Genomic DNA, 57,671 nt, shown 5'->3' with positions numbered 1-57,671 from the left:
TTTCGGTGCTGCCGCAGGGGCAGCCGGTGCTTCGCTACCACCTTTAAGGTGGTTGACCACATCTTCTTTGGTCACACGGCCGTCTTTACCCGTGGCCTTGATCTCTGCCGCAGCGACACCGTTTTCTTCGGCCAGCTTACGTGCAGCCGGGCTCATGATAATGTCGCCCGACTCAGCGGCGGCTGGTTCAGACGCAGCTGCTGGTGCAGCTTCTGCCGCAGGAGCCTCGCCCGCTGCGCCTTCAACGAAGATCGCCAGAACTTCATCTGACAGTACAACGTCGCCTTCATTTTTCATTACTTCTTTCAGGGAACCGTCCGCAGGTGCGACGACTTCCAGCACGACCTTATCCGTCTCAATATCGACAATAAGTTCGTCACGCTGGATGGGTTCACCCGGCTTTTTATGCCAGGTTGCTACCGTGCCGTCTGCAACAGATTCAGGAAACGTGGGTGCCTTGATTTCGATGCTCATTCGATTTTCCTTAAGAGTTCCTGCGATACATCAGCCCTGGAGGTCCAGAGCGTCACGAATTAATTGTTCCTGCTGCTTAAGATGCAGCGCCATGTAACCAGCCGCTGGAGATGCAGAAAGATCACGACCTGCATATTCCAGATGCCATTTCGTATTCAGCTCATGCGCCACTTTACGCATGTGATGCTGGCTGCTGAACCAAGCGCCCATGTTCATAGGCTCTTCCTGTACCCAATAAATATCCTTGGCACCTTTGTATGGCTCCAGGATTTTCGCCAGATACTTATGCGGGAACGGATACAGCTGTTCAATACGGATAATAGCAATATCGTCGATTTCTTCTGCGCGACGACGTTCAAGTAAATCGTAGTACACCTTACCTGAACACATCAGAATCCGACGGACTTTCTTCGGATTAATGTCGTCGATTTCATCGAGACAGGTTTTGAAACGACCATCCGCCAGTTCTTCCAGAGTGCTGGTAGCGAGCTTGTGGCGCAGCAGCGACTTAGGCGACATAACCACCAGAGGCTTACGCAGAGGGCGAATCATCTGGCGGCGCAGCATGTGGTAAACCTGCGCAGGCGTGGAAGGTACAACAATCTGAACGTTATGCTCAGCACACAGCTGCAGATAGCGCTCAAGACGTGCTGACGAGTGCTCAGGCCCCTGCCCTTCATAACCGTGCGGCAACAGCATAGTCAGACCACACAGACGGCCCCATTTGTGTTCGCCTGAGGAAATAAACTGGTCAAACACAACCTGCGCACCGTTTGCGAAGTCACCAAACTGCGCTTCCCAGATAACCAGAGTCGAAGGGGTTGTCGTGGCATAACCATATTCGAACGCCAATACGGCTTCTTCGGACAACAGAGAGTCAGAAATATAGAACTCTGACTGATCTTCTTTCATGTTCTGAAGAGGAACATAAATGCTGGCATCTTTCTGATTATGAAGAACAGCATGACGATGAGAGAAGGTACCACGACCAACGTCCTGACCCGTGATGCGCACATCGTAATTCTGATCAACCAGAGTCGCATACGCCATGGTTTCAGCAAAGCCCCAGTTAATCGGCAAAGCACCCGCAGCCATCTTGCGACGGTCTTCGAGAATTTTGCCGACCTGACGCTGCACCTCAAAACCTTCAGGCACTTCGGTCAGCTTTATTGCCAGGTCCTGCAGACGCTTCAGCTCGAACGTTGTGTCGCCCTTAGTCGTCCAGTTGTGGCCAAGATAAGGCGTCCAGTCAACGAACAACTCTTTGTTAGGCTCTTTAACCAGTGATTTAACTACGTGCAGACCATTGTCCAATGCCAGACGATATTCTTCGTCGAGTTGTTTACTGGTTTCTTCGGTCAGAACACCTTCATTAATCAGGCGCTGCGCGTACAGAGTACGGGTAGTTGGCTGATTCTTGATTTTGGAGTACATCAGAGGCTGAGTACCGGATGGTTCGTCCGCTTCGTTGTGACCACGACGACGATAGCACACAAGGTCAATCACAACGTCTTTACGGAACTCATTGCGGTAATCGACGGCCAGCTGTGTAACGAACAGAACCGCTTCCGGATCATCACCGTTAACGTGCAGAATTGGCGCCTCGACCATTTTCGCAACGTCAGTACAGTATTCTGTCGAACGGGTATCTTCGCGCTTAGAGGTAGTAAAGCCCACCTGGTTGTTGATAACGATATGGATCGTGCCACCCGTTTTGTAGGCGCGGGTCTGTGACATCTGGAAGGTTTCCATCACAACACCCTGACCTGCAAATGCAGAGTCACCGTGAATGCTCACCGGTACCACTTTTTCGCCCGTCGGGTCATCGCGACGATCCTGACGTGCACGGACAGAGCCCTCAACCACCGGAGAAACAATCTCAAGGTGCGATGGGTTAAATGCCAGTGCCAGGTGAACTTCGCCACCCGGTGTCATCACATTGGAGGAGAAACCCTGGTGATATTTAACGTCACCGTGTGAGTGGTATTCTGCCTTACCATCAAATTCGTCAAACAGATCGGAGGTCTTTTTACCCAAAGTATTAATCAGGGTATTCAGACGGCCACGGTGAGCCATACCAATCACGATTTCTTTTGCGCCGTAGGTACCGCTGCGCTGAATCAGCTCATCCATCAGCGGAATCAGAGATTCACCACCTTCAAGACCGAAACGTTTCACACCCGGGTAGCGGGAACCGAGATATTTCTCGAGACCTTCCGCCGCAGTGAGACGTTCAAGCAGGTGCATTTTAATCTCTTCACCGTACTTAGGATGTGAGCGTACGCTCTCAAGACGCTGTTGGAACCAGCGTTGCTCGGCGGTATTGACGATGTGCATGTACTCGGCACCGACCGTACCGCAGTACGTCGCTTCGAGTGCATCAATAATTTCTTTCAGAGTCGCTTCGTTCTGACCGACGAACAGATTGCCCGTCTGAAAAACGATGTCCAGATCAGAACGCGTCAGACCGTGAAAATGCAGATCCAGATCAGGCACAGTCTCCCGCACCATCAGGGCCAGTGGGTCCAGCTTTGCATGCTGATGACCACGTCCACGGTAGGCATTGATTAACTGAAGAACTTTAACCTGCTTACGCTCGTGCTCAGAGCTGACGGGTGCCGAAGATACAGGCTTGGCACGACGCTGATTTTTTGAAATCAGCAGGAATTGATCCCGGATAGGCTGATGAGGCGTGTCGACGGTATTGTTTTCGTCCACCCGTGGCAACTTGTCAAAGTAGTTGCGCCACTCCTCGGGGACTTCATTCGGATCTCTTAGGTAGGTTTCGAAGAGTTCTTCGATATAAGCAACATTACCTCCAGCGAGTTGAGAGGTATTCCATAGTTGCTCCATAGTTTGCTCGTGCATGTACGACCACCCTGTTTCAATGCCAAAACGAGGGATGTCACCGACAGAGTGTACGCACCGACTCCAGCGCAAAGCGGGATAGAGGGCCGACCGGATAGATCGCAAGGCCTCTGAGGTGACCCGGGATACCGGTTCCCTCAACGTAAAAACTAGCTTAGTCAACAATAGGACTTTGTGGGTTCCATTGTTGAAAAATTGTTAACGTAAGTGGGCTGTGTGTCCAGCCCGACTTACGTCTGATACCACCTGGCGGCGGTGAATCCGTTATACCTGCTGCGTGAGCAGCATGTTACGGATGTGGCCAATGGCGCGGGTTGGGTTCAGACCCTTCGGGCACACATTGACACAGTTCATGATTCCGCGGCAACGGAAAACAGAGAACGGATCGCTCAAACCTGCCAAACGTTCCTGAGTTGCGGTATCACGGCTGTCTGCCAGGAAGCGGTAAGCCTGCAGCAGACCAGCAGGACCGACAAACTTGTCAGGATTCCACCAGAATGACGGACAGGAGGTCGAGCAGCACGCACACAGAATACACTCGTACAGACCATCCAGTTTCTCACGATCTTCAGGCGTCTGAAGACGTTCGATGGCTGGCGCAGGAGTATTGTTCTGCAGGAACGGCTTGATCTTTTCATACTGCTGATAGAACAGGCTCATATCAATGACCAGGTCACGGATAACAGGCATGCCTGGCAGCGGGCGCAGAACCAGCTTGTCCATTTTGCCTTTGGTTGCTTCCGAGATCGGAGTGATACAGGCCAGACCGTTCTTACCGTTGATGTTCATGCCATCAGAGCCACAAACGCCCTCACGACATGAACGGCGGTATGCCAGAGTCGGATCCTGTTCTTTCACCAGAGCCAGTACGTCCAGAATCATCACATCTTTACCACCTGGGATAGTGATGTCGTAATCCTGCATGTACGGCGCTTCGTCCTTCTCAGGGTTGTAACGATAAATACTTACTAACATATCAACGCTCCCCTATTAATAGGTACGAATCTTCGGCGGGAAGGCTTCTACAGTCTTCGGCGCAAAGTTAACTGCGCGCTTGCCGATGGTCTTGGTTTCCGGGAAGTACAGAGAGTGGCACAGCCAGTTCTCATCATCACGCTCAGTAAAGTCATTACGGGCGTGAGCACCACGGGACTCTTTACGCTCAATCGCAGCCACAGCGGTTGCCAGAGCGGTTTCGTACAGGTTATCAAGCTCGAGCGCTTCAATACGTGCTGTGTTGAATGCGCCGCTCTTGTCATCCAGCGCAGTGTTCTTAACACGTTCGCCGATTTCTTTGAGCAGGCCGAGACCTTTTTCCATCGCTTCACCGTCACGGAATACACCGAAGTAAAGCTGCATGGTTTTCTGCAGATCTGCACGAACAGCGGCAACAGACTCACCCGCTGTTGTTGTGTTCAGGCGATTCAGACGACCCATTGCGCGCTCAATGTCGGCGTCAGTCGGCTCAACGAAGTCGAAGCCTTCAGAGAAGCTTTTCTCAACCTGCAGACCCACTGCACGACCAAAGACAACCAGGTCAAGCAGAGAGTTACCACCAAGGCGGTTTGCACCGTGTACGGATACACACGCAATTTCACCGGCGGCGTAGAGGCCTTCAATGACTTTGTCGTTACCGTCTGCGTCCACAGTCAGCGCCTGACCACCAATATTGGTCGGGATACCACCCATCATGTAGTGACAGGTCGGAACTACTGGCACTGGCTCTTTTACCGGGTCAGTTGCTGCGAATGTCTTAGACAGTTCACAGATACCTGGCAGACGCAGGTTAAGAGTTTCTTCACCCAGGTGATCGAGCTTCAGCAGAACGTGGTCTTTGTTCGGACCCACACCACGGCCTTCCAGAATTTCCATAACCATCGCACGGGCAACAACGTCACGACCTGCAAGGTCTTTCGCGTTAGGAGCATAACGCTCCATGAAGCGCTCGCCTTCAGAGTTGATGAGGTATCCACCTTCACCACGACAGCCTTCGGTTACCAGTACACCGGCACCCGCAATACCTGTTGGGTGGAACTGCCACATTTCCATGTCCTGCAGAGGAACACCGATACGCGCAGCCATACCAACACCGTCACCAGTGTTGATCAGTGCGTTAGTCGTAGACTGATAAATACGGCCTGCACCACCGGTCGCAAGAACGGTTGCTTTGGCACGGATATATACGGTTTCACCGGATTCGATATCAATCGCGATAACACCAGCTACCTGACCGTTTTTGTTGGTCACCAGATCAACGGCATACCACTCATTCAGGAAGGTAGTACCGCCTTTCAGGTTGCCCTGGTACAGAGCGTGCAGCAGCGCGTGACCGGTACGGTCAGCAGCAGCACAGGTACGAGCGGCCTGAGTCGGGTTGTCCGGACCCTTTGACTGACCACCGAAAGGACGCTGATAAATACGGCCTTCTTCGGTACGGGAGAACGGCAGACCCATGTGTTCGAGCTCGAAAACAGCCTGCGGGCCTACAGAACACATATATTCAATGGCGTCCTGGTCACCGATGTAATCGGAACCCTTTACAGTGTCGTACATGTGCCAGCGCCAATCGTCATTCGGATCAGCAGAGGCGATTGCACAGGTGATACCACCCTGAGCAGATACGGTATGAGAACGGGTCGGGAAAACCTTAGTCACACACGCAGTTTTGATACCGGCTTCGGTCAGCTGCAGCGCAGCACGCATACCAGCACCACCGCCACCAACTACGATGGCATCAAATGGCATAGTTCTGATTTTGCTCATGACTTACACACCCCAGAGGATATCAATGCCCCAGACCAGGTAAGTGAACAGAAACACTGCACATACCAGCTGGAACGCGAAACGGAGAACGGCAGACTTGGTCAGGTAGTCAGTGGAGATAGTCCACATACCGACCCAGGCGTGCGCACAGATGGAGATCAGTGAAGCGATGCTGAACACTTTCATCCAGGTCTGTGAAAACAGGCCGTGCCACTGAGCGTAAGTCATGTCCGGGGTGGCGATGACAAAGCCCACCAGGAACAGAGTGTAAACGGCGAGAATCACCGCAGACAGACGCTGGATCACCCAGTCGTAGAGGCCATTACGGCCAAAGTTAGTTACGCTGCTTACCATACCCAAACTCCCGCCAGAACGATGACGACAACACCAGCGATCAGAGTGATCATGGCGCCCACGCGTCCGGTTTCTTTGGTTTCACCAATTCCCATATCCATCAGCAGGTGCTTAACGCCCGCTACCACGTGGTAACCCAGTGCAGACAGAATGCCCCAGGTGATGAATTTTGCCAGGCCACTATTCAGCACGTCTTTCAGTTCAGCGAAAGACTGTTCAGATTCCAGTGAAGTACCCAGTGCGTAGAGCATAAAAGCAACAGCAAAAAACAGGGCAAAACCGGAAATACGGTGCAGAATGGACGCCTTAGCGGGAAGTGGGAGCTCAATAGTAGTCAGATCCAGATTTTTAGGTCTATTGCTATTCACGGCTCTATTACACTCTCTAATCGGCTCGGTGATCCCGTCGTTGCGGGGCCAAGCACAGGCTCAAGAAGGTTGCCCGCCACTTGTACAAGTTTTGCACAAGTTTAAGGCCGCGACAAATTATAAGCACCGCGACACTGATTTACAAATGGCGCGACGCTCCAGACAGCGTGTTTTCGACCTTTGGCGAACACGGCTTACAATGAGAACCATCTATACTTGACTACCACGAACTGCTCGTCCTCTGCCTGCCGGCAATTGACAATCCCGGTTCACCACTTATAGTTGTGCCCCTTTGTTTGGGGGTAACACCTTAAGTAGAGTTCTTCCTGCAGTGTCCGCAGGCCCAGAAAGCACAGGACACCGCAGCGGCGTCACATGCCGCAAACGGGAAGTTGAAGCGCCTTAAATCGGGTGCTTTAGGGTATTAATCAGATAGCAGGAGGCCTATCCATGGCTGACAAAAAAGCAACACTGAAAGTTGATGGCATCGAAGAAACACTGGAACTTCCGGTATATGAAGGCACCGTAGGACCAGATGTCGTTGACGTTCGCAGTCTCACTGGCAAAGGCCTGTTTACTTACGACCCTGGCTTTGTTTCCACCGCTGCTACCGAGTCGAAAATCACTTATATCGATGGCGGCGCGGGTGTACTGCTGCACCGTGGCTACCCAATCGAACAGCTGGCTGAGAAGTCAGACTACCTGGAAACCTGCTACCTGCTGCTGCACGGCGAGCTGCCAGATGCAGAGCAGAAAGAAACGTTTGTCAGCACCATCAAGAACCACACTATGGTTCATGAGCAGCTGAGCCACTTCTTCAACGGCTTCCGCCGCGACGCACACCCTATGGCGGTAATGTGCGGTGTTGTTGGCGCTCTGTCTGCGTTCTACCACGATTCTCTGGATATCCATGACGAGCATTCCCGCATGGTATCTGCACATCGTCTGATCGCGAAGATGCCAACCCTCGCAGCAATGGTTTACAAGTACAGCATCGGCCAGCCGTTTATGTACCCGCGTAACGACCTGAGCTACGCAGAAAACTTCCTGCACATGATGTTCAACACACCATGTGAAGAGAAAAAGGTAAGCCCGGTACTGGCCAAAGCCATGGACCGCATCTTCCTGCTGCACGCTGACCACGAGCAGAATGCTTCGACTTCAACTGTTCGTCTGGCAGGTTCAACCGGCGCTAACCCATTCGCCTGTATCGCTTCCGGCATTGCTGCACTGTGGGGTCCTGCTCACGGTGGCGCTAACGAAGCCGTACTGAAAATGCTGAACGAAATCGGTGATGAGTCCAACATCGACACCTTCATTGCAAAAGCAAAAGACAAAGAAGATCCGTTCCGTCTGATGGGCTTCGGTCACCGCGTTTACAAAAACTTCGATCCACGCGCACGTGTGATGAAGCAGACCTGTGACGAAGTTCTGGCTGAGCTGGGCATGGAAGACGATCCGCTGCTGAAGATCGCTATGAAGCTTGAGAAGATCGCTACCGAAGACGAGTACTTCGTGAAGCGTGGCCTGTACCCGAACGTAGACTTCTACTCAGGCATCATTCTGAAAGCGATCGGTATTCCGACTGAAATGTTCACCGTTATCTTTGCTACCGGCCGTACTCCTGGCTGGATCGCGCACTGGAACGAAATGATCAGCTCCGATTACCGCATCGGTCGTCCACGTCAGCTTTACACTGGCTACGACAAGCGCGACTACCCAGGCTGAGACGCCGGGTAAACAGAAAAGCCGCTGACCTTCAGCGGCTTTTTTTTGCCTCACAAAAACAAGGGATCACCATGGCAAACATCGTATTCATCGGGCTGGGAAACATGGGAGCCCCGATGGCCGCACACCTCGCAACAGCCGGGCACTCTTTGACCGTACATAACCGTAGCCCGGAAAAAACACACCAGTGGCTGAGCGAAAACCCCGGCACAGAACTCCCTGCCGGGAGCCCTCTTCCTGAAGACACCGACGCTGTCATACTCTGCGTCAGCAAAGATTCTGATGTCAGAGAGTGGCTGATAGATAACGGTATAATTAAAAATCTGAAACCAGGTGCCGTAATTATCGATCACTCCACGACGTCTTCCTCCCTTGCCGAAGAAATGGCCAAAACTGCCCGGAAATATGAGTGCCATTTCTGTGACATTCCGGTGTCAGGCGGCCAGCAGGGTGCGCAAAGCGGACAATTAACACTCATGGCAGGCTGTGATGAGAAGGTCACCACCCGCGTTTCTGAGCTATGTAAGCCCTACACCCGTGCGTTTGAACGTATGGGGCCTCCTGGCGCCGGGCAGAAAACAAAGATGGTTAATCAGATTTGTGTTGCAGGACTTATACAATCCCTCGCTGAGGGAGTTAACTTTGCAGAGAAAAACGGCCTGGACACAACCAAAGTGATGGCACTCCTGAGTCAGGGCGCCGCCGGTAGCTGGCAGATGAGCAACCGACACAGCACCATGATTCAGGGGAAATACGACCATGGGTTTGCTGTATCCCTGATGCATAAAGACCTACAGATCTGCCTCAGACAGGCTGAAGAATCCGGCACTGAGATCCCGGTTGCCCGCCTCGTGGACGAATACTACGCCGAACTGGAGGCGAGTGGTCATGGTCAGAAAGACACTTCTGCCCTGCTGTTAAGGTTGCAATCAGACCTGGGGGCGTAATACCTGTGGCAGCCGGGCCGGCTTGTTCTATGCTGAAGGGAGCACAATAAAAGGTAACTCCTATGACCCAGCCCCAGAGACACTCACTGAGTGGTCACCTCAGCAGCAATGACCCGGCACGACAAGAGCAGCTTAACTGGAGTCAGATAAGCGAGACCCTGACCATGCTGGCACTGGCGGTTGCTCAGATAGACACCTCAATGAAAGACGGCAATGAGTCAGTCGATACGCTGACCAACAGTTTTACGCGTATCGCGGGTAGCACTTCCATGCTGCTCAACCACTTCGACCATGCTGGTGCTGACACCCCACAAGAGATCAAAGACGCCGCCGTACTGATCCATCAGGAGATCGGGAAAGCGGTCGTCGCCTTCCAGTTCTTTGATCGCCTGTCGCAGCGTATGGAGCATGTCGGTGAGAGCCTGGAATTTATGGGGCACCTGATCTCAGATCCGGGCACCCGCTATAAAGTGGATAGCTGGAAAGAACTTCAGGATAAAATCAAAGCCAACTACACGATGGAAGCCGAACGCATCATGTTTGAGCACATCCTGGCCGGCCAGTCGATTGCAGAAGCACTGCAGATCTATCACCATCACTTTACCAAAGGCGACAACGACAGCTTTGGTACCGATGACGATATCGAGCTTTTTTAAACAGGCTTCAACACTTCAAGCTGTTCGCCAACATCCAGTTGGCGACCACTGAACACCGCGTTCTGACCGAAAATTATCTTATCTGCAGGCCGGCATAACGTTGCCAGAGCGCGCGTCACTTCCGGCGTTCTTTCCAGGCTGTCCGGGTTCCGCGTCGGAATAACACAGCGCTCGCAGGGTTTTACGAAGCGGATTACTTCCTCACGGGAAGTCGTTACCCCTGCCCACCCTAGCTCTGCAAATGCATCAGACTCTCCCTGCACGACAATGTTCGGACGAAACCGGCGGACATCCACGTCCAGCCCCGATGCCTCGGACAGAGCACGGATACTGGCGTCATTGATCACCAGCAAGGGGAATCCGTCGGCATAGCCAACATGTACGTCCTCTTCGACGTAATCACGATCCGCTATCCGGTCATTATCTTCCGGCAGCTGCACCAGGCGGCAGGTAATACCCAGTACCGCATTCAGCCAGTCAGCCGCCGCATCGCCACAATCAATACCTTCCGGAGACGAACCCCAGACCTGGACCCGACGTCTCTCGCCCACTGCAGGTAATTCAACTTCGAAATCATCAGCTCCGCTGGCCTGAAGGCGCAGGCGTCCGGGCTCCAGTGCTGGCTGTATACGAGCCATTGCGGGTAGCTCTCTCTGGGTGACGAAACGACCATCCGGCGTAATAATCAGAAAGCGACGATCACCAACCGGGCCGTTGTGGTCAAAATGAAGCGCCTGCACTTCAACGCCGGCGCACGACTTAATCGGGTAAATAAAAAGGCGGGAAATAAGCATGAGGTATCCTCCGGGTTATCCGGATGATACCTGTGTCTGTCAGTGGTTGTCAGGCAGAAGGGCCATCGAGTTTTTCGCGGATGATTCGCTGAACTTCTTCAGCAAGGCTGTGCGGTTTGAATTTCGACAGGAAGCCATTACACCCCACCTTTTCCACCATTGCCTTGTTAAAGTTTCCGGACAATGACGTGTGCAGAACCACATGGATGTCTTTCAACTCAGGGTCGCGACGGATTTCAGTGGTTAACATATAACCGTCCATCTCAGGCATTTCTGCATCGGTAATCACCATGACGAGTTCCTCGTCAATGTTCATACCTTCCGCCTTCCAGTGCATCAGCAGTTGGTAGGCCTCCAGACCATTGTGAGCCTCAATCACTTCAAGACCCATCGGGTTAAGAACCTGCTTCATCTGACCGAGTGCAACGCTCGAATCATCAACAATAAGGATCTTTTTGCCTGCAACCCGATCAAGCAGAGGACGATCGAAAGCATCGTCTTCAAGCTGCATGTTGTATGGAGAAATTTCGGCGAGTACTTTCTCAACGTCGATGATTTCAACGATTCTGTCATCAATACGGGTAATAGCCGTAAGGTAGTGCTGGCGACCGGCACCGCCCGGAGGTGGGAGAATCTCACTCCAGTTCATGTTGACGATACGATCGACACCGCCAACCAGGAACGCCTGAACCGTCATGTTGTATTCCGTTACGATGATGTTGGCTTCCTCATCATCAACCCCCAGCTTACCCATCCGGATCGCCTGCCTCAGATCCACAACCGGAACCGAGTGACCACGCACATGACACACTCCTCTGACGGTCGGGTGACAATCAGGCAGCTTGGTCAGGTGCGGAAGACGCATCACTTCCTGGACCTTGAAAACATTGATCGCGAAATACTGCGAACCCCCGAGGTGAAACAGCAAAAGCTCCAGCCGGTTCTGACCCACCAGCTGGGTACGGGCATCCACTGTGCTCAGCACACCTGTCATAACTTACTCCGGAATAACCTTCTCAAGACAGTGTAGACAAGACCAGCAGAAACGCAGATGAAAATGCCGTCTACACTCATTGGTAGCAGAGAGAGATAAGAATGACAGCCAACTCCTTACCCTTACTCGCACGACAGCCCATCCTCGACAAATCGCTCAGGGTAACTGCCTACGAGCTATTGTGCCGCCCCGTGCCCTCTGAAAGCCTGCAATGGCAACAGCAGAGTGGCAACGAAGCGACCACGGAAGTGGTGATTGGTGCGCTGCATGAAGTGGGTATGGAGGCAGTCACCGGCGGCCTTCCTGCGTTCGTCAACTTCACCCAGGAATGGCTCACCCGGACGCCGCCCCTCCCTCCTAAACAGATGGTAATTGAACTGCTGGAACACATCCCTTTTTCCGACGAGCATGCCGCCGCAGTAAAGAAACTGAAAAGTAAGGGGTACCGGATCGCTGTCGACGACTTCATTGGCGACGCCACTCAGGCAAAGTGGCTGCCCTATGCTGACATTGTGAAAGTCGACTTATTGGGCTTGCCTGACGGCACAGACGCAGCAATGCTGATTGAGCGATTTAACCGCCCCGGCCTGATCTGGCTGGCAGAAAAAGTAGAGAGTTACGAAGACTTTAATGCTGCCAAAGCGGCGGGCTACACCCTCTTTCAGGGTTATTTTTACAGCAAGCCCCAGATTATCTACGGTAAGCGGACACCTGACTCACATATCGCGGTAATGCGCCTCCTCAAGGCACTCAATGACCAGGAGCAGGACATTGATGACATCATCCGTATCATCAGTGAAGACCCCCAGCTGAGCTTCCGTCTCATGCAGATGGCAAATTCTGCAGCCTTCAGTGGCGGACGTACCGTCACCAGTCTGATCCGTGCCACAATGCAACTCGGACTCGACAGAATCCGCAGTTGGGCCTCGTTACTTGCGCTCGGAAAATTATCCGACAAGCCGCAGGCTCTCAGGTATCAGGCACTGTTCAGAGGTCATCTGGCGCGCGAAATCAGCCTGCACTATCCGGCTCTGGAAGCCGACACGGCCTTTACTCTGGGGTTGTTTTCTCTGCTGGATGCCATGATGGACACGGATCTTTCGGATGTGTGCGCCCGGCTCTCTCTCAAAAAGGACCTGACATCAGCCCTGACTGAGCATCTGGGCGATTATGGCGTGATTCTGGCCACCGTTATCGCCTGCGACACCGGGCAACTCGATGCGATTCCCTGGCATGCCCTGCCTATTTCGGAAGCAGAGCTGGAGGCCTGCCAGGAGGCTGCTCTGAACATGACCGGCCAGAGCAGCAATCTTATTGACGAAGATCAGGCCGCCGGTAAAGCGTAGTAGCGGCTGTGGAGGCTTTGGTAGCGCTCCAGTTCAGACAGCCAGCGTTCCTCGTCCCAGCCAAGCTCTTTCTCTGCAAGTGCGTGCAACCTGGAAATATCTACCAACCCGCCGTTTGCACCCAGCAGGCCGACCCGGGTACGACGTAACAAAAGATCGTCCAGATGAACAATGGCTTCGTTGCGGGCACACCAGGCCAACTCTGCCCACAGAGTCCCTGTCCCTTCGATCACATCGGCGCCGTATGTCGTGTCGGTGCAGATCTGTTCTGCGACCGCCTCCCCATAATGACCACTCAGACGCTTCCACAACGCCGGATCAGGATGTGCTGACAGGCTGGATGAAGCGGCAAACACCGGGGCATCATCATTAAACAGAGTCCCATCAGCCAGCCACTCTTTAGCCGCATCAAGCACATCAAGAGCAATCAGGCGGAAGGTCGTCAGCTTCCCGCCGCTGACTGAGATCAGGCGCCCGTCCTTCCAGACCGTATGATCACGCTTCTCCCTCGATGAATCTGACGCCCCTGAAGACACCAGCGGACGAATCCCAGCCCAGGTCGAAATCACATCAGCATCGGACAGCCCAAGCCCCGGAAACTGAAATTCAGACAGTTCGTAGAGGTAATCCACTTCGTCGCGGGTGATGCCAATTTCTTCGTTGCCGGGCATCGGCGTATCGAGGTCTGTCGTGCCTATGACCGTCCTGCCGAGCCATGGATACACAAATATCGGACGCTGGTCACGAGGATGCAGCACCGTAAAAGAAACATCGACCGGTAAACGTTCCGCCGGGATCAGAATGTGACTCCCTCTGGCCGGACGAATGGTCTGCAGCTCGCTGGTCTGACCTTCTCTCAAGGTGTTTGCCCACACCCCGGTCGCATTAACAACCGCGCGGGCCTGCACGGTAAATTCCTCGCCGCTCTCCTGGTCTCTGAGCACTACAGACGCGCCTGACGCATCCTGCTGCATTGCACAGACAGCGGTATAGTTGAGTGCAACGGCGCCATCAGAGCAGGCTTCGTGCAGAACCCGCATCACAAGGCGACTGTCGTCGGTCACTGCATCGGCAAACTCTGTTACGCCACGAAGTCCTTCCTGGCGTAAAAAAGGAAAGCGCGAAAGTATCTTCTCAGCAGACCAGAAACGCCGGTACCGCTTCCCCGCCAGAAAGTCGTAAACCCGTAACAACATGCCGAACAGGAAAGGACCGGGAAAGCGGCCTTTGTAGTGCGGCATCATGTATGGCATCAGATCCACCAGCCCCGGGGCTTCGCGCATCAGTCGCTCGCGCTCGTGAACAGAGTGCATGGTGGTGCGGATATCTCCCTGAGCGATATATCTGAGGCCACCGTGTACCATTTTGGATGAGCGGCTGGAGGTCCCCCAGGAAAAGTCCTGGCGCTCCACAAGCAATACATTCAGGCCAGTACGTGCGGCTTCACGCGCCACGCCCGCGCCGGTAATGCCACCGCCAGCGATAACCAGATCCCAGGGCTCATTACGTCCTTTCACTGCAGCCAGCGCAGATTCACGGTCTGCGGGCCCCCAATGCCTCTCGCTCATATTGCTCTCTTATTAAAATGTGTCACTCTGCGCCTCATTGCATAACAAACTGTAACAGTCCATCACTTGCTGAGACCAGAAGGGTCATTCAGTATAGCGCCACAGGCAATGCTGGTACGACATAACAAACAGAATGCTCCAGCAGGGCCATACTTCCGGATGGCATTATGGATAATAACAATAACTATCTCCCTGGAAGTGTGTCGTCTGCCTTTGTTCGTCTGTTTCTCAGGACAGCTCAGGACTATGGCGTAACACCTTCAGATGCGTTGGATAACTGCGATATTGGTCGTGGTGTCCTCGATAATACAGTGCAGCGGATCAGTGCGAACGAATTTCAGCGTTTAATGCGCTGGCTGATCATTACAACAGACGACCCGCTGTTCGGTCTCAAGTCTGCCAGGCATCTTATGCCCGGTGCGTTTGGCATGGTCGGTTATCTGATCATGAGCTGCCGCACGGGTGGAGAAGCCCTGCGTCTCGTTCCCCGTTATGAATCCCTGATCGGCAACCTGGGGCATACCGAGCTGAATGAAGAAGGTAATACCTTCGCCATCAGCTGGGTCAGCACCTGCGATGACGATCTCGTCCGACCTCATCTGGTTGAAGAGTACATGGCGACCACAGTCGAGTATGCCCGCTGGGTAACCGGCCGCCCTGAAATTCATCCGATCAGGGTCTACCTGGACCACAAGAGTCCGGGAGACACCTACCTCACCGCGTACCGGGACATATTCAAGTGTGAAGTCACCTTCGATGCAGGAGCCAATAAGATGGAATTCAGCCCGGAACTTATGTCACTGCCTATGCACCAGCCAGACCCACTGCTACTGAAGACCCTTCAGGAGCAGGCAGACAGGATGACGCGGGATCTGCAGCAGTCCGACCCGATTGTTGTTCAGGTCCGCTCGACACTGCTGGCTATGATGGAAACCTCAATCCCGCGCAGGGAAAGAGTTGCCAGTCGTCTTGGCATGTCAGAACGCACCCTGCAGCGCCGCCTTCTGGAGGCCGAATCGTCGTACCAACAGATACTGGATGACCTCCGCCAGCAACTCGCTGAAGACTGGCTGTTAAGCCAGAACTGGTCTGTATCAGAGATTGCAGCGCGTCTTGGTTTCACCGAGCCGCGCTCATTTCAGCGCCGGTTTAAAACCTGGACGGGCTTCTCACCGGGTGAATTCCGCAAGCAGAGGCAGCGTCAGTCAGAGAGCGCCTGAGCGCGCGATCAGATTTTCAAGCACCCGGGATGGAGGAATATCCCGGTAGCACGGTGGCTGAACATCGCCATCGTCCGGCTTGATGCAGCGTTTAGACAGGCACGGCGCGCACTCGCGTTCACTGCTCATGACATCCACCTGAGGCCCGGACACCCCAGTCAGGGTAGCGTCGGTTGCGCCATAAATCGCCACAGCAGGTACGCCTAGCGAAGCAACTACATGAGACAGCCCTGTGTCGACACCGACGACACATTCCGCGTGGGCCAGCCAGGCGTTCAGCGCATTCAACCCCATCCGTGGCAAGACAATGACGTTATCGCAGGAGGATGCAATCCGCTCCGCCCGGGACTTTTCTTCGTCGTTGCCCCAGGGCAGAACCACGCGGTATCCCTGTTCGGTCACCAGTCCTGCGAGCTCTTTCCAGTAACTTTCGGGCCACAGCTTAGTCACCCAGGTTGTTCCATGCAGGAATAACCAGTATTTGCCTTCGATCTCCGGGCGCTGCCAACGTGAACGGTCAACGCCGTAATTCATACCCTCCGGCACCTGATACCCGAGTGCAGACGCAAACAGCGTCCTGACGCGCTCAATTGCGTGCGTGCCACGTGCCACCGGAATCCGGTTCTGATAAGCAAGCGCCGCCAGCCCTTCGCGAGCACTGTGGCAATCCAGCCCGGTACGTCTGCCCCGGGCCATACGGGTAATCACGGCGCTTTTCAGCAACCCCTGGGCATCCAGCACCAGGTCGTATTCTTCGGCACGCAGATCACTGTAGAACTGACGCATTTCCGCGCGTACCTCCGCGTTACGAAGATTGCGTCGCCAGCGGCGCCAGGCAACCGGTATAACTTTCGAAACCGCTGGGTGCCAGGAAGGAATGTCACGGAACCCTTCTTCAACGACCCAATGGAACTCAATTCCGGGCACCTGTTCCCAGGCGTCCTGAACCGCAGGCAAGGTATGAAACACATCACCCAGTGACGACGTTTTAATCAGTAATACTTTCACAAACAGCTCCCGTGACAGAGGGCGAACTTTACCGCACGACCGGGTTGGCTACCAGCCATTGCCTGTCCCGGGAGAAACACCCACAATGGCGGACCTTTCGAGACAGGTGGAGACCCGGGTGATCAGATCCTGGAAGTTCTGGATGGGCTGCGCATTGCTGGCGGGGCTGATCTGGTTGGTAGAAGCAAATTTTGGCTGGAACCGCATTGCCGCCAGTTGGGCAGTGATTCCGCCTCAGCAGCTGGCGGTTGCCATCGCACTGATGGCCGCAAGCTATCTTCTCCGGGCATTACGTTTTTACGATTTTTTCTATCAGTGGACACAGGGGCGCTTCGGCGCACTGCTGCGCATCACTGTGTTGCATAACTTTTTTAATAACCTGCTGCCCATGCGCAGTGGCGAGGCCGCATTTCCGATTCTGATGAAGCAGACGTATGCCATGCCGATATCGCACACAGGCCCGGCATTGCTCTGGCTCCGCCTGCTCGATCTGTACGCCCTGCTGGCCCTTGGGTTTATATTTCTCCAGGGCTCACTGCCCTATCCCACAGAGTTAAAGCTGGTACTGGCAGGCCTGGTCCTGTTATCGCCAATCACCGCGTTGCTGCTGCAGGAGCGACTCAGAACCTACCTCCGGGCAGGTGCTGGCTGGAAAGCCCGTGCCTACGGACTGATGACCGCACTTCCCGGCAGCCCGTCAACCTTCCTGCGCGCCATCTTCTGGACACTACTCAACTGGCTGATCAAGCTGGCTGTCTTCAGCTGGCTGCTATCGGGGTTTACTGGCCTGACTTTCGTACAGAGCTGGAGTGGAGCGACCACTGGTGAACTCAGCTCGGTTCTGCCAATTCACGGGATCGCCGGCGCAGGCACCTACGAGGCCGGTGTTGCCGCAGGCCTGCTGATGCATGGCGTCAGCGGCGCCGACCTGCTGGCTGCGTCAGTTAATCTGCATCTTTTCGTTCTGGGTTCTATGTTTTTACTGACCGGTGTTTTCGTGCTTGCAACACAGAGGGTCGAAAAACGGAACAACCGCCAGCCGTAACATTATTTTAAGCTCCGGGTGTTTTAGTTATCATTCGACTCCCCAAAACATAACGATAAGCGTGGTACATACTTTGACCGAGGCAAAATACGCCAAGCCATCCCTCTCAATCGTGATTCCAATGTTCAACGAGATTGAGAACGTAAAACCGATGGTGGCGCGGGTTCATGAAGCCCTTGCTGGCTATCAGGGCCCCTGGGAACTGCTGGTAGTAGACGACGGCAGTACCGATGGCACCCCTCAGGCTCTGCATCGCGAAGCTCAGGAATTCGGCCGACATGTCCGCGTCGTCGAACTGCGCCGCAACTTCGGTCAGACCGCGGCCATGCAGGCCGGTATTGATGAAGCCCGGGGCTATCTGATTGCGACACTCGACGGCGATCTTCAGAACGACCCGAATGATATTCCGCGCATGGTTGACCACCTCATCGAACACGACCTCGATCTTCTCACCGGTTGGCGCAAAAACCGCAAAGACGATCTGTTCCTGCGCAAAATCCCGTCCCGTATCGCGAACCGTCTGATCGGAAAAATCACCGGCGTACGGATCAATGATTACGGTTGCTCGCTGAAAATCTACAAGTCTTCCGTCATCAAGCAGGTAAGACTTTACGGAGAAATGCACCGCTTTATCCCGGCCTGGGTAGCAGCCGTTGTGCCGCCAAGCCGTATCGGCGAAATTGTGGTCAACCACAATGCCCGCACCGCAGGCGAAAGCAAGTACGGGATATCACGGACATTCCGTGTTGTGCTGGACCTGCTGTCTGTCTACTTCTTTATGCGCTACCGCGCCCGTCCGGGTCATTTCTTCGGCTCAATCGGTCTTGCTCTTGGTTCTGTCAGCTCGCTGCTGCTGGTATACCTCGCCTTCGTGAAATTCTTCATGGACGAAGACATCGGTGGCCGTCCGCTCTTCCTGATTGCCATTGTCTTCCTGATTGCATCACTGCAGTTCCTGACCACCGGTGTATTGTCTGAGCTGATCTCAAGAACCTACTTCGAGTCGTCACAGCGCCAGCAGTACGTCATCTACCACCCAGACGATGAGCTACCTGTCGGCGATGACGACTGGGCGACCCCTGAGGCTCCTGCTAACAATCCAACAGGGGATTCCCAAGGCGCATGAGAGCCCTGAATTCGCCGCTGTGGCTGTTTGCTGCAGTGGCCGCCCTGATCACCCTGAATCTGAACGGCTTTCTGTTATTTGACCACGATGAGGGCGCCTTCAGCGAAGCGACCCGCGGCATGTTCGAACGCGGCGACTTTATCACCACGTGGCTCAACGACCGTGTACGCTTTGATAAACCCATTCTGATTTACTGGCTACAGGCCGCCTCTGTCTGGGCGTTCGGCACCGAAATCTGGGCGTTCCGCCTGCCCTCAGCACTGGCCGGTATCTTATGGGTCTTTGCGATATACCGTTTCTCTCAGAAACAGATTGATCAGCAGACCGCTGTCGCCGCAGCCATGATGGCTGCCACCGCATTGGGCATCAATATGATCTCCCATGTCGCCACAGCCGATGCTTTACTCAATATGCTTCTGGCAACCACCCTGCTCCTGATGTACGTCTGGTCAAAAGCCCCAGGACACCTGCTGCTGTTTGCGATATACGCCCTGATGGGGCTGGGGACGCTGACCAAGGGCCCCGTCGCCTTTGTCATACCCTTCCTCGCCGGCGGTCTCTTTTTTCTCACCAACGGCCAGATACGCGACTTCCTGAAAGCCATCTTTTACGTCCCCGGCTGGATCGTATTCCTGGCCATTGCAGCGCCCTGGTACGTCATTGAATATCTGCGCCACGGCCAGGACTTCATCGATGGTTTTTTCCTGAAGCACAACGTCAACCGTTTCAATAACGCAATGGAAGGCCATGACGGTGGGTTCCTCTTCTACCCGCTTGTTCTGCCCTTCCTGCTCGCTCCGTTCGGAGGACTACTGATACGTGTACTCCCGACCATCCGGACCGCTCTCGCCGGAGGGGACCCGCTTAACCGTTTTCTCTGGATCTGGTTCCTGGTCGTTCTGGTGCTGTTCAGTCTCGCGTCCACCAAGCTGCCACACTACATTCTTTACGGCGTAACGCCCCTGGTTATCCTGATGGCGCGCTATCGCTACATGCTGACCAGTCGCTGGCTCGCTGCTGCCTTTCCGGTCATTCTCTTCGGGTTGCTCACTGCCTTCCCGCTTCTGATTCCGTATGTCGAAGCAACACTGACCAATCCGATTGAAATCGCGACGGCGCAGCGGGCTCACACCTATTTCGATGCGGCATTCACGATATCGGTCGCAATCGCAAGCCTTGTGGCTATCGGCATCATTTTCTGGCGTCGCATCAGCCCCTGGTTTGCTCTGGTCGTTACGGGTGTCATCCAGAGCCTGGTCGTATGGTTCCTGTTTGTGCCGACATACAGCGATACCCAGCAACTGCCTGTTTATGAAGCTGCCATGTTCGCCCGTACCCTGGACGAGCCTGTCATCACGCAGTCGGTCGATCTGCCGAGCTTCAATGTGTACCTCGACAAAGTGACAGAAAGGCGGGCCCTTGAAGCCGGTGAAGTTGGTTTTGCCCGCGAAGACCGGGTTGATAGTGTCGGCCAGTTTGACACCCTGTTCAAATCCGGCCCCATTATGATTATCCGCAAAACAGCTGACGAGCCAGCACAGGAAACTTCAGGAGAAGCGCTCAATGATAAGGACTGACACCCTGCTGATTATCAGCGCATTTCTGATGTTGGCCGGTGCAGCGGTCATTGCCGCCCAGGGAACGAATGAGGCTTTGTTTATCAGCCTGAATTCTGATCTCGCCACTCTGCTGCCAGATGCCTTCTGGAGCAATATGACCTTTGTGGCCGACACTCTGTTTGCCGTCGCTGTGATTGCCATTCTGGCCAGCCGCCAACCTCACCTTTTCAACACAGGTCTGGTGTTACTGATCACCGGCGCGGCCTTCGTCCACGGCTTTAAGTTTCTGCTGGAGGTTCCTCGCCCTCCCGCCGTCCTCGACGCCGAAATGGTGCGTATCATCGGGCCGGTGCTGAAAAACCACAGTTTTCCGTCTGGCCACTCGTTTACGGCACTGGCGACCGCGGGACTGATTATGCTTCACACCCGCAGCCTGTTCTGTGCCGTTCTCGTACTTGTTATCGGTCTGATTGCAGCCCTGAGCCGGGCGGCCGTGGGAGCTCACTGGCCCCTCGACATTTTGACCGGAGGTGCTGCGGGGCTCTTGTTTGCTCAGTTCGCCAAGGCGCTGTGCGCGCGTTACTGGTGGTTGCAGGGTGAAGGTCTGCAGCGCTTTTCCGCGGTTCTTATGACCATTACCTGCGTCGCACTCATTTTCCACGTCAGTCGCTATCCGGACACCCGTATTCTGTCAGCGTCGACCGGCGTTATCGCCACCCTCTTCCTGTGCGGTTACTGGTGGCGTCAGCTGGGTCGGTTGCGGAATCGTGCCAATTAAGCTCTGACGCGGCTCTGCGGCACTTTTTCGTTTTGCCCGGCGCGGATGTGCTTTATAGTGTTGTGTTTTTAGTATCGGGCGTGGCCTAACCGCCCAGTTTTTACTGTTTTTTAGAGATCTGAGTAGACAGAATGCGTCGAGTAGTAGTCACTGGTATTGGTATTGTCAGCTGTCTTGGAAACAACAGAGACGAAGTTCTGGCCTCACTTCAGGCTCAGAAGTCAGGAATCCGCTTTATTCCCGAGTATCAGGAACTCGGATTCCGCAGTCATGTTGCCGGGCGTCCGGATATCGATCTTGATGAACAGATCGACCGTAAGCTACGCCGCTTCATGGGAAATTCGGCCGCATACTCATACCTTGCCCTTAAGGAAGCCATTGCCGATTCGGGTCTCTCCGACGAAATGATCAGCAATCCCCGCACCGGGCTGATTGCCGGCTCTGGTGGTGCGTCTACCAGCGACATCGTCGAAGCAATAGACACCCTGCGAGAGAAAGGCATCCGCCGTGTCGGGCCGTACCGGGTCACACGCAGCATGGGCAGCACGGTATCAGCCAACCTCGCAACGCCCTTTTCCATCAAAGGCGTGAACTACTCCATCACCTCAGCCTGTGCGACCAGTGCTCACTGCATCGGGAACGCTATGGAGCTGATCCAGTGGGGCAAGCAGGACGTTATGTTTGCAGGTGGCGGTGAAGAAGAACATTGGTCACTGACCATGCAGTTTGATGCGATGGGCGCTCTGTCGACCAGCTATAACGATGCACCGGAAACGGCATCCCGCCCATACGACGCAAGTCGCGATGGCTTTGTGATCGCAGGCGGCGCTGGCATGCTGGTTCTGGAAGAATACGAACACGCTGTCGCCCGTGGGGCCACCATCTACGCTGAACTGATCGGCTATGGTGCGACGTCCGACGGCGCAGATATGGTTGCCCCCTCTGGTGAAGGAGCCGAGCGCTGCATGCGTGACGCCCTGAGCATGGCGGGCAACCCGACAATCGATTATCTGAACACCCACGGCACCAGTACGCCGGCGGGAGACATCTGTGAACTTAAGGCAGTTCAGCGGGCCTTCAATGGCGATATGCCTCCGCTGAGCTCCACCAAGTCTCTCACCGGCCACTCACTGGGTGCTGCGGGTGTTCAGGAAGCCGTCTACTGCCTTCTTATGCAGAAGCACGGCTTTATCACCGGAAGCGCGAACCTGAATGATCGCGATCCGGACGCGGCGGACATGCCGATTGTAACGACCAACCGCGATGCCGGACTGGAGACTGTCATGTCAAACAGCTTCGGCTTTGGTGGCACCAATGCCACCCTGATTTTCAGACGCGTATGATCGTGACATACTCGGACAACCGCTAAGCGCAAAGACCCAACTAATGGGCACGGCCCAGAATGATAAGAACTTAACCGGCCAGGCATCCGGAGAACCGTACCGGAACGATGATGAGATCAAGCTACACCGTACACAGATCTGACATCCGACCTGTACTGATGGAAAACAGCGCATGACACAAAAAAAACCAAAAATTCATACGGACTCTCTTTTTCAGGTCGCCGAGAAACTGTCTGCCGACTTTTCTCTGTTCCCCGAATACGAGGACAACGCCGTTGACCATAAGGTCAAAGGCCTGATTTCTCCTGAACAATGCAATGTCGAACTGGACCGGCTGCGCAAGCTCAACATTGATGAATACATCAAGCAGGTCGTTTCGCCCAGTGAAAGCAACCAGCGCACCGGCGCACGCGACATTGTTCAGTACCTTGTTATCCGCATTATTTCGGAAGTCGATGACGGCCCGCTTTATTGTGCCGAAGCCGATGTAGATTTTGGCGGCCACATCCGCCGTGTCGGTTTCATCTGCCAGAACCGCGAACATGCCAATGGCGCCTGGGGCCCGGCCCATCATAACCGTGCCGCCCAACAGGCCCGCAGTTATTCCAGTCGTTCCATGCCGATTGTGACCTTCATCGACACCCCCGGGGCCGATGCTGGTGAACTGGCGAACGCAAATAACCAGGCACACTCGATCAGCCACCTGATTACCGAGATGGCGAATAACGACGTCCCTACTCTCGGTATTATCTGGGGTGCGGGCTATTCGGGCGGTGCCATTCCGCTGGCAGCCACCAATATTCTGTTGTCCGTCCGGGATGGTATTTTTAATACCATCCAGCCGCAGGGTCTGGCCAGTATTGCCCGTAAATACAATCTGTCGTGGCAGGAATGCGCCAAGTATGTTGGCGTCTCCGGCTTTCAGCTGCGTGAGTCCGGCATCATAGATGGCATCATCGATTACGCACCGACGGATCCGGATGAAAAGCGCTCTAACCTGCTGCGTGCTATTACGACCGGTATTGAATCTATTGAAGAAAGTGCGAAGGAATTTACCCGCCACAACCCTGAGTTGATGGAGCACTATAAGAGCAGCATCGAGCGTTTCCTGAATCCTTCGGACAAACTCAGCACGCTCGAAAAACGCGCGAATTTTTTCCTGGCGCAGACGCCGACCGATCACAGCAATATTTTCGGTCTCTGCTACCGCTATACCCGCTACCTGACACTGCGTCGCCGGATTCACTCAACCACCGTCGAAAACTACGGTCGCCTGGCAGAAAAAGAAGTGCCGTCCGGGCAGTTGAGTAAACGCATCAAACGCGAGCAGAAGCGTAAATTCCAGAACTGGCTGCAGGCACCGGAAAAGATTGTCTACGACGATAACCTGCAGAAATCCTGGAAGACGTTCTGGAGCAAATATGAAGAGCGGGACGACAGCCGCAGTACTATTGCGCGTCTGTTTTTCGGTGAGCCAAAAAACAACTACCTGAAAGCAAAGCAGGACCTCTGCTTTAACCTGGGTCTGTACCTGTTTAATCGCTGGAAATCAGATTCTGCTGTTAACTTCCACGGCCTGCTCGCCTACCTCGAAGACTATCGTCAGAGTCGCTTCCTGCTGCGCTCAAATGACATTCTGGACGCGGTAGCCGTTGCTGAGTTCGTCGAAGACAACCCGCACCCACTGGCTACTTATATCCGCGATCAGCTTTCTCATGAGACCCGTCAGGAGTTGACTGCTCAGCGCAACAAAGAAGCGTCACGAGGGGCACTCAGTCAGTCACTGGCAACCGCTCTCAATACCATCATTAATGACGACCTTCTGCCAGAAGAAATCCGCACGTCACTCAAGCTCTCGACCCGTACCGAAGCGCTGTGTAACGACGGCAAAGCTCAGAATGCAGAAATCAACCGTCGCATTCTTGAAGAAGCGCTGGCGCCATACATTCAGTTCCGTCAGGAAAATATTCAGAACCCGGCACATCCGGACATCACCATTCTGGATGCCATTCTGCACGACGAGCTGCGTGATGAGTTTAATCAGGTCTGCCGCAATATGCTGGTATTCGGCAGCCTGTACGACAACATTATTCACAACCTGTCGAGCGTGGCATCAGAGGCCAATGAAACCCGTGCACTGGCCCGGGAGTCTGTGAAAAAACTGTTGGATAAATCTCTGGCAGACGCTACCGAAGGTGAAAGCTACACCATGAAAGACCTGGAGTCTTTCAACTACTGGCTGAGCTACTTTATCAAGAGCAGCCAGCGTGGTGACTTCCTGAAATCGGTGGAAGAGTGGAAAAAACTGGCCTTCCCTCGCCTGTCCGACACACTGTTCGTCGTCATCACATTTATCTTCGAAAAACTGCTGCCTGAATACTACAACGCAGAGCAGGAAGGTAAGAGTTACAACGGTCGCATTAACCCGGTATCCATCGGTCGTCGTAAGGACTTCTGGAACCGTCTCACCATGGCGTACCACGATCTTCTTATTCAGGAAGTTCTGGATGACAGCAAGCGTGAGAAAAAGACCTCAGCAAGCGCCATTATTGACCGCTTCTTCGGTGACTTCGAAGAGCTGAACAGCAATCTCATGTCTGCTGACCCGGTGTCCTTCCCCGGTTTCCGTAACTCAATTGAAGAAGCCCTGAATAAAGGCGTAACACCATGTGGTGTGATTACAGGTCTGGGCAATATCAATATCGGCGGTCGTACGCAGCGCGTCGGTGCTCTGGTATCTAACCTGGACTTCCAGGCGGGTGCCTTCGATATGGCCAGTGCCGAGAAGTTCTGCAAACTGATGGTTGAATGTGCCCGTCAGCACCTGCCTCTGGTGTGCTTCGTTTCTTCGGGTGGTATGCAAACTAAAGAAGGCGCCGCCGCTCTCTTTTCAATGGCGGTAGTCAACGACCGGATCACCCGCTTCGTGCGTGACAACGATCTGCCTCTGGTGGTATTCGGCTTCGGTGACTGCACTGGTGGCGCACAGGCGAGTTTCGTGACTCACCCGCTGGCACAGACCTACTATTTCTCGGGCACTAATATGCCGTTTGCTGGCCAGATTGTTGTGCCCAGCTATCTGCCGAGCACCTGTACACTGTCGAACTACCTCTCGGTATCGCCAAAATCTATGGATGGTCTGGTGGCGCATCCGTTCATCGATAATCTTGATGAACGCCTGCGTAATATCGACCCGGATATGCCGGTTGCCCGCTTCACCGTTGATGATGTACTGGCTCGTGTACTTGAAGGCTATGTCACCGCCGAGCGCATGGCTCCGGAAACCGGTGAAAATGCCAGCAAGCTGAAAAAGTACGGAAAAATCGACAACGTACTGATCCATGCCCGAGGCTGTACCGCGGTCAAACTCATCCGTAAGGCTCAGGAAAACGACATTAAAGTTACGCTGATTCAGTCCGACCCGGACATGGAATCCGTCGCTGTTGATATGCTGGGGCCTCAGGATCGTGTGATCTGCATCGGTGGTAACACTCCGGACGAAAGCTACCTGAACGCAAAATCGGTATTGCGCATTGCGCACCACGAAGGCGTCGACGCCCTCCACCCGGGCATTGGTTTCCTGTCTGAAAGCAGCCAGTTTGCCGCCCTGTGTGGTAACCATGATATTAACTTCGTAGGGCCACCGGTCTCCTCAATGGAAACCATGGGTAACAAGTCCAACGCGATCAATACCGCGATGCGTGTCGAGGTTCCTGTCGTACCGGGCTCTCACGGTATTCTTACCAGCTCTGCGAACGCAGCAAGCGTTGCCGATGAAATCGGCTACCCGGTACTGCTGAAGGCGGTACACGGTGGTGGTGGTAAAGGTATTCAGGTGGTTGAAAGTGCAGACCGCATTCACGCCCTGTTCCATCAGATCTCAACCGAAGCGAAAGCGGCATTCGGTAACGGCGATGTGTACCTAGAGAAGTACGTAACGTCACTGCGCCACATCGAAGTTCAGGTGCTGCGCGATTCGCACGGCAACACCCGGATTCTCGGCCTGCGTGATTGCTCTGTGCAGCGTAATAACCAGAAAATCTTCGAAGAGTCCGGCTCGACCATGCTCCCACGGGAACTGGAACAGAAAGCCTACGACTATGCAGAGAAACTGGCTGATGCTGTTAAATACGTCGGTGCCGGTACCGTCGAGTTTATTTTCGATCTCGACAACATGACCATTTATTTCATGGAAATGAACACCCGTCTGCAGGTTGAACACCCGGTGACCGAACTGGTGTCTGGTATTGATATTGTTTCCACGCAATTCCGCATCGCGGAAGGCGGTAATATCGAAGACATCTCACCGAAAGCGAACGGTTATGCGATTGAAGTTCGTATCAATGCCGAAAAAGCTGTGATGAAAGGTGATAACGTCGAGTTTGTACCTACGCCAGGTACAATTCGCGAGTGCAACCTGCCGAAGTACGATCATATCGAACTGATTTCAATGGCTGCCGCTGGCAAACAGGTATCTCCTTTCTATGACAGCATGATCGCTCAGGTTATCTGTTACGGAGAAGACCGTAACGACACTATCCAGAAACTGCGTACTTACCTTGAAGAGGTACGGATTACGGGTGTCTGCACCAATATCCCACTGCTGAAGCGTGTACTGGACGACAATGTCTTCGTCGACGGTGTTTACGATACGACTTATCTGCCTAAATTCCTTGATCGGATCAGTATCGAAGAGCTGATCTCTGATATTGAAACAGCGGCAGATATGAATGCAGACGCGGTCGATGCTGCACAGCTTAAAATTGAAGGGTCGGACGAGCTGAAAGTACTTTCACCATCCACCAGCATTTTCTACGGCTCGTCGTCTCCGAGCGAACCTCCGTTCGTAAAAGAGGGCGACATCATTGATATCGGTCAGACGCTCTGCCTGATGGAAGCCATGAAAATGTTTACTCCGCTCAGTCTTAAGCAGTTCAACCGTACTGGCACTGAACTTTATCCGGCAGGACAGAAGTTTAAAGTGACCCGTATCATGAACTCTGATGGTCAGCAGGTGAACCAGGGAGATCTCCTGTTCGTCGTTAAACCTGTGACCGCCACCGAAGCGGCATAACGTGATAATCCGGCCTGACTGTTCTGCAGTCAGGCCGGAGTATTATCTGCTTCAGAATCCAGCCCCAGAAGAATCGCCCGCACACTGATCCGCGCCCGATGCAGGCGACTTTTTACCGCCGCCACTGTCACTCCCAGACGCTCTGCAATTTCCTTATTCGAAAGCTGCTCATAATCTTTGAACAGGAGTACCTGCTTCAGGTCATCCGGCAGGCTATCAATCGCTGAAACAATCTCGAAAAGTAATTCAGGACTACTGGCTGAACCAAGCCATTCATCCACCCTCGCTTCATCCAATGGCTCATAACGCAATGCCACGCGCCCCAGACGCCGACACTCCCGACGCGTGCTGGTAAACAACCAGGAAGATAAAGCAGCGGCCACTCTCAGACTTTCCATGTAGCGGGCCATACTCAACAAGACTTCCTGAACGGCATCATCAACATCACCAATCATGCAATGCTTCATGGCATAGCGACGGATGTCCGGCTGCGCCTTAACCAGTAACTGCTCAAGGTGAGACCGGCTCCCCCGCTGTGCTTCCAGTATCAGATCATGATCTAAATGCTTAATGGTCACAGGATCTCCGAAAAAATTTTCACTGCTCTGAATCCTTTCTGAACTCTGCCACCTCTTATGTATGAAATCAAAATAATGCGGAGAAGATATGTTTCGATTCACTTCAATTATCACCCTGGTGCTTTGCACTCTGCTGGGCAGTGGCTGTGCCACCGGTTCACGCCAGACAACGCCATTGGCAGAAGCAGAAAAGCAGATCCCGGCAACCCAGACGGTGGTTTTTATCCACGGCATGTACATGACTCCGGGCGTCTGGTCAGACTGGCAGACGTGGTTCTCAGAGCGGGGATATATTACCTATGCTCCTCCCTGGCCACTTCACGAAGTATCCGTTGAAGAACAGAATAACCAGCACCCCAGCAAACAACTGGGTCAGTTAACCCTGAATGATATTCTGGAGAACTACCGCCAGTTCATTGCGACCCTGGATGAGCCACCGATTGTCATCGGACACTCGATGGGTGGCCTGATTGCCCAGAAGTTACTCGAAGAAGGTATTACTGCTGGTGCGGTTGCCGTGAATTCAGCCCCCCCGAAGGGCGTTCTGTCGTTTAAATTCAGCTTTATCAGGGCCAATCTGCCACACCTCAATCTCTTTCTGAGTTCTGACACACCTTCACAGCTGTCGCTGTCACAGTTTTCCTATGGATTCGCCAACGACATGAGCGCCGACGATCAGGCCTTCTTTTATGAGAACTATATTGTTCCGGAATCCCGCAAGGTAGGTCGTGCCCCTTTAGGCTCCTCAGGAAAGATAAACTACACCACGGCACGAGAGCCGCTATTAATCATTGCGGGTGGAAATGACCACATTATTCCCGCCAGTCTGAACAGGTCGAATTATAAAAAGTACCGGAAGTCACCTTCGATTACTGACTTCGTAGAATTCGAAGATAGAAATCACCTCACGGTACTACAGCCCGGCTGGCAGACGGTGGCGGAATATATTGACGGGTGGATTACGCAGAACAGAAGCAACCACTAAAAAAAACGCCCGGAAGAATCCGGGCGTTGCAACTGATCGACCCCAATAGCGTTATCAGCTGTTAGCGATCATTTTCTCTTTCATTTCATGAAGGAGGTCGCGCAGACGCGCAGCCTCCTCGAAATTAAGATCTTTTGCTGCCTTAAACATATCATCTTCGACTTTACTGATACGTTTACCCAGCTCTGCAGACGACAGATGTTTCCAGTCATCAGCAGAATACCCGGCACTGTCTTCAGCCACCGCTTGTTTGAGGCGGCCACGTTGTTTTCCTTTTTTACCCGGTGGCGGGGCCGCCTCCAGAATATCTTCTACGGATTTCATTACGCCTTTTGGCGTAATGCCGTGTTCTTCGTTAAATGCCTTCTGTTTTTCGCGACGACGTTCTGTTTCCTCAATGGCCTTCGTCATTGAGTCTGTCATGCGGTCAGCGTACAGAATCGCTTTACCATTGAGGTTACGGGCCGCCCGCCCAATGGTCTGAATCAGAGATCGCTCAGAACGCAGAAAGCCTTCTTTGTCGGCATCAAAAATCGCAACGAGTGACACTTCCGGAATATCAAGGCCTTCTCTCAACAGGTTAATCCCGACCAACACATCGAATTCGCCCAGCCGCAGATCACGGATAATTTCTACCCGTTCTACCGTATCGATATCGCTGTGCAGATACCGCACCCGGATATCCTGCTCATGAAGAAATTCGGTTAAATCTTCAGCCATCCGCTTAGTCAGCACGGTAATCAGAACCCGCTCACCTTTTGCGACACGTTCATTCAGTTCGTGCAGCACATCATCGACCTGCCCAGTCGCCGGGCGGACTTCAATTTCCGGATCAATCAACCCCGTCGGTCTTACGACCTGTTCAACCACATTGTCCTGAGTTTCTTTTTCATAATTACCAGGCGTTGCCGACACAAAAATACATTGAGGGACAATGGCCTCCCACTCTTCAAAACGCATCGGGCGGTTATCAAGCGCGGAAGGCAGGCGGAAGCCAAACTGCACCAGTGTTTCTTTCCGCGAGCGGTCGCCACGGTACATGCCGCCGATCTGGGGAATGGTTACGTGCGATTCATCCACAAAGACCAGTGCATCCTTAGGAATGTAATCAAACAGCGTCGGAGGTGCGTCGCCAGCGTTGCGCCCAGAGAGATAACGCGAGTAGTTCTCAATGCCCGAGCAGTAACCCAGCTCCTGCATCATCTCAATGTCGTAGCGGGTACGTTGTTCCAGACGCTGCATTTCTACGAGCAGGTTTTCATTTTTGTAATACTCAAGGCGCTCATCCAGCTCAACTTTGATACCGTCGATTGCCTCAAGGATTTTCTCACGTGGCGTGACGTAGTGAGTTTTCGGATACACAGTGACGCGTGCCAGACGGCTATAGATCTGACCAGTGAGAGGGTCAAACGAGCTGATCTGTTCAACTTCGTCGTCGAACAGCTCGACCCGGATGGCCTCGTCATCACTTTCTGCAGGAAAGATATCGATCACCTCACCGCGGACCCGATAAGTACCCCGATGAAAATCCGCATCATTGCGCGTGTACTGCAGCTCAGCCAGCCGGCGCAGTATCGTCCGCTGATCCACCTGATCACCGCGAACGAGATGCAACATCATTTTCAGATAAGAATCAGGATCACCGAGACCATAAATGGCGGACACGGTACAGACGATAATGGCATCTCTGCGCTCCATCAGAGCCTTAGTCGCAGACAGTCGCATCTGTTCAATGTGTTCGTTTACCGAAGCGTCTTTATCAATAAAAGTGTCGGACGCGGGCACATAGGCTTCGGGCTGGTAATAGTCGTAGTATGAAACGAAATACTCAACTGCGTTGTTCGGAAAGAACTCTTTAAACTCCCCGTACAGCTGGGCTGCGAGCGTTTTGTTGTGCGCCATGATGATCGCCGGGCGTCCGCACTCAGCGATCACGTTAGCCATGGTGTACGTCTTACCGGACCCCGTCACCCCCAGCAGGGTTTGTTTCAGCAGGCCAGCATTGATGCCTTTAACAAGGCCCTTGATGGCTCCCGGCTGATCACCCGCCGGGGAATATTTTGAAGACAGCTCGAATGGCTTGCTCATGAGGATTCCAGTTAACGCCTAAATCTTGTAGCATTATACGGTTTTTTTAACGCCCGTTTTGAGGATACATACTTTGGACCTGCAACTGTCTGATCGCGTTCAACTGATCAAGCCATCCCCTACCCTCGCAGTGACAAACCGTGCTGCTGAGCTGAAGGCTGAGGGCAAAGACATTATTGGCCTTGGCGCAGGTGAGCCGGACTTCGATACTCCGGAGCACATTAAACAGGCCGCTGTCGAAGCTATTGCAAATGGCTTCACCAAATATACGGCAGTCGACGGTACTCCGGGTCTGAAGAAAGCCATCATCAGCAAGCTACAGCGCGATAACGGCCTGAGCTACGAAGCAAACCAGATTCTGGTGTCCTGTGGTGGCAAACAGAGCTTCTTCAATCTCGCTCTGGCACTGCTGAACCCAGGCGACGAAGTTGTCATTCCAGCGCCATACTGGGTGTCTTACCCAGACATGGTACTGATTGCCGAAGGCAAGCCTGTTGTTATCGAAACGGACGAAACCACTCGTTTCAAAATCACTGCTGAACAGCTTGATGCAGCGATCACCGACAAAACCCGTCTGGTCGTGCTGAACAGCCCATCCAACCCTTCAGGCGTCGCGTACACCGCCGATGAACTGAAGGCGCTGGGTGACGTCCTGCGTAAATACCCTGACGTGCTGATCGCAACAGACGACATGTACGAATACATCTGGTGGGCAGATTTCTCTTTCGAGAACATCGTGACGGTCAATCCTGATCTGTATGAGCGCACTATCGTTCTGAACGGTGTGTCTAAGGCGTACAGCATGACTGGCTGGCGTATAGGTTATGCCGCTGGCCCGGCGAAGCTGATCGGTGCGATGAAGAAAATTCAGTCTCAGAGCACTTCCAACCCGACGTCCATTTCTCAGGTCGCAGCAGAAGCAGCCCTGAATGGTGGTCGTGGCTGTGTTGAGCCAATGGTAAAGGCCTTCAAAGAGCGTCACGACTACCTGGTGGCTGCGCTGAATGACATCCCGGGCATCACCTGCGTTGAGGGCGACGGTGCCTTCTATGCCTACCCTTGTGTCAAAGGTGCGATGGACGCCCTGGGCATCGACGATGATGTGGCGTTTGCTGAGAAACTGCTGACAGAAGTCGGCGTTGCACTGGTTCCGGGCTCTGCGTTCGGTACACCGGGTTATATGCGTCTTTCTTTTGCCACCAGCATGGAAAAACTGCAGGACGCGGTTAAGCGCATCCGTAGCCTGCTGGGCTAAGCCCACAGCCGGGTCAGCGCGCACAAAAAAACCGCCTTACGGCGGTTTTTTTTATATCCCAAGAAACGTTCTCAACTCCGGGTCGTAAAAAATATACGACCAGAGACGATCAAGCGTGTCATTGATCCACTTCTCGTTATATTCCTGAACCGGTGCTGCCGCCACCCGGCGCGATTCATTCAGACCATAAGGTTTGGTGAAGGTCGTTGCGCCATTGATCACTGTCATCTCAAACTTCATGCTCACCGAGCAGTCAGTCACCAGAAAACCGTCGTTGCAGCCGTAGCGGAAGGTATCGACAACGAGCTGAACTTTTAAGGGCTCAAGTGGGCTTGCCTCACCAAAACCGAGTTGGGTCATGCTGTCCTGTAGACGCGTAGTCAGAACAGCTGCAAGGTCATCCTGCGCAACCAGAGGTGAATTTTCAGCCAGTCGACCGCCGCGACTTCCCAGCACATCGCCACTGGCATCTTCACGCTGATCAATCACGCGGATCAGAGCGCCACGCGCTACGGAAGCTGACGGTGCAGCAACAGCAGAAGTTTCATTCAGCTGAATCGTCTGAGGGGCCAGCACACACCCTGTCAGGCTCAGTACGCCAGTCGCCAGAACGGCGGCAGCCAGCAGTTTACGCATTCGGTATATCCTTCTCGGCTCGTTTAAATACCCAGTCGAATTCGCCGGAATCTTCTTCACTGAAGCGGTAGCCGGCGACATTGAAGCTTTTAAGATCCTCAGGAGCACTGATTCGTTCCCGGATCTGATACGCTGCCATCATGCCACGCGCTTTCTTGGCGTAGAAGCTGATGATCTTGTACTGACCATTTTTTTCATCTTTGAACGACGGCGTGATCAGAGGCGCATGGAGTTTTTTCGGTTTTACCGAACGGAAGTACTCATTCGACGCCAGATTGACCACGGCAGTGTGCTTTCCAGCATCAATCACATCGTTAAGTGCCTGAGTAATTTTCTCACCCCAGAACGCATAAAGATCTTTCCCCTGAGGGTTTTCCAGTCGGGTACCCATCTCCAGGCGGTAAGGAAGAATCTCATCTAACGGGCGTAACAGACCGTACAAGCCAGACAGAATCCGCAGATTCTCCTGCGCGTAATCCAGGTCGTCTTCCGACATAGAATCGGCGTCCAGCCCGGTATATACATCGCCCTTAAAGGCCAGCACAGCAGCCTTCGCCTGCCCGTCCGGATACGGTAGCGCCCAGTCGTGATAGCGATTCACGTTCAGTTCCGACAGCGCAGGACTGAGCTTCATCAGCTTGCCGATATCATCGGGAGAGTACCCCCGGAGGACATCAATCAGAGCAGCCGAGTCGTCAAGAAAATCTGGGGTCGTGTGGTGCGGAGTCACCGGCGGTGTTTCAAAATCCAGTGTTTTTGCCGGCGATAGCAGAGTAAGCATAAGCATCCTCGGAGTGTCATACGTGACATCCATGATAACCCGGAGAGGCCTTCTCCCCCAACCCATCGCGCCTGGTTGATCATTTGCACTTCGGCCCGTATTGTCCGGTCAGCATTGCCAATGCAGTACATCCCGTCAGCTGTGACAATCGGCGGGTTTGAACAAAGCATTTGTTTCATTGTCACCCTCAGAACAACAGGGGCATTTATATGGCTAAAGATATTCAGGGCGTCGGTCTCGGCATTGCCAGCCGCTTCGCCGGAAGTGAATTCGCTCGTAAATTCGGACTGCGCAAGCCAGCCGAAAAGCTCGCCTACGCAGGTACCAAAAAAGGATTTGAAGTCATCGGACAGATGGTCGCGAAGAAAGCCGCCAAAAAAGGCGATGCACAGATTCTTCTGCCTGAGCCAAGCAAACATGGCCTGTTCGATCTGACATTGTCAGAAGAACAGCAGATGATCAAAGACACAGTCCGCTCATACGCTGAAGAAGTTGTACGCGGCCTGGCTCACGATGCAAACGAAGCCATGACTCTGCCGGACACTTTCCTGCAGGACATTATGGATCTCGGCCTTAACTTTTTCTCTGTGCCAGAATCCCTCGGCGGTGCAGCCCAGGCATACAGCCCGACGACCAGCGCGATCATCGCAGAAGAGCTGGCATGGGGTGACTTCTCACTCGCGTACGCCACTCTGGCTCCGGTCGCGGTCGCCAATGCGATTGTTAAATGGGGCACAGACGCGCAGAAAGAAAAATACCTGCCCGCTTACCTCGCTGAAACACCCGTTCAGGCGGCTATTGCCGTGCAGGAACCTGCAGCACTGTTCAACCCGGCGAAGCTCTCCACCAAAGCAAAGAAAACCAAAACCGGATTCGAAATATCCGGTGTAAAGACACTTGTGCCCTTTGGTGGTAACGCCAACATGTATCTGGTTGCTGCCCGCTACAAACGCAAAAACCGTTTATTCCTGGTGCCTGGTGACGCGCCTGGACTCAGCTGGAAAGCGGCACCGGCGATGGGCTTACGCGCCGTAGCGACCGGTACACTCACCATGGAAAAAGCCCCTCTGAGCAGCGACGCTCTGCTGGGCGGCAAAGATTTTGATTACCAGACCTTTATCGACCTTGGGCAACTGCATTGGTGCGCCCTGGCGATCGGTGCCTGTCAGGCCGCACTCGATCATCTGATTCCTTACGTTAACGAACGCGAAGCGTTTGGCGAGCCAATTTCACACCGTCAGTCTGTTGCCTTTATGGTGGCGAACATAGGTATCGAACTGGAATCCATGCGCCTGATGGTTTGGCGTGCCGCTGCACTGGCAGAAATGGGCAAGCCATTCCACCGCGAAGCCTACCTGGCACAACTGCTCTGTGCAGACAAGGCGATGGAAATTGGTACCAACGCTGTACAGCTGCTGGGCGGCCACGGCTTTACGAAAGAACACCCTGCTGAGCGCTGGTACCGCGACCTGCGGATACTCGCCTGCATCAACGGCGGCATGCACCTGTAAGGAGTCGGACATATGATTAATCTTGAAAACCCAAAGAAATTCCGTGCTCTCGTCAATCAGGCACGTCAGGTGGCAGAAAACGTATTCCGCCCTATTTCCCGTAAATACGACCGCTCAGAGCACGCCTATCCCGTTGAGCTGGATATGCTTGCCGCCATCATGGATGGTATGAACGACGGCACCACAGGTGAAGGGGCCGGTGCGGGCAAACTGAAGCAGGACAACAAAGCAAAGAAAGAAGGCGTCCAGAACGGCACCAACATGTCGACGGTTCTGTCACTGGCCGAACTGTGCTGGGGCGATGTCGGCCTGTCGCTCACGCTGCCACGCCAGGGCCTCGGCAACGCGGCGATTGCTGCCGTGGCTGACGACGAGCAGTTTGCACGTTTTGGCAACAAGTGGGCCGCTATGGCCATTACAGAGCCGGGCTTCGGTTCCGATTCTGCCGCCGTACGCACGACTGCCGTCCGGGATGGCGATGAATATGTCATCAACGGTGAGAAGATTTACGTCACTTCAGGTGAACGCGCAGACTGCGTTGTGGTCTGGGCAAGCGTTGACCGCTCGCTCGGCCGTGCGGCGATCAAGTCGTTTATCGTTGAAAAAGGCACCCCAGGCATGGACATCGTCCGTCTGGAGAAAAAACTCGGTATCAAAGCATCGGACACCGCGGCGATTACCTTTACCGACTGTCGCATCCCGGCATCCAACCTGCTGGGTGACCCAGAGGTGAACGTCGAAAAAGGATTTGCGGGCGTTATGCAGACGTTCGACAATACCCGTCCGGTCGTGGCAGCGATGGCCGTCGGTGTCGCGAAAGCGTCCATCGACCGTACCCGCGAGATCTTGCGCAAGCTCAAGGTAAAAGCCGACTACAGCACGCCGTTTAAACTGACCAGCCAGCTCGAAGCACAGCTCTACCGCTATGAAGCGGAATGGGAAGCAGCACGCCTGCTGACCCTGAAAGCCGCGTGGATGGCCGACAACGGTATGCCAAACTCCATGGAAGCGTCCATGGCCAAGGCAAAAGCAGGTCGCACCGCCAATGCAATCACACTGGGTTGCGTCGAAATGCTCGGTACCCTGGGGTACGGCGAAGAAGAAATGCTGGAAAAATGGGCACGCGACTCGAAGATTCTCGATATCTTCGAAGGCACCCAGCAGATTCAGCAACTGATTGTCGCTCGTCGTCTGCTTGGCAAATCTTCCGCCGAGCTGAAGTAAGATCGACCGTAACGGATACAGAGCCCCCCTCTGTATCCGTTTTATTATTGATAACAACAATCATCAAGCTGTCAGCAGTGCGCAGCGCAACAGCAAGAGAAGTACAGAGATTATGGCGAATACACAGGAAAGACTGGTTTCACTCCCTAATATTCTGGTTCAGCTATCCAGACAGGCGACAAGTCTGCATATCAAACTCAAAGGTGTGTATGAGCTGGCCACAAGTAAACCAGACAAGAACAAGTCGATCGGACTGCTGCTGGAAAAGCACGCCCGCAAGCGCCCTGACCATATCGCCATCCGCTACGAAAACGTGACCTACACCTACGACCAGCTCAACCGCAAAGCGAACAAGCTGGCTCATTATCTGGCTTCTCAGGGCATCAGCAGCGGTGACGTGGTTGCAGTTGTTCTTGAAAACCGCCCTGAAACCATTATCGCGGTCATGGCTATTGTAAAACTTGGTGCCATTGCCTCCATGATCAACACCAGCCAGCGCGGCGAAGTTCTGCTTCACAGCCTGACGCTGGTGAAAGCAAAAATGATCATCGTTGGCGAAGAAATGCTGGAGAACATGGCAACCGTCGAGGGCGATCTGGATGCCGCATCGCTGGCGTCACTGCATTATCTGCGCGACTCCGGCACGACGCCGTGCCCTGCCCATTACACTAACCTGCTCGACCGTATTGCCGACCGCTCAGACCAGAACCCCGACAGCACGCGCCATGTAAAAATGCACCAGCCGTGCTATTACATTTTTACCTCTGGCACCACAGGTCTGCCAAAGGCCTCTGTCATGAGTCACTACCGCTGGTTTAAATCGCTGGCAGGCATGGGCCTGGCGTCTATGAATATGAGCAAGGACGATATTCTGTACGTTAGTCTGCCGCTCTATCACAACAACGCCCTGACTGTTTCTATGGCTGCGGTACTGGGCTCGGGCGCCTGTATTGCCATCGCCCGTAAATTCTCAGTGTCGCGCTTCTGGGACGACGTCCGCCATTATGACGCCACGGCGTTCTGCTACATTGGCGAGCTGTGCCGCTACCTTCTCAATGCGCCACAGAAATCCGACGACAGAAACCACAAAATCCGTGTTTGCGTCGGCAACGGCCTGCGCCCGGATATCTGGATGGAATTCAAACAACGCTTCGGCATTGAACACATCAATGAATTCTACGGCGCGTCCGAATGTAATCTGGTGTTTACCAACGCATTCAACCTCGATAAAACCGCAGGCTTCTGCCCACTGTCGTACAACATTGTTGAATACGATATTGAAGAAGACACCCCGGTACGCGATAACAAAGGCCTGATGATTCCTGTGAAGCCTGGTAACACCGGCCTGCTGATTACCGAAGTGAACGACAAGCAACCCTTCGAAGGGTACACCGACGAAGATGCGAGTAATAAAAAGCTGTTCCACAATGTGTTCACTCAGGGCGACTGCTGGTTTAACACCGGTGACTTGGTGATGAATCAGGGCTGGAAGCACGTGTCGTTTGCCGACCGTCTGGGTGACACCTTCCGCTGGAAAGGCGAGAACGTTGCGACGACTGAAGTTGAATCCATCCTGATGGAGCACCAGGATATCGAACATGCCGTCGTATACGGCGTACAGATTCCACATACCGACGGCCGTGCAGGCATGGCAACAATTACGCCTTCAAAACCTGCCGACCAAATGGACTGGGACGACGTCACCCGTCACGTCCGCGACAAACTGCCGGCTTATGCCGTGCCGATCTTCCTCCGCCTGCGCGAGCAACAGGAAGTCACAGGCACATTCAAATACCGCAAAGTAGAGCTGAAAGAAGAAGCCTATCACCTGGATAAAACCGGTGATGAAACCGTTCTGGTACTGACTGGTAAGAACAGCAGCTACGAGCCGCTGACTGCGGAGACCGAAGCTAAAATTGACGCCGGAGAACTCAGCCTCTGAGGCGTTTCTGATAGCGGACTGGCAGTGTGACGGTAAACGTGCTGCCAGGCCCGCTTTTATCCTCAATCGAAATTGATCCCCCCATCCGCATCACCAGATTGCGGGTAATCATTAATCCGAGGCCCGTACCTTCCGCCATCTGCGCTGTTGCTTCGAGACGGGTAAACGCCTGAAACAGACGGTCTCGATTCTCGCGCGCGATACCGACACCGTTATCTTCAACCGACAGAATCACGTGATCGCCCTCTGCACAGGCTGACACCCGCACCCAGCCGCCGGCGCGATTATATTTCACCGCGTTTGACAGTAAGTTAAGCAGAACCTGGCGCAGATTATCTCTCAGCTGATACATCACAATATTGCCCGACGGCTCAATGATTAGGCGCACGTCTTTTTCGTGTCCCAGTGGTGTGACCATACTGATGCAGTCTTCAATCAGGCGGCACAATGGGAAAGACTCTGGACGAGCTGCCGTATGGCGTGGACTGAACATATTCAGAATCTGCTCTGTCAGCGACAGAATATGCCGGCCCGACTGCAGAATCGTCTCGACGGAATCTCTCTGATCTTCGTCCAGGTCATCCTCAAGTAAGAGCTGACTGAACCCGATAACAGCATTCAATGGAGTGCGTAATTCATGACTGAGTGACGCCATAAAGCGTGGATGAGCCATCTCATTGCGGCTACGCTCCTGACTGAGAATGCCGCCAATCAGAACGCTGCCCATCACATTACCCAATTCATCCTGAATCAGATTTTTAGTCACAGCGAGACGCACCGGCCCCGACATCAGCTCAATCAGCTGGATTGACATCGGGCACTCACCGTCACGCAGCATGACCTCATCGGTTTCGCGCTGAAAATCCAGCCAGCCCGGTTGCTCCAGCATGGCATCTGTCAGGCCAATCGACGAGCCCGGGCGAAGCCCAAGAATCTTTTCTGCCATCTGATTCATCATCAGATAGCGCCCCTCCTGATCACGGATGCACACCATGGCATTCGCATGATTCAGCAGGCGCTGAAGCCACATCTGCTGATTCGCCACCGGCAAGGTCACCGGTGCCAGCATCACGGAATATCCCTGAATCGTGTCGCCATCAAGAAGAGGTGTCAGTGTCAGCTGGAAACTTCGCCCGGTCGCAGACGCGCGGACTTCGGTGGTGTAAGACTCAATGCCCAGCGGCAGCTCTTTACTGAACACCCGGACCAATGCTGACCCTGTGGTGGCCCCTTCGGGCTTGAGCAACGCCTGAGCCTGCGCATTCATCATAGTGATGCGGCCGACATCGTCAGTCTGCAGTACCGCCATATCACGCGGGGCACGGCTTGAAGTTGGCGTAGTAAGACCAACCAGACGAGCGAGTCCTTCAAAGTTTGCGGATACCAGAGTATCTGAGATGGGCATTGCACTTCCTTTTGCGCGTGATTCAGCCGGATACCTGTCTAGGCTTCTTATTTATACAGTACTCAATAATAGAAGTAACCCCTACTTTTTGATTGGACATTACACGCCCAGTCAACTTTCACCGGCGTTCATACCTGACATTCGCTGTGTTCGGTTCCACCATGTGGTAGAATCCGCCGCTTTCCTGCACGGCAGCCACCTGCTGCCTCCTGAGAATCACGAAGGACACAGACATGACCGTACCTGTCGGAATTATTATGGGCTCGAAAAGCGACTGGCCTACCATGCAGCACGCCGCTGACATGCTGGACAATCTGGGCGTCGCCTATGAGGTGAAAGTGGTGTCAGCTCACCGCACCCCAGACCTGCTGTTCGACTACGCGAAAACGGCCCAATCCCGCGGAATCAAGGTCATTATTGCGGGCGCTGGCGGTGCTGCTCACCTGCCCGGCATGGCCGCATCACAGACATCGCTGCCGGTCCTGGGCGTGCCAGTAAAATCCCGTGCTCTTAACGGTATCGACTCGCTGCTTTCAATCGCACAGATGCCTGGCGGCGTGGCTGTCGGCACCCTGGCAATTGGCGATGCAGGCGCTAAGAACGCCGGTCTTCTGGCCGCTCAGATCCTGGCAACCAGCGACGACGCCCTGCTCGCGCGTATTGACGAATTCCGTGCTAAGCAGACCGACACTGTGCTTGCACAACCTGATCCACGAATTGAAAACTGATCTCTGACGGAAGCCCCGATGAAAGTTGGTATTTTAGGTAATGGCCAGCTCGGCCAGATGCTGCAGGACAGCATTACTGATCTCACTGATGTTCAGGTCTCACTCTATGACCTGAGAGCCCACGACGACGAAGCACTCGCCGCCTTTATCGCGAAAGTTGATGTGCTGTCCTACGAAACCGAAAATATCCCCGCCCATATTGTCGACCAGCTCGAAGCTCACGCCGACAAACTGGCACCGGGTCTTGATGCACTTAAGGTGTTTCAGAACCGCCTGTTAGAAAAAAACGCCCTGCGTAACGCCGGAATCGCGACTGCCGATTTCCGCGCGGTGAACTCCCTTGAGGATGTTCACACTGCCATCAAAGAACTTGGCCTGCCGATCGTGATGAAAACCACGACTGAAGGCTACGATGGCAAAGGCCAGTATGTCCTGCGTACACCAGAAGATGCAGAGCCAGCATGGGAAACCATCGGGAACCGGGAACTTATTGCCGAAGCATTTGTGCCTTTCCTGCGTGAAACCTCAGTGATTGCCAGCCGCGACCGCGCGGGCAACATCGTTGTTTTCCCCATGACAGAAAACGTACATCACGAAGGCATCCTGCGTTACAGCCTCTACCCGGCTCCTGCACTGTCTCAAGAAAAAGCCCGACTGGCAGAAAACTATATCCGCCAGCTCGCAGACAGCCTCAACTACGTGGGCACCATCACCCTCGAGTTGTTCGAAACAGAAGACGGCTTGGTCGGTAACGAAGTGGCTCCACGGGTACACAACTCTGGCCACTGGTCGATTGAAGGCACCGAAGCCTCACAGTTCCGCAACCACATGCTCGCCATCACCGGCGCAGCACTGGGTAGCACAGAACCTAAATTCGCCTCTGTCGCTATGCTCAATGTGATTGGCGAAGAGACTCCAGCCGAAAAAGCAGAGACCATCGCCAACGCCCACCGTCACTCTTACGGCAAAGAAGCACGCCCAGCGCGCAAACTTGGCCACGTTACGGTCACAGGCAACTCCGATGCCGAGCGCGACGCTACGGTGAACGAACTTATTGACCTGATGCCAGCAGGCATCTGGCCGCCTAAGCACTAAGGACAGATAGCGAAATGGCAAAGTCACTTCAGGATCAGCTGCTTGGTCTCGGTCTGGCCGATACCAAGAAGCAGAAAAAGAACGACAAAGAGAAAAAGCGTCAGGAACATCTGAAGCGCACCGGGCAGGAACACAGTGCAGACGAATCGCGTGAAAAAGCGGAGCAGGCACGTAAAGAAAAAGCCGCCCGTGACCGCGAGCTGAACAAACAACGCGACGCTGAAGCCCAGAAAAAGGCCATCAAAGCGCAGATTCAGCAGATTGTTGATAACAACAAAATTGAATCGCAGCACGCAGACGTGAAATACCAGTTTGTCGATGGTAAAAAAGTCAAAGGCATTCACGTAGACCAAGCCGTCTTCGACCGCCTGTCAAAAGGCCAGCTTGCGATCATTGCGCACCGCAACAGCTATGCTGTAATCCCAGTCCCACTGGCGGATAAAATCCGCGCCCGTGACGAACTGCACTTTATCGTTATTGCTGACCAGACTGATGGCCAGCTGGATGAAGATGATCCGTACGCGGCGTATCAGATCCCTGATGATCTGATGTGGTGATGGATACGAAAAGCCCGCTATTTAGCGGGCTTTTTTATCTCTGCCATAACCAACCCAGGAAACACCTTAGATATTCAGATCAGCCCCACCATTTCCATCTTGGAACAGCCTTTCAATATTACGAATAATAGTCGCTATCGACTGATAAGGTAAATCGAGCGCCAGGTCGACATTTTCGTAAAAACCATTATCAATTGACGACTTCTCAGGGCGTAGAAAGTGTACCAAGACACAACCACCTACGCAGAAAAGAGTACTGACACGCTGAAGCTAATTCAGACGCGAAACGCCACGCTCTGCGGCAAAGTTGGAGCGTAGCGGAACCTTTGTCCGACAGCAGCGCCTTGTTATGCATTTATGCACCCAATGCTTGCTTCACCAAACCTCTAATAGTCTGATTTTCTAATTTAGCAGCTATGGGAGAAATATTATCTTGGCCCTCTCTCCAATGCATTCCGTCGTTATAAATAACCCCTAGTAAATAGAAATACTCAGGAATTGAAACTCCATGACTTTCTGCACAAGAAAGCTTATCTCGTGTTTTAAATGTATCAAGAAACTCCTGCTTGTGTGCCGGGTCTGCAAGGAGCTCATAAGCACGCCTTTCAACTGAAACTCTTACCGCACAACAAACAGCCAGCGGGTCAAAGTTCTCGCCATCTTCAAGGTATTTTCTGGCTTCCTCTCTAATGAACCTATAGAAGTTATCACCTTCGCCCCAGGTTTGTCGTAAATCAAGTGCATTAAACTCTGCCCGCTTGTTAATTTCACTATTATGATAATGTAATAAAAACTTCGAAACATCATCTTTAATTGAAGTTTCATTTCTCTTTCTTAATAGTTTAACCATTGCCATGTTAGGCTGAATATCTCGTTTATCCAAGTAATAAACTTTTTGCTTACTAAAAGCAAAATTCTTAAAATAGTACGGATTTAGATGAGTCAGGATAAGAGGATATAAACGACGCCCTTGACCTTTAAATTTATCGATTAATTTGGTTATGTAGTACTGAACAGCAACTAAGTTTGCGTCATCTAAATAATCAAAAACCTCATCAATAACAAGAATACAATTTTTGCCCGTCAGTTTCTTTTGAGCTCGATAGAGTAAAGCAACAAAAGTGATTACATCTCTTTGACCATTTGAAATATGATTGGGTTTTGGAAACTCAACTATTAATTTTCTTCCTGATTCTTTTGGCGCAACCCTGCACCATGAACTATTAAATGCTTTTAGCATTTCTTTGTATTCATTTTTTTCTAGCTTATAATTGCTATATTTCTGAGCCTTCTTGAATTTTGCTTTATCTTGTGTGTAGACACTATGCAACTGCAAACCGATAAAAAAGGATAGTGCGGGGCAAGCCACACCCAAATTGGCGTTTAAGATTATTTCTGATATTTCATTGAGAGGTTCAATTTCTGATAAGTAATCGATCTTATTATTGGAAACCCACTCTAGAATTTGTTCTGCTGTACCGTTTTGCTCGTTAACATCTGATATAAAAGCCTCGATTTTTTTCTGATTCCTTACCTGAGACATTCTGTCAAAAATAATTAATTTTTCTCCAAGGCTACTGATAAATTCTAAGTTTTCTAAGTGGGAAGAAATATTTGGCAGAATCTTTCCATTACAACCAAATCTAGTCTTTTGATTTCGATGTGAATATTCGAATGTTTCTCTTGCCGGAATTGTTTCTATCAGTGTTACTGGATCCACTGATATAGACGCACTTACAGCTGTCCGGCCACCAAAGTTTCGGCCAACACCTTTAGCTTTAATTTGACTGTTAATAACGAACCATGAAAAGTGGTCTGAAATTGTATTATGTGTATCATCAGCTTCCAGTGTAAAAACTGCATTTTCTGAATTTTCATATTCAATTATCAGCTTTGCTGCTAGATCTGAGTCACTCCTGTGATGGTGATCTTCATGAACCGACAGTTTGTTAGTCTGTAAGCTTTTAAATGCAGTCGCAAAAGAGCTTTTACCAAACCCATTTGGAGCAACCAACAAACTAGGTCTATTGGCCAATATATCTAATTCAAAATTTCGATTTGAAATGCCTTTAACATTCTCAATCGTAATCTTCTTCAAGGTCATTTCTATTCGTATCCCTTCACACTTGATTCAGCGCAATGCCTATGCATAACGCCTGCATTTGCGGCTTGGGTGAACTGGCGGCTTTTTTGCCGCGCAGCGCGAAAAAGGTGACAGTTTACCCAAGTCCGGCAAGATGCACTTGTTAAGCGCATTCTCGTTCCTGCCTCGTGCTATGACTTACAGGATTAAGCTTACGAACCACCGCCCTTTTTTTGAACTTACGACGATAAACCAGATAGCCCAAAGCAGATAGCATAAACAATATTGAAACGGCAGAAATAATATAGAAATTTGAGCTAAACCAAGTTTCAACCTGACTGGATTGAGGTGTTATTGGTGTTTTACTTAACTGCGATTCATTTTGAGATTCCTCAGTCATAATTGGGGCAATACGATTTAGACTATTTACCTCAGATTTTAACGACTGAACATCTTTTTGAACCTGCTCTAGTTGATCAGAGTTAAGAACCACTTTTAACTGTTTTTCGAGCTTTGAAACTTTTTGCTCAATGCTTACCACTTGAGCTTGAAGCTTGGCGTGCTGCTCACCTAGAGAGGATATTTGTTTTTGCTGTTGCGATTGGTGTTGTTCTATTTCGGTAACTCTTTTCGGAGTGGTTTCCAAAAGATCAAAATCAAATTGAAACAATAGAACGAATAATATCGCAGCAATAAAACCCCATTGAAGCAGTTCATTTATTTTTTTCATTGCCAACCTCCTTCATTCGGTTTCTATACGCTTAACAGCTTATTAGTGTGCGTGCGCGTTTATCCTGGGACACTCTTTCAAGGTTTCCGGGACAACTCCTTGACTCTTCTGAAGAATCTTCCACAACTCAAATCTCCCTTCCAGAAAAACGCGCACGCCTGTTATTTCGGAATTTGCTCGCACATAAACTTGTAAACTAAGCTTGTAAGCTGTTGACTCGATTAAGCTTTAAAGTACTCGGCTCCGACAAAACGCGCAAGCACGAAAACAAAGCGTGCCTGATTCTCTCAAAAACTTCAAATCATACTGTATGGATGAACATACCGTATTTACATTCATAGATCGCCCATCAGTCTGATATTGAGCGATATCTATTTCTATATTCTGGCTCCGGGTAGGCAGCTAAATCTCAGTGGGGAATGACGCATATCATCACCCTTCCCCCGCTCACTCTATATGTTACAGCCCATAAGGAAGCCACGGTCACTGACCTCTAAGGGCCATTATAAAACTCCCTTCTCCTGAATGACTGATTCCTGTTGTGTTGATTGGCAGTGATATTCCCTCTGTCCAACACGTGCTGATGCTGCACTTTTAAGAAGCACCCTTGCACTGCCCGAGAACAACCCTGCGACCTCCCCTATCAGCCGTTAGTATCCTGAGGCGTCACTATTCAGGTTCAGGTATGGCGCATTTTTTACAATGTCTGGTTTTTATCCGGTTTTGTGTATTTAACGTCTCCCCATAAGGTTAATGGCACAACCCTTGCCCCCTCTGTGCGTAGAAAATTCAGAATAAACATAGGCTTAGCTATATGCGCACTCTCGCCGCGGTATTTATATCGCTCGTTCTTTTTCCTGGTATCGCGATAGCCGATACTGGTATTTCAAGTACTGATATTGTCTGGATTCTGATATCGGCCTCTCTCGTATTTCTTATGCAGGCAGGGTTTGCCTTATTAGAAAGTGGCATGTCACGCGCTAAGAACGCGATTAACGTAATGATGAAAAACTACACCGATGTATGCATCGGCAGTCTGCTCTTCTGGGCGGTTGGTTTTGGCATTATGTTTGGTGATAACCCTTCAGGCCTGTACGGCACCTCTGCGTTTGGGCTATCACAAGGCAGCGACTCTGAATTTACCTTTCTGCTGTTTCAGACCATGTTCGCGGCGACTGCGGTGACGATCTGCAGCGGTGCAATGGCCGAGCGTACCCGTTACAACGCCTATCTGATCTGTGCAGCAGCCATCGTTACTATTATCTATCCGGTATTCGGCAGCTGGGTGTGGGGTGGCACGTATGGCGGTCAGGGGTGGCTGGCAGAGCTTGGCTTTATTGATTTTGCTGGTTCGACCGTTGTTCATTCGCTCGGGGCCTGGTGTGCACTGGCAGGCGTTATTGCCGTAGGGCCGCGTACAGGGCGTTTCGATCAGGCAGGAAACCCACGGAATATTCCGGGCCATAATTTGTCTCTGGTGGCACTCGGTGGCTTTATCCTCTGGTTTGGTTGGTTTGGTTTTAACGGGGGCAGCGCACTGTCGGCGTCTGAAAATATCGGCAGTATTATTCTCAACACTCACCTGTCAGCCGCTGCGGGAGCTGGCGGTACTCTGCTTATACTGACGCTGATGCAGCGCCCTGTTCTGCTGACCAGCACTGTTAACGGAAGCATTGCCGGCCTGGTCGGCATAACAGCAGGCTGCGCCACTATGGAGCCGGTGTTTGCAATTATCACGGGAGTGGTCAGCGGTATTATCGCAACACTGGGGCAGGATCTGATGCTGCGCTGGAGGCTTGATGATGTCGTCTCAGCCATTCCGGTTCATGGCTTTGCGGGCGCCTGGGGCACGATTGCAGCAGGTCTGTTTTTCGCGGGTGATATGTTTGATATGCAACGGGTGTCGACGCAGGCCATTGGTGTCGTCGCCGCGTTTTTGTGGGCTTTTCCTCTGTCGCTGTTGGTGTTTACCGTGATTCGCTATGTTGCGGGACTGCGTTCATCCAAACAGCACGAACAGTCAGGTCTGGACTGCACCGAGCACAATGAAATCGGCTACCCCGAATTTCAGCAAAATATCACTTTCCGTCAGGAGCCGTGACAATGAGCCCTGATATTAAACGTCGCATTGTATTTACCGTCTTATCGGATTATGTGAATGGTGATGAACTGAAAGCAGTTCTGCTGTTATGGCAACAGGAATTTGCCGAGCGTTCACGCTATGAACTCAATCAGTTTCTGGGAGCGTGCCGCGATGTACCTGCGATTCAGCAGAACCGGGTAGAAATTCTCAGTCGCCTGGTGCGCATGATTATGAAGCCCGATGAATCTGGCCTTAAGCCCGACCCGATCCATTGGATGAGCTCGCAAGCGACACAAACACAAACACCGGAAAGCAGCGCGCAGTCTGATGGTTATGCCCCTCAGAATGTACTGGTGACAGATATCGTCAATGTCATGTTCAGCAGGCTGCGTTCTGATCACGTTCGTAGTATCAAAAACTATGTGGTCAGCGTAGCAACGCGCAAGAAACTACAGGGACCTGCCCTGGCGATGTTTGAGCAACCAGATATCTCTATCCCCAGGGTTCATGCTCCGCTCGAAATACAAGAGGCGCGCAAGCTGATTAACTTTACCTACATTGGCTGCTGTGAGGCGGTCGGCCCAGTTGAGACCGACCTGCTGTTCAGCAAAGCATCCCGGGAAGTCGGCGAAAAATACCACGGGAATGCCACTTATACAGAGTGCCTGAATATATTGTTGGGACGTTAGACATCCAGGTACCGCTTGTGCAGACAGCTATTTATTCACTAATGCTCAGATCAGCGATTGATCTGATGAGTATGTGCAAGCGCATATTCGCCTGTCGCTTTACTCACAGTAAAAACCCGGATCGTTAGTTCATCGCCCTCGATCGACAGGTGCATAAAACCCAGAGTGTCGCCCTGCTGAAACACCGCCGGATTACGGTTTACATCGTCCAGTGGGCGTTGTTTTGCACCAGCACCAGAGACAATCTGCGTCATCCCTTCGCAGCGCTTAACTGGGGGTAGGATCTGCAGATCATGATCATGTCCGGAAATCATCAGATCGAATCTGTCGCAGAGGTTATCGCCGACGAAATCGTAAAAGGCATAGCCAAAGGCAGGCACTCCGTCATACCAACCAGCGTTACCGTGTCGGCCATTCGAAATGTACGGATGATGCGAGAACGCAATTTTCCACGGTGTCGTGGTGTTGGCCAACTCGGCTTCAATCCAGTCTTCCTGAACACGATAATACCGGCTCTGGCGATAGACCGGGTCCGGATCAGAGACCGCCGCTAACGGGTTAGAGTCGAGTGAGAAAAAACTGACCAGAGGGGCCTCTGAATCAAGTGGCGCAGTGAAACGGTAGTAGCGAGCGGGCATCTGCCACTTGTCGCTGGTACGGTCTTCCTTGTAATGATAATCGACCTGGTACTCGCCTTTATCGTTGTCGAGGCCATCGCCGCTGAACCAGCCGTTGTCATGATTACCCAGCGTCATATAAAAGGGGAAATCGAGATCGGCATAGGGCGCTTCAAATTTCATTTCAAACTGAACGTCGTCCGCAGAATCCACCCCTGCTTCATAGATGTTATCGCCCAGCCCGATGGCAAACTGACAATCGTACTCGGCGCACACGGCTTGGATAGCTGAGGCAACCAGGTACTGCCCCTCTTCACCGGTTCCGGTATCGCCTACCGCAATAAAGTTCACCTGACCTTCATCCGGCACCTGCGGCTCAGGCTCCTGCGGCCCGGAAGACATAGCAGATGTCAGGCACGGCGTGAGCAGCAGGCTCATCAAGATTGGCTTTTTCACACTGGTCCCTTCCCGTTCTTATTGGTTGTGTCGTTGATCAGGCTCCGATAGTAACGCCTGAGTGTGACAACTTCATGGTCGCCTCAGGCCAGTCCCACAGAACCTTACATACTCAGATACTGTCAAATTGCCGCGATGGGTTTAAAATGCCCGCAAACCTGAAGTTCAGAGGAATTCATGGAAAAACTGTTTGAACGCCTGATGTACGCCTCCCGCTGGATCATGGCACCGATATACCTGGGCCTGAGTGTTGTGCTTGCGCTGCTCGCGGTGAAATTCTTTCAGGAGATTATTCACCTCGTCCCCATCATTCTAAGCACACCGGAAGTCGATATGATTCTGGTCGTGCTGTCGCTCGTAGACATGGCGCTGGTCGGGGGCCTGATCGTGATGGTGATGTTCTCGGGCTACGAGAACTTTGTGTCCCGTCTCGATATTGATGAGAACAGTGAAAAACTAAGCTGGCTCGGTAGCCTGGATGCAACCTCGTTGAAAAACAAGGTCGCGGCGTCGATTGTGGCTATCTCGTCTATCCACCTGCTGAAGGTGTTTATGAATGTGGAGAAGATCCCGAGTGAGAAGATTAAGTGGTACCTGCTGGTACACATCACCTTTGTCATCTCGGCGTTCGCGATGGGCTACCTTGATAAGCTGACCAAGCACAAATAAGCCCCTTGCCCGGTGACAGATCAGCGCCTAAATTGAATATACCTTATTCAGAAAGGCCTGATCTGCTTATCGGGAGCCCGTATGTTAATTGACCAGCTCATGACCACCCGTGTCGTCAGCGTGCAGATGGACGACAAACTGTCTGTCGTGAAAGAGATTTTCGACAACACGCACTTCCATCATCTGGTGGTTATCGAGCACGGCAGGCTCGTCGGCATGGTCTCTGACCGGGATCTGTTCAAAGCCCTTAGCCCCAATCTGGGCACCGCCTCTGAAACCGATAAAGACAAAGCAACGCTCAATCGGCGCGTACATCAGATTATGTCCCGCAAACCAGTCACAATCCGCCCGACAGCCGATACGTATGAAGCGGTAAGTCTGTATAACAGCAGTGGCGTTTCGTGCCTGCCAGTCACGGATGATGATGGAAAGGTGGTTGGGATTCTCAGCTGGCGCGATTTATTCCGCGCCCTGGAAGAACGGCAGACCAAAAAGGCCCGCAAAGGGGATCACTGAGCCGCGATCCCCAGACTGGCTGCAGTTTCTTCAAGAAACTCGCGCTGACCGCTGATGCACTGGTAATAGACCTCAGAAGACAATTTGCCGTCGTACTCCACTTCCAGATACAGATACTCTTCGTCGTACGCTGGCAGCTCAAACAGTGACAGCATAGTGTCGATCAGCATCGTGCGGTCTTCATCCCCTTCTTCGTAGCCTCCCTGGTAATAAACATCATCTACACAGCCCGCGATGGCCTGAATTTTCAGAACCTCGGTATCGGTGAGCTTTTCCAACGCAATGGCTGGCAGCGAGATAATTACGAGAAGAGACATCAGATAACGCATCGAATACCTATTTCAGGGTTGAATTGAGCCAGAATATACCGACTCACTGGCCAGAAAGGCCACCTGTTTATTGTTAAGAGGTGTAACCGATTGCGGTGAGGAAAGAGGAATCAGAGCGGAAAAGCGCGGAAATGATATGGGGAGTATCACTTCCGCGTAGAGAGGTGGCCTGACAGCCAGAAATCAGAAGTCGACGTTGACACTCAACCAGTAGCGACGACCATCATCGACGTAACCGTACTCTTCCTCGGTCACTTCTTCGTCCATCAGGTTGTACACCGCTGCACGTGTCGAGATGCTCTCCGTCCACTTGTAACTGAGCCCAGTATCTACGTAGGTATAAGACGGTGCGATCAGTGAGTTGGTCGATGGGCCTGTCGTAGGCTGACTCTCTTCACCACGGTAAGTAATACGCAACCACGGGTTGAGGCGGGCGCTGGCCTTCCAGTCAATGCCTGCCGTCGCCTGATGCTCTGGCAGCTGTGTCAGCGGAGAGCCTTTGTATTCTCCTGATTTCTGCTCAGACTCTGTATAGGTGTAGCTGGAGGTCAGTGTCAGAGTTTCGGTCAGGTCAGCATCCAGAGACCATTCGACACCCTGCGTGACAGCTTCGTCCACGTTGACCCGATAAGTCGGGTCAGAGCCGAAGTCGTTGGGCCCGTCGGTACAGATGGTAATCGGGCACTGAATGCGGGTGATTTTGTCTTTGAAGTCGTTATAGAAGACAGTCAGACCGCTGTGGACCGCCCCGGACATCGAGGTGAAGTGTACGCCGATTTCCTGGTTCACAGACGTTTCCGGCTCAAGGTCCGGGTTACCGTAGACGTTACCACCACGACTTACCTGCCCCCAGTCTGCGGTAATTTCGCGCAGGCTTGGTGAACGGAAGCCGGTCGATACCCCACCCTTCAGAGTCCAGACCGGGTTCATATGCCAGACACCATATATACGTGGACTGACATGCGAACCGTAGTTCTCATCGTCATCCATCCGCGCGCCCAGGGTGAGGGAAAAATCAGGGTCGATCATCCACTCATCTTCGGCAAATACTGCCCACTGGGTATTCTCGATTTCAGTTCTGTCTGAGATACGGTTCGAAGTGTTGTCTTCCAGGTGTTCTGCCTGATACTGCGCCCCCACCGTGAGGATGTTGCTATCGAAAGGCATCACCCAGTTGGTGTTAGCCACTGTGTTGGTGATTTCCATATCGCGCCCGTCGTTACGGGTTTTTTCTGTCTGAATGTAGGAATCACTGGTCGCGAAACCCCAACGTCCGACGTGCGACAGATTGTAGTAACGGCGCTCGTGGCTGGATTCAGAATCAGAACACCCGCTGCGACCACAGTCTTCCGTTGGATTGGAGCGCCCCATGTGTGCGTAGCGCTCCTGCTTGGTAACGCCAGCCTCCAGCACCAGATCGTGATCCAGAGTGGGCGTATACGAGAGCTTGGCCGACGCGCTGTTCAGCTTTTTCTCTTCGTAGCCATTGATAATGTCGTCTTCTTCACGTTTGTAGGTGCGGCCGAAAATCTGCAAGCCCAGGGTGTCCTGAATCAGCGGGCCACCAGCAAAAATGTTTGCCTGACGGATATCACCTGCGTCGCGGTTTTCCTGTAGAACGGTATCAAGCGTTACGCTGCCATGCCATTCCTGAGGGACTTTACGGGTAATGATGTTGATCACCCCGCCAATGGCATCCGAACCGTACAGCGTGGACATAGGACCACGCACGACCTCAATGCGTTCGACAGCGGCCATAGGTGGCAGCCAGTCCTGTTCGAAGCCAGCGCTACCATTCGGGCGGCTTTCGCGGCTGTCCTGGCGCTTGCCATCAACCAGCAACAGCGTATAACTGGACGGCAGACCACGCATGCTGATGTCCGTACCGCCATCCCCCGAACCACCACCTGTAATGGTAACACCCGGAATATTCCGCAGTGCATCAGTAACATCGCTGTAATAGCGCGATTCAATATCTTCGCGGGTGATCACACTGATGCTCGCGGGTGCATCAACCAGCTCCTGCTCGAAACCTGAAGCGGTAACAACAACCTTATCCAGCATCAGTGATTCTTCGGCATAGTTTGCCTGGGACGCTCGTTTCTCCAGTACATAGCCCTGGGGAGTCTCTTTAACTTTCAGCCCACTGCCCACAAGAACACGCTCAAACGCCTGCATAATGGTGTAGCTGCCTTTCAGACCTTCGCTGCTCTTACCTGCCACCGATGCCGAATCGACAGAGAGACTGACTCCCGCGATCTGCGCCAGAGTCACAAGTACCTGGTTCAGAGTCCCTGCCTGAATATCGAACGACAGTGGTGCTGATGTCTGTTCTGCCTGATCTGCAGAAACAGCAAAGCTGCTGGCAGGCAGTGTGGCAGCAGGCAGTGCTGCTGCAAGAGCGATGGCGAGTAACGTAGGCTTGCTCATAGTTAATCCTTGTTGAGATCCCTCATTCGGGAATTTTTGACAGTTCATAACTAATGACGGACGACACTGAAAAAGGGATAAAAATATTTTCAATTATTTTCGAATATTTACCCGAATCAGATAAGGCACCGAATCATCGGTATCAATTGGCAGGCTGTGCCCCAGCAGCGACAAGGTTTCGCCAACGCTCCCCATTCGGTACACACCCGACACCCGAAGCCCTGAGAGCTGGCTCTCGTTGTAAATGAGTTTGCCGGGATAATAGCGCTGCAGCTCATCGAGAACCGCAGGCAACGGCTGATCAGTCACCACCAGAGTTGATCGTGACCAATCAATATACATAGACGTATCCCGCGCAGTAACAGGTCCGGTTTTTCCTTCAAACACACGGACAGATTGCCCCGCTGCAACACCCGTACATTGTTGGGAAGAGGTTTTATGGCAAACCTTCACGTTCGATTCAGTAACATTCACCTCAAGCGAATGGCCAAGATCATGCAGGCTGTAGCGTGTCCCCAGTGCCGTGACATCCGTCCCCTCGAACGACACAGTGAACGGTCGCTGTGGATCACCCGCCACCTTCACATCGACCTCACCCTGCAACAACTCTATCAGGCGCTTGTCATCGGTCAGGGTAATATTAACCGCACTGAAGGTGCCCAGCGTAACCAATGAACCATCGCTGAGCGTCATTGAGGTCATCTGACCAATACCAGTGCGGTGGTCTGCAAAGAGATACGAAGGCGACAGAAGTGAGCGCAGAGTGAATCCGGGTCGGGAGATCCATTGATCGATACCAATCAATCCGACCAGGAACAGGGACATTGTCGTTACCGTCGCCTGGCGGATTCTGCGCGAACGTACCCGCCCCTGCTCATCGAGAATTGTTTTTACAACACGGCTGCCAGCCGGGTCTGAGACGACATCAAAGATACCCCAGACTTTTTCTATTTCATGGTAGGCACGTGCATTGTCCAACGATGCACACCAGCGCTGAAAATCGGCTCGCTCCTGCTCGGAGGCCTCATCAGAATGAAGAATGACATGCCATTCTGCGGCTTTCTGCAGCCGGTCTTCAGACAGCCTGCTCATGCGAATACATCGTCGGTATGACCTAACACCCTGCAGCAATGCACCATGGCGGTCGCGACGTATTTTTTAACCGAGGCGGTGGATACGTCCAGGCGCTCGGCAATTTCCGCATATCTGAGACCTTCCAGGCGCGACATCAGGAACGCTGTACGGGGCTTTTCTGGCAGACCATCAAGGACCTGAGCCACCATGAACAGCGTGTCGGTGATCATCGCCAGCTTCTCAGGAGACGGAGCCACAGCGTCTTCCGCTCCGCTTTCGAGAAATGCTTCAAGATATCGTTTTTCAACGGCTTTACGACGGGCATCATCAATCATCAGGCGCGACGCCGTCGTCACAAGTAATGCCCTGGGTTGCTGAACAGAAGACAGATCGGTAAAGGAAAACAGCCGGAAAAAGGTTTCGTGCGCCGTATCAGCAGCATCTTCTCTGCAGTTGAGCTTTTTACAGAGCCAGCGGAACAGCCAGAGGTGGTGATCTTTGTAGAGACCACCAAGCAGTGACAGGTGGTCCTGAGAACTGGGTACCAACATAAGACGACATACGAATCGAGGAGTAATACGCGCAAGTTAAATGATAATGATTCGCATATCAATATTAATGTCAGGATTTAACGTTACTGACCTAACCCAGGCTCATTCGTTGCGCCTGTATGGCCCTTCGTGCCAACCGCATTCTGTAACCGGATGTAACTGGCTCAGCATTGGGATTGATCATACACTCGGCGGATAACAAGGATAAAAATTCACAGGATGAATATGATGAGAGTCGCCATTATTCCGGTATTCACCGACCCTCACCGACTGGGCAACGCCCACCGTACAATGCTTCAGCCGCAGATCGGCCCTCTGATCGCAGCACTGTTACCCGCTGACGCAGACATCGAGATCATCAATGACACCTGGAGAGATCCAGACTGGAATAAAACCTATGACCTCGTGTTTCTTGGCTGTATGCACTCAGATTTCGACCGGGCGCGTCAGATAGCTCACTACTTCCACGCCAGTGGAGCTCTGACGGTGTTGGGCGGAAATATGGCGACTACCTTCCCGGATATCTGTGCCCCTTACTTTGATGCAGTGGCGATTGGCGATCCAGAGGATATCGTGCCGCAGATTTATGCAGATGCGCAGTCAGGTCAACTTAAGAAACAGTATCGTTCTGCCGGGTACGACGCCTCTAAAATTCCGACACCTCAGGTCGAACGAGCTGTTGGCCAGGGGGTGTTTCCTAAGGCGATGGAAATCAGCCGTGGCTGTCCTTTTACCTGCGACTTCTGTGCACTGACGGGTTCGGGCACTCGCTTTAAGTACCCCGAAACAGAAAAGGTGATGCAGGATATCGACCGCATGGACGCAGCACTAAAGGCCAAGGGAGTTCCAGCCTGGAAACGACGATACATCAGCTTTTACGACAACAATATGGCCGGCAACATGCCCGTGTTTAAAGAAATCTGTGAAGCTCTGATTCCGAAAAAACTCATCTGGGGCACCTGTGTAACTTTTAATGTATTGCGCAATCGTGACGTCGTAAAACTCATGTATAAATCTGGGTGCCGAAGTGTGTTTGTCGGCCTGGAAAGTTTTAATCCCGCCGCATTAGAAGACTTCAATAAAAAGCAGAACCGCATCGAGCATATCCGGGAAGCGATTCACAATGCGCGGCGCGAAGGCATACTGGTTACAGCAGGAATGATGCTGAGCCCACTGCATGACGACGCGGAGTACATCCGCAAAATCCCCAGACTGTTACTCGACTCAGGCGTGCATGTGCCGGTATTCGTCTGTATGGAAGCAGCTATTCCCGGCACACCACTCTTTAACCGCATGGCCGCATCTGAAACACCCGGCCTGATGCCACATTGCGCGCTGCATGACTTCACTGGGTACACCCTGGTGATGAAACCACGCAAGATGACCGCAGAAGCCTTCACCGAAGAATATCGCTGGCTACTCAAAGCTGCTTTTGCACCCGGGCAGCGAATTAAAAAAATCATCGATGATTTCTGGTGGTTTCTGCGCAAAGGTTCTTTTGATGGGCTGCTTTCCTCCTGGCTACTCGCTCTTGGGGCAAACACGCCGGTGGTTCCCGGGCGTACTCACATTCCGGAGACGGACATTCCATTCCCGGAAAGAGTGCCGCTCACGGCTGAGCATTTTGACTCACAGGAAGCCTTTGAAGCATTTATGAAACCCACGATGGTGACGGATTCTGAAGGCCATGTCTTACCTCAATGGCGGCATGGAATTTCTCCGCTGCGGGACAGCCGGTACGAAAAAGTGATCGAAGTAATGGAACAAATGGCGTAGGTGAATTCTCACCACGCTGGCTCCCCGCGTTCGCGAGGAAAAGAAGTTGGTCGGGATGAGAGGATTTGAACCTCCGACCACCTGCACCCCATACAGGTGCGCTACCAGGCTGCGCTACATCCCGACACAAGTCCGCAAGCTGCGAACAGCCACAAGTATACTTAAGTGCCTGAAAAGGTGAAGTTTTTTTTGAAGCCCAGAACCTTATTCTGAGCGCAGCATGTCCTCAAGCTCTTTCAGCTCGCGGATCATATTTTTGATGAGTGCTTTGTCCATCGCGACGGCATTGGATTCGCCAGTGTCGGAGAGTTTCTGACGGGCGCCACCGATGGTGTAACCGTCCTGATAAAGTAATGCGCGGATTTCCCGGACGAGAATCACGTCCTGACGCTGATAGTAGCGACGGTTGCCCGCTCGCTTCACCGGGCTGAGTTGCGGAAACTCCTGCTCCCAGTACCTGAGTACATGCGGCTTTACGTCACAAAGCTCACTGACCTCACCGATAGTGAAGTAGCGCTTCGCCGGAATAGGAGGAAGTTCGTTATTGTGGCTGGCTTCCAGCATAGGCTTCTACCCGTATTTTGAGCTTCTGCCCCGGCTTGAACGTCACCACACGCCGGGCTGAAATAGGAATTTCCTCACCGGTTTTAGGATTCCTTCCTGGACGCTGACGCTTATCACGCAGGTCGAAGTTACCGAAACCCGATAACTTCACCTGTTCATTGCGGCTAAGGCTGTCGCGTATCTCATCAAAGAAGATATCGACCATATCCTTAGCCTCACGTTTGTTAAGACCAAGATCTTCGAACAGTTTTTCTGCCAATTCTGCTTTGGTCAGGGCGGTCATGTTAACCCCTTAACGTTGCTCCT

The 57,671-nt window shown here is 52.6% G+C and carries 48 protein-coding genes and 1 tRNA gene (1 of these 49 running past the window's edge); 24 read left to right on the top strand and 25 right to left on the bottom strand.

Translation table 11 applies throughout. The annotated features are described in order from the left end of the window. From odhB to sdhC, 6 genes are all read right to left on the bottom strand, one after another. On the bottom strand, positions 1-474 hold the 5' end (the start) of the coding sequence (gene odhB, locus Q1L85_RS04830) for a 2-oxoglutarate dehydrogenase complex dihydrolipoyllysine-residue succinyltransferase (RefSeq protein ID WP_300432452.1). It extends 768 nt beyond the left edge of the window; only the first 474 of its 1,242 coding nucleotides appear in the window; the start codon lies at positions 472-474; its stop codon lies beyond the left edge, outside the window. A gap of 30 nt (positions 475-504) precedes the next feature. Further along, positions 505-3,342 carry a 2-oxoglutarate dehydrogenase E1 component gene (locus Q1L85_RS04825; RefSeq protein WP_300432450.1) on the bottom strand — a complete coding sequence of 946 codons (2,838 nt, stop codon included), beginning with the start codon at positions 3,340-3,342 and terminating at the stop codon, positions 505-507. Between the two features lie 264 nt (positions 3,343-3,606). After that, positions 3,607-4,317 (bottom strand): succinate dehydrogenase iron-sulfur subunit, encoded by a 711-nt coding sequence (locus Q1L85_RS04820; RefSeq protein WP_300428497.1) that lies wholly within the window; start codon positions 4,315-4,317, stop codon positions 3,607-3,609. 15 nt (positions 4,318-4,332) lie between these two features. Continuing rightward, positions 4,333-6,105, bottom strand: a complete 1,773-nt coding sequence (gene sdhA, locus Q1L85_RS04815) for a succinate dehydrogenase flavoprotein subunit (protein ID WP_300432448.1) — start codon at positions 6,103-6,105, stop codon at positions 4,333-4,335. Positions 6,106-6,108: 3 nt separating this feature from the next. Then, complete coding sequence (gene sdhD / locus Q1L85_RS04810) at positions 6,109-6,459, bottom strand: succinate dehydrogenase, hydrophobic membrane anchor protein (protein ID WP_300427502.1); 351 nt, start codon at positions 6,457-6,459, stop codon at positions 6,109-6,111. Further along, complete coding sequence (gene sdhC / locus Q1L85_RS04805) at positions 6,453-6,827, bottom strand: succinate dehydrogenase, cytochrome b556 subunit (protein WP_300427501.1); 375 nt, start codon at positions 6,825-6,827, stop codon at positions 6,453-6,455. The genes sdhD and sdhC overlap by 7 nt, the downstream gene beginning before the upstream one ends. A 450-nt stretch (positions 6,828-7,277) precedes the next feature. Between sdhC and gltA the strand changes: the two genes are divergently transcribed. The 3 genes from gltA (at position 7,278) to Q1L85_RS04790 (ending at position 10,158) form a co-directional block, all read left to right on the top strand. After that, on the top strand, positions 7,278-8,555 hold the full coding sequence (gltA, locus tag Q1L85_RS04800) for a citrate synthase (RefSeq protein WP_300427499.1): 1,278 nt from the start codon (positions 7,278-7,280) through the stop codon (positions 8,553-8,555). After that, positions 8,456-9,502 carry an NAD(P)-dependent oxidoreductase gene (locus Q1L85_RS04795; protein WP_373914594.1) on the top strand — a complete coding sequence of 349 codons (1,047 nt, stop codon included), beginning with the start codon at positions 8,456-8,458 and terminating at the stop codon, positions 9,500-9,502. The genes gltA and Q1L85_RS04795 overlap by 100 nt, the downstream gene beginning before the upstream one ends. 62 nt (positions 9,503-9,564) lie before the next feature. Next, positions 9,565-10,158 carry a hypothetical protein gene (locus tag Q1L85_RS04790; RefSeq protein ID WP_300427497.1) on the top strand — a complete coding sequence of 198 codons (594 nt, stop codon included), beginning with the start codon at positions 9,565-9,567 and terminating at the stop codon, positions 10,156-10,158. On the opposite strand, the gene Q1L85_RS04785 is transcribed toward Q1L85_RS04790, so the two are convergent. Further along, positions 10,155-10,952, bottom strand: coding sequence for an MOSC domain-containing protein (locus Q1L85_RS04785; RefSeq protein ID WP_300427495.1), 798 nt, complete (start codon positions 10,950-10,952; stop codon positions 10,155-10,157). The genes Q1L85_RS04790 and Q1L85_RS04785 overlap by 4 nt on opposite strands. A gap of 49 nt (positions 10,953-11,001) precedes the next feature. Next, positions 11,002-11,946: a chemotaxis protein CheV gene (locus Q1L85_RS04780; RefSeq protein WP_300432444.1), complete on the bottom strand. Its 945-nt coding sequence runs from the start codon at positions 11,944-11,946 to the stop codon at positions 11,002-11,004. A 101-nt stretch (positions 11,947-12,047) separates the two neighbouring features. Between Q1L85_RS04780 and Q1L85_RS04775 the strand changes: the two genes are divergently transcribed. Next, the gene (locus tag Q1L85_RS04775) at positions 12,048-13,292 is read left to right on the top strand and encodes an EAL and HDOD domain-containing protein (RefSeq protein WP_300427493.1); all 1,245 of its coding nucleotides are present in this window, start codon (positions 12,048-12,050) and stop codon (positions 13,290-13,292) included. On the opposite strand, the gene Q1L85_RS04770 is transcribed toward Q1L85_RS04775, so the two are convergent. Continuing rightward, positions 13,271-14,860 (bottom strand): glycerol-3-phosphate dehydrogenase/oxidase, encoded by a 1,590-nt coding sequence (locus Q1L85_RS04770; RefSeq protein WP_300427492.1) that lies wholly within the window; start codon positions 14,858-14,860, stop codon positions 13,271-13,273. The two genes, Q1L85_RS04775 and Q1L85_RS04770, sit on opposite strands and share 22 nt — an antisense overlap. 167 nt (positions 14,861-15,027) lie before the next feature. On the opposite strand from Q1L85_RS04770, the gene Q1L85_RS04765 reads away from it, so the two are divergent. After that, positions 15,028-16,080: an AraC family transcriptional regulator gene (locus tag Q1L85_RS04765; RefSeq protein ID WP_300427490.1), complete on the top strand. Its 1,053-nt coding sequence runs from the start codon at positions 15,028-15,030 to the stop codon at positions 16,078-16,080. On the opposite strand, the gene waaC is transcribed toward Q1L85_RS04765, so the two are convergent. Beyond that, positions 16,066-17,088, bottom strand: coding sequence for a lipopolysaccharide heptosyltransferase I (waaC, locus tag Q1L85_RS04760; protein ID WP_300427489.1), 1,023 nt, complete (start codon positions 17,086-17,088; stop codon positions 16,066-16,068). The genes Q1L85_RS04765 and waaC overlap by 15 nt on opposite strands. Positions 17,089-17,173: 85 nt before the next feature. Between waaC and Q1L85_RS04755 the strand changes: the two genes are divergently transcribed. From Q1L85_RS04755 to Q1L85_RS04730, 6 genes are all read left to right on the top strand, one after another. Beyond that, positions 17,174-18,133, top strand: coding sequence for a lysylphosphatidylglycerol synthase transmembrane domain-containing protein (locus tag Q1L85_RS04755; RefSeq protein WP_300427487.1), 960 nt, complete (start codon positions 17,174-17,176; stop codon positions 18,131-18,133). Positions 18,134-18,206: 73 nt separating this feature from the next. Beyond that, on the top strand, positions 18,207-19,259 hold the full coding sequence (locus Q1L85_RS04750; RefSeq protein WP_300427486.1) for a glycosyltransferase family 2 protein: 1,053 nt from the start codon (positions 18,207-18,209) through the stop codon (positions 19,257-19,259). Then, the gene (locus Q1L85_RS04745; protein ID WP_300427485.1) at positions 19,256-20,836 is read left to right on the top strand and encodes a glycosyltransferase family 39 protein; all 1,581 of its coding nucleotides are present in this window, start codon (positions 19,256-19,258) and stop codon (positions 20,834-20,836) included. The genes Q1L85_RS04750 and Q1L85_RS04745 overlap by 4 nt, the downstream gene beginning before the upstream one ends. Further along, on the top strand, positions 20,823-21,596 hold the full coding sequence (locus Q1L85_RS04740) for a phosphatase PAP2 family protein (RefSeq protein WP_300427483.1): 774 nt from the start codon (positions 20,823-20,825) through the stop codon (positions 21,594-21,596). Before Q1L85_RS04745 ends, Q1L85_RS04740 begins: the two co-directional genes overlap by 14 nt. Before the next feature lie 131 nt (positions 21,597-21,727). Beyond that, on the top strand, positions 21,728-22,939 hold the full coding sequence (gene fabB, locus Q1L85_RS04735; protein WP_300410931.1) for a beta-ketoacyl-ACP synthase I: 1,212 nt from the start codon (positions 21,728-21,730) through the stop codon (positions 22,937-22,939). A 172-nt stretch (positions 22,940-23,111) separates the two neighbouring features. Continuing rightward, positions 23,112-28,013: a biotin carboxylase N-terminal domain-containing protein gene (locus Q1L85_RS04730; protein WP_300427154.1), complete on the top strand. Its 4,902-nt coding sequence runs from the start codon at positions 23,112-23,114 to the stop codon at positions 28,011-28,013. A 29-nt stretch (positions 28,014-28,042) separates the two neighbouring features. Here the strand turns inward: Q1L85_RS04730 and Q1L85_RS04725 are convergent, their stop codons facing one another. Next, the gene (locus Q1L85_RS04725) at positions 28,043-28,591 is read right to left on the bottom strand and encodes a sigma-70 family RNA polymerase sigma factor (protein ID WP_300427153.1); all 549 of its coding nucleotides are present in this window, start codon (positions 28,589-28,591) and stop codon (positions 28,043-28,045) included. Positions 28,592-28,679: 88 nt separating this feature from the next. Here Q1L85_RS04725 and Q1L85_RS04720 point away from each other — a divergent pair, with 88 nt between their 5' ends. Further along, positions 28,680-29,576 (top strand): alpha/beta hydrolase, encoded by an 897-nt coding sequence (locus tag Q1L85_RS04720; protein ID WP_300427152.1) that lies wholly within the window; start codon positions 28,680-28,682, stop codon positions 29,574-29,576. A 54-nt stretch (positions 29,577-29,630) separates the two neighbouring features. Here Q1L85_RS04720 and uvrB read toward each other — a convergent pair whose 3' ends face one another. After that, the gene (gene uvrB, locus Q1L85_RS04715) at positions 29,631-31,664 is read right to left on the bottom strand and encodes an excinuclease ABC subunit UvrB (protein ID WP_300427151.1); all 2,034 of its coding nucleotides are present in this window, start codon (positions 31,662-31,664) and stop codon (positions 29,631-29,633) included. 73 nt (positions 31,665-31,737) lie between these two features. On the opposite strand from uvrB, the gene Q1L85_RS04710 reads away from it, so the two are divergent. Continuing rightward, positions 31,738-32,919 carry a pyridoxal phosphate-dependent aminotransferase gene (locus Q1L85_RS04710; protein WP_300427149.1) on the top strand — a complete coding sequence of 394 codons (1,182 nt, stop codon included), beginning with the start codon at positions 31,738-31,740 and terminating at the stop codon, positions 32,917-32,919. 51 nt (positions 32,920-32,970) lie between these two features. Here the strand turns inward: Q1L85_RS04710 and Q1L85_RS04705 are convergent, their stop codons facing one another. After that, entirely contained in the window at positions 32,971-33,555 is a 585-nt protein-coding gene (locus Q1L85_RS04705) for a YajG family lipoprotein (RefSeq protein WP_300427148.1), read from the bottom strand. Next, on the bottom strand, positions 33,548-34,336 hold the full coding sequence (gene yaaA, locus Q1L85_RS04700; RefSeq protein WP_300432438.1) for a peroxide stress protein YaaA: 789 nt from the start codon (positions 34,334-34,336) through the stop codon (positions 33,548-33,550). Before yaaA ends, Q1L85_RS04705 begins: the two co-directional genes overlap by 8 nt. A gap of 209 nt (positions 34,337-34,545) precedes the next feature. Between yaaA and Q1L85_RS04695 the strand changes: the two genes are divergently transcribed. From Q1L85_RS04695 to Q1L85_RS04685, 3 genes are all read left to right on the top strand, one after another. Further along, complete coding sequence (locus Q1L85_RS04695) at positions 34,546-35,847, top strand: acyl-CoA dehydrogenase family protein (protein WP_300427146.1); 1,302 nt, start codon at positions 34,546-34,548, stop codon at positions 35,845-35,847. Between the two features lie 12 nt (positions 35,848-35,859). Continuing rightward, entirely contained in the window at positions 35,860-37,071 is a 1,212-nt protein-coding gene (locus Q1L85_RS04690; RefSeq protein ID WP_300427144.1) for an acyl-CoA dehydrogenase family protein, read from the top strand. Positions 37,072-37,183: 112 nt separating this feature from the next. Then, on the top strand, positions 37,184-39,013 hold the full coding sequence (locus Q1L85_RS04685) for a long-chain-acyl-CoA synthetase (RefSeq protein ID WP_300427143.1): 1,830 nt from the start codon (positions 37,184-37,186) through the stop codon (positions 39,011-39,013). On the opposite strand, the gene Q1L85_RS04680 is transcribed toward Q1L85_RS04685, so the two are convergent. Beyond that, positions 39,003-40,418, bottom strand: coding sequence for an ATP-binding protein (locus Q1L85_RS04680; protein WP_300427140.1), 1,416 nt, complete (start codon positions 40,416-40,418; stop codon positions 39,003-39,005). The two genes, Q1L85_RS04685 and Q1L85_RS04680, sit on opposite strands and share 11 nt — an antisense overlap. A gap of 233 nt (positions 40,419-40,651) precedes the next feature. Here Q1L85_RS04680 and purE point away from each other — a divergent pair, with 233 nt between their 5' ends. The 3 genes from purE to Q1L85_RS04665 are packed head-to-tail and all read left to right on the top strand — an operon-like array spanning position 40,652 to position 42,798. Then, positions 40,652-41,146: a 5-(carboxyamino)imidazole ribonucleotide mutase gene (gene purE, locus Q1L85_RS04675; protein WP_300427137.1), complete on the top strand. Its 495-nt coding sequence runs from the start codon at positions 40,652-40,654 to the stop codon at positions 41,144-41,146. An 18-nt stretch (positions 41,147-41,164) separates the two neighbouring features. Next, positions 41,165-42,241, top strand: coding sequence for a 5-(carboxyamino)imidazole ribonucleotide synthase (locus Q1L85_RS04670; RefSeq protein WP_300432434.1), 1,077 nt, complete (start codon positions 41,165-41,167; stop codon positions 42,239-42,241). A 14-nt stretch (positions 42,242-42,255) separates the two neighbouring features. Continuing rightward, the gene (locus tag Q1L85_RS04665; protein ID WP_300427400.1) at positions 42,256-42,798 is read left to right on the top strand and encodes a DUF2058 domain-containing protein; all 543 of its coding nucleotides are present in this window, start codon (positions 42,256-42,258) and stop codon (positions 42,796-42,798) included. Between the two features lie 355 nt (positions 42,799-43,153). Here the strand turns inward: Q1L85_RS04665 and Q1L85_RS04660 are convergent, their stop codons facing one another. Together Q1L85_RS04660 and Q1L85_RS04655 are read right to left on the bottom strand one after the other, a co-directional pair. Further along, positions 43,154-44,902: an AAA family ATPase gene (locus tag Q1L85_RS04660; RefSeq protein ID WP_300427398.1), complete on the bottom strand. Its 1,749-nt coding sequence runs from the start codon at positions 44,900-44,902 to the stop codon at positions 43,154-43,156. Positions 44,903-45,044: 142 nt separating this feature from the next. Continuing rightward, positions 45,045-45,611, bottom strand: a complete 567-nt coding sequence (locus Q1L85_RS04655; RefSeq protein WP_300427397.1) for a hypothetical protein — start codon at positions 45,609-45,611, stop codon at positions 45,045-45,047. 814 nt (positions 45,612-46,425) lie between these two features. Between Q1L85_RS04655 and Q1L85_RS04650 the strand changes: the two genes are divergently transcribed. Beyond that, positions 46,426-47,712, top strand: a complete 1,287-nt coding sequence (locus tag Q1L85_RS04650) for an ammonium transporter (protein WP_300427396.1) — start codon at positions 46,426-46,428, stop codon at positions 47,710-47,712. 2 nt (positions 47,713-47,714) lie between these two features. After that, on the top strand, positions 47,715-48,383 hold the full coding sequence (locus Q1L85_RS04645) for a hypothetical protein (protein WP_300427395.1): 669 nt from the start codon (positions 47,715-47,717) through the stop codon (positions 48,381-48,383). A 50-nt stretch (positions 48,384-48,433) separates the two neighbouring features. Here the strand turns inward: Q1L85_RS04645 and Q1L85_RS04640 are convergent, their stop codons facing one another. Further along, entirely contained in the window at positions 48,434-49,456 is a 1,023-nt protein-coding gene (locus Q1L85_RS04640; protein WP_300427393.1) for a metallophosphoesterase, read from the bottom strand. A gap of 177 nt (positions 49,457-49,633) precedes the next feature. On the opposite strand from Q1L85_RS04640, the gene Q1L85_RS04635 reads away from it, so the two are divergent. Both Q1L85_RS04635 and Q1L85_RS04630 read left to right on the top strand, forming a co-directional pair. Then, a complete protein-coding gene (locus Q1L85_RS04635) occupies positions 49,634-50,125 on the top strand; it encodes a TIGR00645 family protein (protein ID WP_300427392.1) in 492 nt (163 codons plus the stop codon). An 81-nt stretch (positions 50,126-50,206) separates the two neighbouring features. After that, the gene (locus tag Q1L85_RS04630) at positions 50,207-50,641 is read left to right on the top strand and encodes a CBS domain-containing protein (protein ID WP_300427390.1); all 435 of its coding nucleotides are present in this window, start codon (positions 50,207-50,209) and stop codon (positions 50,639-50,641) included. On the opposite strand, the gene Q1L85_RS04625 is transcribed toward Q1L85_RS04630, so the two are convergent. The 4 genes from Q1L85_RS04625 to Q1L85_RS04610 form a co-directional block, all read right to left on the bottom strand. Continuing rightward, positions 50,635-50,958, bottom strand: coding sequence for a hypothetical protein (locus Q1L85_RS04625; protein ID WP_300427388.1), 324 nt, complete (start codon positions 50,956-50,958; stop codon positions 50,635-50,637). The two genes, Q1L85_RS04630 and Q1L85_RS04625, sit on opposite strands and share 7 nt — an antisense overlap. A 195-nt stretch (positions 50,959-51,153) precedes the next feature. Next, positions 51,154-53,400: a ligand-gated channel protein gene (locus tag Q1L85_RS04620; RefSeq protein ID WP_300427387.1), complete on the bottom strand. Its 2,247-nt coding sequence runs from the start codon at positions 53,398-53,400 to the stop codon at positions 51,154-51,156. Between the two features lie 93 nt (positions 53,401-53,493). Further along, positions 53,494-54,492, bottom strand: a complete 999-nt coding sequence (locus Q1L85_RS04615) for a FecR domain-containing protein (protein ID WP_300427385.1) — start codon at positions 54,490-54,492, stop codon at positions 53,494-53,496. After that, positions 54,489-55,025: a sigma-70 family RNA polymerase sigma factor gene (locus Q1L85_RS04610; protein WP_300427384.1), complete on the bottom strand. Its 537-nt coding sequence runs from the start codon at positions 55,023-55,025 to the stop codon at positions 54,489-54,491. The genes Q1L85_RS04615 and Q1L85_RS04610 overlap by 4 nt, the downstream gene beginning before the upstream one ends. Before the next feature lie 225 nt (positions 55,026-55,250). Here Q1L85_RS04610 and Q1L85_RS04605 point away from each other — a divergent pair, with 225 nt between their 5' ends. Next, on the top strand, positions 55,251-56,801 hold the full coding sequence (locus tag Q1L85_RS04605; protein WP_300427382.1) for a B12-binding domain-containing radical SAM protein: 1,551 nt from the start codon (positions 55,251-55,253) through the stop codon (positions 56,799-56,801). A gap of 47 nt (positions 56,802-56,848) precedes the next feature. On the opposite strand, the gene Q1L85_RS04600 is transcribed toward Q1L85_RS04605, so the two are convergent. The 3 genes from Q1L85_RS04600 to ihfA all read right to left on the bottom strand — a co-directional run bounded on the left by Q1L85_RS04600 (position 56,849) and on the right by ihfA (position 57,648). Further along, positions 56,849-56,925: transfer RNA gene (locus Q1L85_RS04600), tRNA-Pro, on the bottom strand. 80 nt (positions 56,926-57,005) lie between these two features. Next, positions 57,006-57,365 carry a MerR family transcriptional regulator gene (locus Q1L85_RS04595; protein WP_300427381.1) on the bottom strand — a complete coding sequence of 120 codons (360 nt, stop codon included), beginning with the start codon at positions 57,363-57,365 and terminating at the stop codon, positions 57,006-57,008. After that, a complete protein-coding gene (gene ihfA, locus Q1L85_RS04590) occupies positions 57,343-57,648 on the bottom strand; it encodes an integration host factor subunit alpha (RefSeq protein WP_068440580.1) in 306 nt (101 codons plus the stop codon). The genes Q1L85_RS04595 and ihfA overlap by 23 nt, the downstream gene beginning before the upstream one ends. Positions 57,649-57,671: the final 23 nt, after the last annotated feature.

Origin of the sequence: uncultured Thalassolituus sp. (assembly GCF_950066645.1) — a bacterium.
Classification (GTDB): domain Bacteria; phylum Pseudomonadota; class Gammaproteobacteria; order Pseudomonadales; family Oceanobacteraceae; genus Thalassolituus.
The sequence above is the reverse complement of the archived record's forward strand: the minus strand, read 5'-3'. Positions and strand labels throughout refer to the sequence as shown.

What these genes read in the sequence shown, in the direction of transcription:
- Q1L85_RS04825 (WP_300432450.1), bottom strand. Translation starts at nt 3,342, where the DNA reads ATGCACGAGCAAACTATGGAGCAACTATGGAATACCTCTCAACTCGCT.
- Q1L85_RS04820 (WP_300428497.1), bottom strand. Translation starts at nt 4,317, where the DNA reads ATGTTAGTAAGTATTTATCGTTACAACCCTGAGAAGGACGAAGCGCCG.
- sdhA (WP_300432448.1), bottom strand. Translation starts at nt 6,105, where the DNA reads ATGAGCAAAATCAGAACTATGCCATTTGATGCCATCGTAGTTGGTGGC.
- sdhD (WP_300427502.1), bottom strand. Translation starts at nt 6,459, where the DNA reads ATGGTAAGCAGCGTAACTAACTTTGGCCGTAATGGCCTCTACGACTGG.
- gltA (WP_300427499.1), top strand. Translation starts at nt 7,278, where the DNA reads ATGGCTGACAAAAAAGCAACACTGAAAGTTGATGGCATCGAAGAAACA.
- Q1L85_RS04790 (WP_300427497.1), top strand. Translation starts at nt 9,565, where the DNA reads ATGACCCAGCCCCAGAGACACTCACTGAGTGGTCACCTCAGCAGCAAT.
- Q1L85_RS04785 (WP_300427495.1), bottom strand. Translation starts at nt 10,952, where the DNA reads ATGCTTATTTCCCGCCTTTTTATTTACCCGATTAAGTCGTGCGCCGGC.
- Q1L85_RS04780 (WP_300432444.1), bottom strand. Translation starts at nt 11,946, where the DNA reads ATGACAGGTGTGCTGAGCACAGTGGATGCCCGTACCCAGCTGGTGGGT.
- Q1L85_RS04775 (WP_300427493.1), top strand. Translation starts at nt 12,048, where the DNA reads ATGACAGCCAACTCCTTACCCTTACTCGCACGACAGCCCATCCTCGAC.
- Q1L85_RS04770 (WP_300427492.1), bottom strand. Translation starts at nt 14,860, where the DNA reads ATGAGCGAGAGGCATTGGGGGCCCGCAGACCGTGAATCTGCGCTGGCT.
- Q1L85_RS04765 (WP_300427490.1), top strand. Translation starts at nt 15,028, where the DNA reads ATGGATAATAACAATAACTATCTCCCTGGAAGTGTGTCGTCTGCCTTT.
- Q1L85_RS04755 (WP_300427487.1), top strand. Translation starts at nt 17,174, where the DNA reads ATGGCGGACCTTTCGAGACAGGTGGAGACCCGGGTGATCAGATCCTGG.
- Q1L85_RS04745 (WP_300427485.1), top strand. Translation starts at nt 19,256, where the DNA reads ATGAGAGCCCTGAATTCGCCGCTGTGGCTGTTTGCTGCAGTGGCCGCC.
- Q1L85_RS04740 (WP_300427483.1), top strand. Translation starts at nt 20,823, where the DNA reads ATGATAAGGACTGACACCCTGCTGATTATCAGCGCATTTCTGATGTTG.
- fabB (WP_300410931.1), top strand. Translation starts at nt 21,728, where the DNA reads ATGCGTCGAGTAGTAGTCACTGGTATTGGTATTGTCAGCTGTCTTGGA.
- Q1L85_RS04730 (WP_300427154.1), top strand. Translation starts at nt 23,112, where the DNA reads ATGACACAAAAAAAACCAAAAATTCATACGGACTCTCTTTTTCAGGTC.
- Q1L85_RS04720 (WP_300427152.1), top strand. Translation starts at nt 28,680, where the DNA reads ATGTTTCGATTCACTTCAATTATCACCCTGGTGCTTTGCACTCTGCTG.
- uvrB (WP_300427151.1), bottom strand. Translation starts at nt 31,664, where the DNA reads ATGAGCAAGCCATTCGAGCTGTCTTCAAAATATTCCCCGGCGGGTGAT.
- Q1L85_RS04705 (WP_300427148.1), bottom strand. Translation starts at nt 33,555, where the DNA reads ATGCGTAAACTGCTGGCTGCCGCCGTTCTGGCGACTGGCGTACTGAGC.
- yaaA (WP_300432438.1), bottom strand. Translation starts at nt 34,336, where the DNA reads ATGCTTACTCTGCTATCGCCGGCAAAAACACTGGATTTTGAAACACCG.
- Q1L85_RS04695 (WP_300427146.1), top strand. Translation starts at nt 34,546, where the DNA reads ATGGCTAAAGATATTCAGGGCGTCGGTCTCGGCATTGCCAGCCGCTTC.
- Q1L85_RS04690 (WP_300427144.1), top strand. Translation starts at nt 35,860, where the DNA reads ATGATTAATCTTGAAAACCCAAAGAAATTCCGTGCTCTCGTCAATCAG.
- Q1L85_RS04685 (WP_300427143.1), top strand. Translation starts at nt 37,184, where the DNA reads ATGGCGAATACACAGGAAAGACTGGTTTCACTCCCTAATATTCTGGTT.
- Q1L85_RS04680 (WP_300427140.1), bottom strand. Translation starts at nt 40,418, where the DNA reads ATGCCCATCTCAGATACTCTGGTATCCGCAAACTTTGAAGGACTCGCT.
- purE (WP_300427137.1), top strand. Translation starts at nt 40,652, where the DNA reads ATGACCGTACCTGTCGGAATTATTATGGGCTCGAAAAGCGACTGGCCT.
- Q1L85_RS04670 (WP_300432434.1), top strand. Translation starts at nt 41,165, where the DNA reads ATGAAAGTTGGTATTTTAGGTAATGGCCAGCTCGGCCAGATGCTGCAG.
- Q1L85_RS04665 (WP_300427400.1), top strand. Translation starts at nt 42,256, where the DNA reads ATGGCAAAGTCACTTCAGGATCAGCTGCTTGGTCTCGGTCTGGCCGAT.
- Q1L85_RS04660 (WP_300427398.1), bottom strand. Translation starts at nt 44,902, where the DNA reads ATGACCTTGAAGAAGATTACGATTGAGAATGTTAAAGGCATTTCAAAT.
- Q1L85_RS04655 (WP_300427397.1), bottom strand. Translation starts at nt 45,611, where the DNA reads ATGAAAAAAATAAATGAACTGCTTCAATGGGGTTTTATTGCTGCGATA.
- Q1L85_RS04650 (WP_300427396.1), top strand. Translation starts at nt 46,426, where the DNA reads ATGCGCACTCTCGCCGCGGTATTTATATCGCTCGTTCTTTTTCCTGGT.
- Q1L85_RS04645 (WP_300427395.1), top strand. Translation starts at nt 47,715, where the DNA reads ATGAGCCCTGATATTAAACGTCGCATTGTATTTACCGTCTTATCGGAT.
- Q1L85_RS04635 (WP_300427392.1), top strand. Translation starts at nt 49,634, where the DNA reads ATGGAAAAACTGTTTGAACGCCTGATGTACGCCTCCCGCTGGATCATG.
- Q1L85_RS04630 (WP_300427390.1), top strand. Translation starts at nt 50,207, where the DNA reads ATGTTAATTGACCAGCTCATGACCACCCGTGTCGTCAGCGTGCAGATG.
- Q1L85_RS04625 (WP_300427388.1), bottom strand. Translation starts at nt 50,958, where the DNA reads ATGTCTCTTCTCGTAATTATCTCGCTGCCAGCCATTGCGTTGGAAAAG.
- Q1L85_RS04620 (WP_300427387.1), bottom strand. Translation starts at nt 53,400, where the DNA reads ATGAGCAAGCCTACGTTACTCGCCATCGCTCTTGCAGCAGCACTGCCT.
- Q1L85_RS04615 (WP_300427385.1), bottom strand. Translation starts at nt 54,492, where the DNA reads ATGAGCAGGCTGTCTGAAGACCGGCTGCAGAAAGCCGCAGAATGGCAT.
- Q1L85_RS04610 (WP_300427384.1), bottom strand. Translation starts at nt 55,025, where the DNA reads ATGTTGGTACCCAGTTCTCAGGACCACCTGTCACTGCTTGGTGGTCTC.
- Q1L85_RS04605 (WP_300427382.1), top strand. Translation starts at nt 55,251, where the DNA reads ATGATGAGAGTCGCCATTATTCCGGTATTCACCGACCCTCACCGACTG.
- Q1L85_RS04595 (WP_300427381.1), bottom strand. Translation starts at nt 57,365, where the DNA reads ATGCTGGAAGCCAGCCACAATAACGAACTTCCTCCTATTCCGGCGAAG.
- ihfA (WP_068440580.1), bottom strand. Translation starts at nt 57,648, where the DNA reads ATGACCGCCCTGACCAAAGCAGAATTGGCAGAAAAACTGTTCGAAGAT.